This window comes from Hydrogenophaga sp. (assembly GCF_018780385.1).
Taxonomy (GTDB): Bacteria; Pseudomonadota; Gammaproteobacteria; order Burkholderiales; family Burkholderiaceae_C; genus Hydrogenophaga.
This window is the reverse complement of record NZ_JADMJO010000041.1, coordinates 1-56455: the sequence shown is the minus strand read 5'-3', so window position 1 is coordinate 56455 and position 56455 is coordinate 1. Positions and strand designations below refer to the sequence as shown.

54 protein-coding genes (1 of these 54 cut by a window edge) are annotated in these 56455 nt (G+C 65.0%); 19 read left to right on the top strand and 35 right to left on the bottom strand.

Features of this window, described 5'->3' with window-relative positions:
• From IV113_RS14990 to pqqA, 6 genes are all read right to left on the bottom strand, one after another.
• Positions 1-920, bottom strand: partial view of a hypothetical protein gene (locus IV113_RS14990; RefSeq protein WP_291086542.1) — the 5' portion only. 787 nt of this gene lie to the left of the window's left edge; the window shows 920 of its 1707 coding nt (coding positions 1-920); its start codon is at positions 918-920; its stop codon lies beyond the left edge, outside the window.
• A gap of 132 nt (positions 921-1052) precedes the next feature.
• Positions 1053-2177, bottom strand: coding sequence for a pyrroloquinoline quinone biosynthesis protein PqqE (gene pqqE / locus IV113_RS14985; RefSeq protein WP_291086682.1), 1125 nt, complete (start codon positions 2175-2177; stop codon positions 1053-1055).
• 28 nt (positions 2178-2205) lie between these two features.
• On the bottom strand, positions 2206-2463 hold the full coding sequence (pqqD, locus tag IV113_RS14980) for a pyrroloquinoline quinone biosynthesis peptide chaperone PqqD (protein ID WP_291086540.1): 258 nt from the start codon (positions 2461-2463) through the stop codon (positions 2206-2208).
• Positions 2460-3191, bottom strand: coding sequence for a pyrroloquinoline-quinone synthase PqqC (gene pqqC / locus IV113_RS14975; protein ID WP_291086537.1), 732 nt, complete (start codon positions 3189-3191; stop codon positions 2460-2462). Before pqqC ends, pqqD begins: the two co-directional genes overlap by 4 nt.
• A 13-nt stretch (positions 3192-3204) precedes the next feature.
• Positions 3205-4122: a pyrroloquinoline quinone biosynthesis protein PqqB gene (pqqB, locus tag IV113_RS14970; protein ID WP_291086535.1), complete on the bottom strand. Its 918-nt coding sequence runs from the start codon at positions 4120-4122 to the stop codon at positions 3205-3207.
• Between the two features lie 73 nt (positions 4123-4195).
• Complete coding sequence (gene pqqA / locus IV113_RS14965; RefSeq protein ID WP_068167214.1) at positions 4196-4270, bottom strand: pyrroloquinoline quinone precursor peptide PqqA; 75 nt, start codon at positions 4268-4270, stop codon at positions 4196-4198.
• A gap of 120 nt (positions 4271-4390) precedes the next feature.
• Here pqqA and IV113_RS14960 point away from each other — a divergent pair, with 120 nt between their 5' ends.
• Both IV113_RS14960 and IV113_RS14955 read left to right on the top strand, forming a co-directional pair.
• Positions 4391-5449, top strand: coding sequence for an alpha/beta fold hydrolase (locus IV113_RS14960; protein WP_291086533.1), 1059 nt, complete (start codon positions 4391-4393; stop codon positions 5447-5449).
• Entirely contained in the window at positions 5446-6438 is a 993-nt protein-coding gene (locus tag IV113_RS14955) for an MBL fold metallo-hydrolase (protein ID WP_291086531.1), read from the top strand. Before IV113_RS14960 ends, IV113_RS14955 begins: the two co-directional genes overlap by 4 nt.
• 1 nt (position 6439) lies before the next feature.
• Here IV113_RS14955 and IV113_RS14950 read toward each other — a convergent pair whose 3' ends face one another.
• Positions 6440-8458, bottom strand: coding sequence for a sigma-54-dependent Fis family transcriptional regulator (locus tag IV113_RS14950; protein WP_291086680.1), 2019 nt, complete (start codon positions 8456-8458; stop codon positions 6440-6442).
• Between the two features lie 473 nt (positions 8459-8931).
• Between IV113_RS14950 and pedF the strand changes: the two genes are divergently transcribed.
• The gene (gene pedF, locus IV113_RS14945) at positions 8932-9423 is read left to right on the top strand and encodes a cytochrome c-550 PedF (RefSeq protein ID WP_291086529.1); all 492 of its coding nucleotides are present in this window, start codon (positions 8932-8934) and stop codon (positions 9421-9423) included.
• A 45-nt stretch (positions 9424-9468) separates the two neighbouring features.
• A complete protein-coding gene (locus IV113_RS14940; protein WP_291086527.1) occupies positions 9469-10347 on the top strand; it encodes a transporter substrate-binding domain-containing protein in 879 nt (292 codons plus the stop codon).
• 3 nt (positions 10348-10350) lie between these two features.
• Here IV113_RS14940 and IV113_RS14935 read toward each other — a convergent pair whose 3' ends face one another.
• Both IV113_RS14935 and IV113_RS14930 read right to left on the bottom strand, forming a co-directional pair.
• Positions 10351-11727: a type II toxin-antitoxin system HipA family toxin gene (locus IV113_RS14935; protein WP_291086525.1), complete on the bottom strand. Its 1377-nt coding sequence runs from the start codon at positions 11725-11727 to the stop codon at positions 10351-10353.
• Positions 11724-12044, bottom strand: coding sequence for a helix-turn-helix domain-containing protein (locus IV113_RS14930; protein ID WP_291086523.1), 321 nt, complete (start codon positions 12042-12044; stop codon positions 11724-11726). The genes IV113_RS14935 and IV113_RS14930 overlap by 4 nt, the downstream gene beginning before the upstream one ends.
• A gap of 338 nt (positions 12045-12382) precedes the next feature.
• On the opposite strand from IV113_RS14930, the gene IV113_RS14925 reads away from it, so the two are divergent.
• Together IV113_RS14925 and IV113_RS14920 are read left to right on the top strand one after the other, a co-directional pair.
• Positions 12383-13903 carry an aldehyde dehydrogenase family protein gene (locus IV113_RS14925; RefSeq protein ID WP_291086521.1) on the top strand — a complete coding sequence of 507 codons (1521 nt, stop codon included), beginning with the start codon at positions 12383-12385 and terminating at the stop codon, positions 13901-13903.
• Between the two features lie 176 nt (positions 13904-14079).
• Positions 14080-14451, top strand: a complete 372-nt coding sequence (locus IV113_RS14920) for a DUF779 domain-containing protein (protein ID WP_291086519.1) — start codon at positions 14080-14082, stop codon at positions 14449-14451.
• Positions 14452-14519: 68 nt separating this feature from the next.
• Here the strand turns inward: IV113_RS14920 and IV113_RS14915 are convergent, their stop codons facing one another.
• From IV113_RS14915 to IV113_RS14875, 9 genes are all read right to left on the bottom strand, one after another.
• Positions 14520-15638 carry a helix-turn-helix domain-containing protein gene (locus tag IV113_RS14915; RefSeq protein WP_291086517.1) on the bottom strand — a complete coding sequence of 373 codons (1119 nt, stop codon included), beginning with the start codon at positions 15636-15638 and terminating at the stop codon, positions 14520-14522.
• A 40-nt stretch (positions 15639-15678) separates the two neighbouring features.
• Positions 15679-16371 carry a nucleotidyltransferase family protein gene (locus IV113_RS14910; protein ID WP_291086515.1) on the bottom strand — a complete coding sequence of 231 codons (693 nt, stop codon included), beginning with the start codon at positions 16369-16371 and terminating at the stop codon, positions 15679-15681.
• Positions 16368-17459, bottom strand: coding sequence for an XdhC family protein (locus IV113_RS14905; RefSeq protein WP_291086513.1), 1092 nt, complete (start codon positions 17457-17459; stop codon positions 16368-16370). The genes IV113_RS14910 and IV113_RS14905 overlap by 4 nt, the downstream gene beginning before the upstream one ends.
• A gap of 14 nt (positions 17460-17473) precedes the next feature.
• The gene (locus IV113_RS14900; protein WP_291086511.1) at positions 17474-18043 is read right to left on the bottom strand and encodes a carbon monoxide dehydrogenase subunit G; all 570 of its coding nucleotides are present in this window, start codon (positions 18041-18043) and stop codon (positions 17474-17476) included.
• Positions 18044-18076: 33 nt separating this feature from the next.
• Entirely contained in the window at positions 18077-19252 is a 1176-nt protein-coding gene (locus IV113_RS14895) for a VWA domain-containing protein (protein WP_291086510.1), read from the bottom strand.
• A 112-nt stretch (positions 19253-19364) separates the two neighbouring features.
• On the bottom strand, positions 19365-20261 hold the full coding sequence (locus IV113_RS14890) for a MoxR family ATPase (protein ID WP_291086508.1): 897 nt from the start codon (positions 20259-20261) through the stop codon (positions 19365-19367).
• A 5-nt stretch (positions 20262-20266) separates the two neighbouring features.
• Entirely contained in the window at positions 20267-21058 is a 792-nt protein-coding gene (locus IV113_RS14885; RefSeq protein WP_291086506.1) for a xanthine dehydrogenase family protein subunit M, read from the bottom strand.
• A gap of 11 nt (positions 21059-21069) precedes the next feature.
• Complete coding sequence (locus tag IV113_RS14880) at positions 21070-23448, bottom strand: xanthine dehydrogenase family protein molybdopterin-binding subunit (protein WP_291086504.1); 2379 nt, start codon at positions 23446-23448, stop codon at positions 21070-21072.
• A 10-nt stretch (positions 23449-23458) separates the two neighbouring features.
• On the bottom strand, positions 23459-23926 hold the full coding sequence (locus tag IV113_RS14875) for a (2Fe-2S)-binding protein (RefSeq protein ID WP_291086502.1): 468 nt from the start codon (positions 23924-23926) through the stop codon (positions 23459-23461).
• A gap of 442 nt (positions 23927-24368) precedes the next feature.
• On the opposite strand from IV113_RS14875, the gene IV113_RS14870 reads away from it, so the two are divergent.
• The 5 genes from IV113_RS14870 to IV113_RS14850 all read left to right on the top strand — a co-directional run bounded on the left by IV113_RS14870 (position 24369) and on the right by IV113_RS14850 (position 28868).
• Complete coding sequence (locus IV113_RS14870) at positions 24369-24845, top strand: 4Fe-4S dicluster domain-containing protein (RefSeq protein ID WP_291086500.1); 477 nt, start codon at positions 24369-24371, stop codon at positions 24843-24845.
• A 136-nt stretch (positions 24846-24981) separates the two neighbouring features.
• Positions 24982-26829 (top strand): aldehyde ferredoxin oxidoreductase family protein, encoded by a 1848-nt coding sequence (locus IV113_RS14865; protein WP_291086498.1) that lies wholly within the window; start codon positions 24982-24984, stop codon positions 26827-26829.
• 81 nt (positions 26830-26910) lie between these two features.
• Complete coding sequence (locus IV113_RS14860; RefSeq protein WP_291086496.1) at positions 26911-28251, top strand: FAD-dependent oxidoreductase; 1341 nt, start codon at positions 26911-26913, stop codon at positions 28249-28251.
• Between the two features lie 57 nt (positions 28252-28308).
• Positions 28309-28563, top strand: coding sequence for a MoaD/ThiS family protein (locus tag IV113_RS14855; protein WP_291086494.1), 255 nt, complete (start codon positions 28309-28311; stop codon positions 28561-28563).
• Positions 28564-28568: 5 nt separating this feature from the next.
• A complete protein-coding gene (locus IV113_RS14850; protein ID WP_291086492.1) occupies positions 28569-28868 on the top strand; it encodes a hypothetical protein in 300 nt (99 codons plus the stop codon).
• A gap of 27 nt (positions 28869-28895) precedes the next feature.
• Here IV113_RS14850 and IV113_RS14845 read toward each other — a convergent pair whose 3' ends face one another.
• From IV113_RS14845 to IV113_RS14835, 3 genes are all read right to left on the bottom strand, one after another.
• Positions 28896-29966, bottom strand: a complete 1071-nt coding sequence (locus IV113_RS14845; RefSeq protein WP_291086490.1) for a flavodoxin family protein — start codon at positions 29964-29966, stop codon at positions 28896-28898.
• Between the two features lie 82 nt (positions 29967-30048).
• Positions 30049-30531: a DUF1579 domain-containing protein gene (locus tag IV113_RS14840; RefSeq protein WP_291086489.1), complete on the bottom strand. Its 483-nt coding sequence runs from the start codon at positions 30529-30531 to the stop codon at positions 30049-30051.
• 24 nt (positions 30532-30555) lie between these two features.
• Positions 30556-31287: an NIPSNAP family protein gene (locus IV113_RS14835; protein WP_291086487.1), complete on the bottom strand. Its 732-nt coding sequence runs from the start codon at positions 31285-31287 to the stop codon at positions 30556-30558.
• Between the two features lie 79 nt (positions 31288-31366).
• Between IV113_RS14835 and IV113_RS14830 the strand changes: the two genes are divergently transcribed.
• The gene (locus tag IV113_RS14830; protein WP_291086485.1) at positions 31367-32317 is read left to right on the top strand and encodes a YafY family protein; all 951 of its coding nucleotides are present in this window, start codon (positions 31367-31369) and stop codon (positions 32315-32317) included.
• Here the strand turns inward: IV113_RS14830 and crcB are convergent.
• The 5 genes from crcB to IV113_RS14805 all read right to left on the bottom strand — a co-directional run bounded on the left by crcB (position 32314) and on the right by IV113_RS14805 (position 36635).
• The gene (gene crcB / locus IV113_RS14825; RefSeq protein WP_291086678.1) at positions 32314-32697 is read right to left on the bottom strand and encodes a fluoride efflux transporter CrcB; all 384 of its coding nucleotides are present in this window, start codon (positions 32695-32697) and stop codon (positions 32314-32316) included. The two genes, IV113_RS14830 and crcB, sit on opposite strands and share 4 nt — an antisense overlap.
• A 19-nt stretch (positions 32698-32716) precedes the next feature.
• On the bottom strand, positions 32717-33703 hold the full coding sequence (locus IV113_RS14820) for a recombination-associated protein RdgC (RefSeq protein WP_291086483.1): 987 nt from the start codon (positions 33701-33703) through the stop codon (positions 32717-32719).
• An 81-nt stretch (positions 33704-33784) separates the two neighbouring features.
• Entirely contained in the window at positions 33785-35095 is a 1311-nt protein-coding gene (locus IV113_RS14815; protein WP_291086481.1) for a TRAP transporter large permease subunit, read from the bottom strand.
• Positions 35096-35662 carry a TRAP transporter small permease gene (locus tag IV113_RS14810; RefSeq protein WP_291086479.1) on the bottom strand — a complete coding sequence of 189 codons (567 nt, stop codon included), beginning with the start codon at positions 35660-35662 and terminating at the stop codon, positions 35096-35098.
• A gap of 7 nt (positions 35663-35669) precedes the next feature.
• Complete coding sequence (locus tag IV113_RS14805; protein ID WP_291086477.1) at positions 35670-36635, bottom strand: TRAP transporter substrate-binding protein; 966 nt, start codon at positions 36633-36635, stop codon at positions 35670-35672.
• Between the two features lie 94 nt (positions 36636-36729).
• On the opposite strand from IV113_RS14805, the gene IV113_RS14800 reads away from it, so the two are divergent.
• From IV113_RS14800 to IV113_RS14770, 7 genes are all read left to right on the top strand, one after another.
• Positions 36730-37689 carry a LysR family transcriptional regulator gene (locus IV113_RS14800; protein ID WP_291086475.1) on the top strand — a complete coding sequence of 320 codons (960 nt, stop codon included), beginning with the start codon at positions 36730-36732 and terminating at the stop codon, positions 37687-37689.
• Positions 37690-37828: 139 nt separating this feature from the next.
• The gene (locus tag IV113_RS14795; protein ID WP_291086676.1) at positions 37829-38605 is read left to right on the top strand and encodes a putative hydro-lyase; all 777 of its coding nucleotides are present in this window, start codon (positions 37829-37831) and stop codon (positions 38603-38605) included.
• Positions 38606-38619: 14 nt separating this feature from the next.
• On the top strand, positions 38620-39588 hold the full coding sequence (locus IV113_RS14790) for a TRAP transporter substrate-binding protein (RefSeq protein WP_291086473.1): 969 nt from the start codon (positions 38620-38622) through the stop codon (positions 39586-39588).
• A 7-nt stretch (positions 39589-39595) separates the two neighbouring features.
• A complete protein-coding gene (locus IV113_RS14785; RefSeq protein ID WP_291086472.1) occupies positions 39596-40186 on the top strand; it encodes a TRAP transporter small permease in 591 nt (196 codons plus the stop codon).
• A 12-nt stretch (positions 40187-40198) separates the two neighbouring features.
• A complete protein-coding gene (locus IV113_RS14780) occupies positions 40199-41509 on the top strand; it encodes a TRAP transporter large permease subunit (RefSeq protein ID WP_291086471.1) in 1311 nt (436 codons plus the stop codon).
• 53 nt (positions 41510-41562) lie between these two features.
• Positions 41563-42540 (top strand): TRAP transporter substrate-binding protein, encoded by a 978-nt coding sequence (locus IV113_RS14775; protein ID WP_291086469.1) that lies wholly within the window; start codon positions 41563-41565, stop codon positions 42538-42540.
• Positions 42541-42552: 12 nt separating this feature from the next.
• Positions 42553-46146: a hydantoinase B/oxoprolinase family protein gene (locus tag IV113_RS14770; protein WP_291086467.1), complete on the top strand. Its 3594-nt coding sequence runs from the start codon at positions 42553-42555 to the stop codon at positions 46144-46146.
• Positions 46147-46256: 110 nt separating this feature from the next.
• Here IV113_RS14770 and lapB read toward each other — a convergent pair whose 3' ends face one another.
• The 9 genes from lapB to IV113_RS14725 all read right to left on the bottom strand — a co-directional run.
• Positions 46257-47402 (bottom strand): lipopolysaccharide assembly protein LapB, encoded by a 1146-nt coding sequence (gene lapB, locus IV113_RS14765; protein WP_291086465.1) that lies wholly within the window; start codon positions 47400-47402, stop codon positions 46257-46259.
• Positions 47392-47697, bottom strand: coding sequence for a lipopolysaccharide assembly protein LapA domain-containing protein (locus tag IV113_RS14760; RefSeq protein WP_291086463.1), 306 nt, complete (start codon positions 47695-47697; stop codon positions 47392-47394). Before IV113_RS14760 ends, lapB begins: the two co-directional genes overlap by 11 nt.
• Positions 47698-47756: 59 nt before the next feature.
• Positions 47757-48077 carry an integration host factor subunit beta gene (locus tag IV113_RS14755; protein WP_291086461.1) on the bottom strand — a complete coding sequence of 107 codons (321 nt, stop codon included), beginning with the start codon at positions 48075-48077 and terminating at the stop codon, positions 47757-47759.
• Between the two features lie 95 nt (positions 48078-48172).
• Complete coding sequence (gene rpsA, locus IV113_RS14750; protein WP_056275697.1) at positions 48173-49858, bottom strand: 30S ribosomal protein S1; 1686 nt, start codon at positions 49856-49858, stop codon at positions 48173-48175.
• Positions 49859-50042: 184 nt separating this feature from the next.
• Positions 50043-52052, bottom strand: coding sequence for a bifunctional 3-phosphoshikimate 1-carboxyvinyltransferase/cytidylate kinase (locus IV113_RS14745; RefSeq protein ID WP_291086458.1), 2010 nt, complete (start codon positions 52050-52052; stop codon positions 50043-50045).
• A gap of 37 nt (positions 52053-52089) precedes the next feature.
• Positions 52090-52968 carry a prephenate dehydrogenase/arogenate dehydrogenase family protein gene (locus IV113_RS14740; protein ID WP_291086674.1) on the bottom strand — a complete coding sequence of 293 codons (879 nt, stop codon included), beginning with the start codon at positions 52966-52968 and terminating at the stop codon, positions 52090-52092.
• Complete coding sequence (pheA, locus tag IV113_RS14735; protein ID WP_291086456.1) at positions 52968-54065, bottom strand: prephenate dehydratase; 1098 nt, start codon at positions 54063-54065, stop codon at positions 52968-52970. Before pheA ends, IV113_RS14740 begins: the two co-directional genes overlap by 1 nt.
• Before the next feature lie 24 nt (positions 54066-54089).
• Positions 54090-55196: a 3-phosphoserine/phosphohydroxythreonine transaminase gene (serC, locus tag IV113_RS14730; protein ID WP_291086454.1), complete on the bottom strand. Its 1107-nt coding sequence runs from the start codon at positions 55194-55196 to the stop codon at positions 54090-54092.
• The coding region (locus IV113_RS14725) for a DNA gyrase C-terminal beta-propeller domain-containing protein (protein ID WP_291086452.1) at positions 55196-56455 on the bottom strand (1260 nt) is incomplete at its 5' end. The genes serC and IV113_RS14725, both read right to left, overlap by 1 nt.

Here is a 56455-nt window from a genome sequence, read left to right as displayed (position 1 = left end):
TTGTCGCGCGGGTAGTTCGCGCGGCAGGCCAGTTCGATCATGTTGGCGTCGCCCGGGGACACGAAGGCGCCGCGGGTGGTGTCGCCGAGATCGTGCCAGCCCACCAGCGCGGGATCGGGGTGCGAGCGCACCAGCAGGCCCTGGTTGAAGACCATCACCGAGATCGCGCCCGACTGCACGTGGGCGAGGTAGTCGCAGCGTTCGGCGTGCGGCACCAGAGCCAGGCTGCAGGCCTGTGCCACCACCGAGTTCGCCACCATCTGGCAGGCGCGTTGGGGGGTCATTTCGCGCAACTGGTGCTCGGCGTCGCCCGCGGCATGCCAGGTGCCGTCCCAGAGCATCACCTCCAGTTGGCCGAACATCTGCAGGGCCACCATCGAGGCGTCTCCCGGGTTGCCCACCGGCTGGGGGGTCCAATGGCCGCTCTTGAGCTGCGCCACGAAGGCCTGAAATTCGTCGGCGCTCTGCAGCGCCTTGTAGGCGTTGACAGCCCTGAGGGCGACCGGCCCCACGTACACCACAGCCTCGCACGGGTGCCAGCCCAGAAGCGCCCCGGACGGGGACCACCCTGAGTAGGGTTGCGCGTCCGCGGCATTGCGGGGTAATGCCGGGCTGCCCGGCCGCGATGCACTTGGCGAATGTGAGGGGGAAGTGCTGGAGCTGTCCGTGCTGAACCCGCCTTCGGAGCGGCTGTCGGTGCCTTCGTTGTCGCTCCACGAGGACTCGTTGCCGGAGCCGTAGCCGGTGGGGGAATGTGCGGGCGAGTCGGACATCAAGCGATGCAGTGTCGATGGCGACATGCAGCCCCAGCCCGGCTGGTCCATGTCGAGGATGAGCACGCCTTCCTGAAACACCATCAGCACGCTGTGGTGTCGCCGGGCCATGCCGAGGTAGTGAAAATGTTCTGCGCCGTCGATCATGAAAACTCCTTGGATTCGTTTGAAAGGGGTTTTCAATTTAGGAGCGATGCGCTCGCCGTGGCGCATGCATGCGGCGCCGCGCCCAGGCCATGTGTGGCCGTCGAGCCACGAAGGGCACGAATGCCCAGGCGCTCAGGCCTGCGGGTGCAGCAAGCGCGACTCGACGTCGCTGCGGAACACGATGGGAATGTGGCGCTGCGCGGGTGCCTGTTTCACCAGTTGCACCACCTTGTCGTGGTGCGGTGATTTGCCGCACACCGGGTCGGCCTGGGTGGCGTCGCCGGTGATCAGGAAGGCCTGGCAGTGGCAACCGCCAAAGTCCTTGTGGCGCTCGTCGCAGGTGCGGCAGGGCGGCTTCATCCAGTCTTCGCCGCGGAAGGCGTTGAAGGCCTGGCTCTTCTGCCAGATGTCGGCCAGGGCCATGTCGCGCACGTTGGGCAGCTTCAGGCCCGGCAGGTCGCGCGCGTTGTGGCAGGGCATGGCCACGCCGTCGGGCGCGACCGAGAGGAAGACCGAGCCCCAGCCGTTCATGCAGGCCTTGGGGCGCTGTTCGAAATAGTCGGGCACCACGAAAAGAATCTTGCAGCGCCGGTCGATGGTCTCGCGGTAGCGCTCGACCACCGCCTCGGCCTCGATGAGCGCTTCGTGCGTGGGCATGAGGTGGTCGCGGTTGACCCAGGCCCAGCCGTAGTACTGCGTGTTGGCGAGTTCGAGGTATTCGGCATCGAGCGCGAGCGCCATCTCGATGATCTCGCCCACGTGCGGCAGGTTGTGCCGGTGCAGCACGCAGTTCATCACCATCGGCCAGTCGTGTGCCTTGATGAGGCGCGCCACCTTCTGCTTGAGCTCGAAGGTCCTGGTGTGGCTCAAGAAGTCGTTGAGTTCGCGCGTGCTGTCCTGGAACGAGAGCTGAACATGGTCCAGCCCTGCATCTTTCAAACGCTGCGCACGCGCCTCGGTCAGGCCCACGCCGGAGGTGATGAGGTTGGTGTAGTAGCCGAGCGCGTGCGCTTCCTGCACCAGTTCTTCCAAGTCGTCGCGCACCAGCGGTTCGCCACCCGAGAAGCCGAGCTGCGCGGCACCGAGCTTGCGCGCCTGGCGCATCACGTCGACCCACTGCGCTGTTGTCAGCTCGTCCTTGATGCGCGCGTGCTGCGTGGGGTTGTAGCAAAACCCGCAGTGCAGCGGGCACTGGTAGGTGAGCTCGGCCAGCAGCCACAACGGCGGGCCGGCCGGATGTGTTTTCGCCGCGAGCAGCGAGAGCGCTTCGGAGACCGGCGCGAACTCAGTCGATCCAGCCACGGCGGCCTCCTTCTTCGAGCAGCGATTCCACCTGGGGACCAATGCCTTGAATGGAGAAGGTGGTCTCCAGCTCGCTCACGATATCGGCCACGCTGCGCCCACCATCGCAGCGCTTGAGGATCTCGGCCGCGCTGTCATTGAGCTGCACCATGCCCTCCGGATACAGCAGCACCCAGCGCGTCTGCGCTTCCTCGTACTGCAGGCGGAAGCGGCGCGAGAGCTTGGGATGAGATGGGTTCATTGACAGGCTTTCTCGATGGCATCCAGCATGGTCCAGAGGATGTCCAGTTTGAACTGCAGGATGTCAAGCGCACGGTGCTGGGCGGCGCGGGTGGAGAAGTGGTCCAGCGTGACCTGCAGGCCGTGCTCCACGTCGCGCCCGGCCAGCGGAATGCGCTTGCGGAAATAGCCCAGGCCCTCGGCGTCGATCCAGGGGTAGTGCGTGGGCCAGCTGGCCAGGCGGTCCTTGTGGATCTGCGGGGCGAACATCTCGGTGAGTGAGGAGCACACGGCTTCCTGCCAGGGTGCCTTGGCCGCGAAGTTCACATACGCATCGCAGGCAAAGCGCACGGCCGGGGCCACTCCCTGCAGCGAAAGCAGCTTGTCGCGTTCGATGCCCACCGCCTCGCCCAGCCGGATCCAGGCCTCCAGGCCACCGCTGGCCGAACCCTCGTAGTCGCCGTAGCCGTCGTGGTCGAGGATGCGCTCCACCCACAGACGGCGGTGCGCGCGCTCCGGCATGTTGGCCAGGATGGCGGCGTCCTTGCGCGGGATGCAGAGTTGGTAATAGAAGCGGTTGGCCACCCAGCAGCGCAGCTCGTCGGGTGTGCAGCCGCCGGCGTTCATGCGCACGTTGAACGGGTGGTGGATGTGGTACGAGCGGCCCTTGTCTCGCAGCTGTGCTTCAAACTCCTCGCGTGTCCAGGCGGGGAGGCCTGCGAGGGGCCGTGGGGTGGTGGCAATGTCCATGGTGGTGGGTGTGTCAGAACACGATGTCCATGCCGTCGTGCGCCACCTCGATCCCGTGGCGGGTGAGCTCGGCGCGTTCGGCGGAATCCTCGATCAGCATCGGGTTCGTGTTGTTGATGTGGATGAGGATCTTGCGGATGGAGCGCGGCAGCTGGTCCAGCTGTTCGATCATTCCGCCCGGGCCGCTTTGGGGCAGGTGGCCCATCTCGGCGGCCTTCTTCTTCGAGAGGCCGAGCGTGATCATTTCGTCTTCGGTCCAGAAGGTGCCGTCCACCAGCAGCACCGAACAACTCGCCATGAGGGCGAGCAGCTCGGGTGTCACGGCGCCCAGGCCGGGTGCGTAGAACACGCGCGCGCCGGTGGCCGGGTTCTGGATCACCACGCCGATGTTGTCACCGGCGCGCGGGTTGCCGCGAAAGGGTGAATACGGTGGCGGCCTGGAGGCAATGGCCACGGTCTGCAACTGGATGCCGGGCAGGCCGTCCACCGTGATGGTGCGGCCATCCGACGGCAGCGCGGTGGTGGCTACGCCGCAGTAGTGCGAGAGGATGCCGGTGATGGGGAAGCCGCTGGAGATGTCGGACAGCACCTCGGGCGTGGCCAGCAGCGGCAGCTTCGAGCCACGCTCGCGCAGCATGATGAGACCGGTCACGTGGTCGATCTGCGCGTCCATGAGCAGCACCGCGGCAATGCCGCTGTCGCGCACGGCGCGGGCCGGCTGCAGATCGGGTGTGTCGCGGATCTGCGTGAGGATGTCGGGTGAGGCATTGACCAGCAGCCAGTCCAGGCCGTTGTCCGTGACGGCGATGGACGATTGCGTGCGCGCGGTGGCCTGGATGCGGCCCTGGCGAAAGCCGTCGCAGTTGGGGCAGTTGCAGTTCCACTGCGGGAAGCCGCCACCGGCCGATGAACCCAGAACACGGATGCGCATGTCAGGACACCTGAAAGACCAACAAAAAGGCGCACGCGTTGTTCACCCGTGCGCCCCGAACCAAGCGACGCAGTCAGCGGTTGGCGATGTACATCGTGATTTCAAAGCCGAAACGAAGGTCGGTGAAGGCGGGGGTCGTCCATTGCATAGCAGGTCTCCAATAATGGGTTGGCACGAAACATGTCTGCAAGCTCGCCAGCACCATTGCCACAAGCCGCCCCACATGAACAGCAATATCGATGCCACGAAAACTGTGCCACCCCCGCCGATGACCAACCCCGCCTGGCCGCGCCCGCAACACCTGCCGCTGGCGCCACGGGGAAGCCTGCACCGCATGGCCTGGCGTGCCGTGGGCGCGCCCGAGGGTGAGCCCTGGTTGCTGTTGCACGGTGGGCCTGGCAGCAGTTGCCAGCCCGGCATGCTCAGACCTTTTGACCTGTCGCGGCAACGGGTGGTGGCGCCCGATCAACGCGGCTGCGGCGCCTCGCTCCCGAAGGGCCGAACGGCCGGCAACCACACGGCGGCGCTGGTGTCCGACATGGAAGCGCTGCGCGAACACCTGGGGCTGGAACGCTGGTCGGTGCTGGCCGGTTCGTGGGGCACGGTGGTGGCTCTGGCTTACACGCTGGCGCATCCGCAGCGCGTGCAGCGCCTGGTGTTGCGCGGTGCGTTTGCGCTCAGCGGGCGAGAGATCGGCGGGCTGTTGTTGCCCTCGCCGCGCGTGCGACGGTCGCTTGGCTGGGGCGCGCTGTGGCCTGTTGTTTGTGGCACGGTCTTGCCCGTTGCGTTGCAGCGGCTGACACAACTGATTCAAAGTGGGACACCCGGTGTTGCATCGCTGCGCGCCGCGCGTGGCTGGGGATTGCTGGAAACGGCATCGGCCGCGCGCAGCCAGCGGCGCAGCCTGTTGCATGCGGCGCTGGGCAAGCCACGCCTGGCGGCGTCGATCCGGCGTGAATGGGCATCGTTGCGCAAGGCCGAGAGACGCGCCATCGCCCGGTTGAAGAAACCCGGGAAAACCCGCGCCGACCGCAACGCGCTGAGCAAATTTCGCATCCAGGCGCACTACCTGCGCCACCGCGGTTTCATGCGGGCAGCCCAGCTCGACCGAGGCGTGTTGCAGGCCGCTCGACGCGGCCTGTCGGTGGACTGGGTGCACGGCCGTTTCGACGCGATCTGCCCGCCGGCCAACAGCCGGCGCTGGGCCGCACTGGGCCGCGCCGCAGGCGGTGCGGTGGTGCAGGTGGAGCCGCACAGCGGTCACCTGGGTCACGAGCCCGACATGCTGAGCGCCCTGCGCAAGAGCGTGCGCAGGACGCTGGCGTGAACGGCCTGTGCCGCGCGTTGGGGGCGGGCCTGCTCGCGCTGCTGATGGGCTGTGCTTCCACCAAGCCCGACTGCAGCGCTGCCAACGCTGTGCCATGGCAAGCGGTGGTGCCTGGTGTGTGGGTGTGGCCGCCCGACGCGGTGGGGGCGGTGTCTGCCGCCAACGCCGGCCATGTGGTGCCCACCTCGGCGGTGGTCTCGGGCGGTGAAGCGCTGGTGATCGACCCCGGCCCGAGCCACCGCCACGGTCTGCGGGTTCGCGACTCACTGGCCTGCCGCTTCGGAGCGCAGGTGCGCTGGGTGGTCAACACCCACGCCCACGCCGAGAACGTGCTGGCGAACTCGGTGTTTGCCGACCGGCTGGCAGCAGGGCAGTTGGAGATCCTGTCCAGCGAAGGCACGCGCAGTGCGATGCAGCAGCGCTGCCCGGCCTGCCTGGCCAGCCTGAGTGACCGTGTGGGCGCTGGCGCGATGGCGGGCACGGGCATCGTGCTGCCCAGCCGCGTTGTGGAGACGGGTGAACTTCTGCGCGTGGGCCCGCACACCTTGCGCGTGCTGCCACCGGCGCCGGGCCACAGCGAGAGTGATCTGGTGCTGTGGGACGAGGCCAGCCGCGTCGTGTGGGCCGGCGGGCTGGTGGTCGACCAGCGCCTGCCCGAGCTGGCGCAGGGCGGGGTGGACGCGTGGTTGCTGGCACTGGACCGTATCGCTGCGTTGCGACCGAGGCATGTGATCGGCAGCACGGTGTCCAGCACGTTGGACGGAGAGGCGCTGCCGCCTGCGGTGGTGGTCACCCGTTCCTACCTCGCTGAATTGCGCACGCGCGTGCTGGCCGCGATGGACGAAGGCCACCATGCGGGCGAGAGCGATTTGATCGAGATGCCCGCGTACACCGGCTGGCAGGACTACGCGCAGCGTCAGGGCTTCAATGTGCAGCGCGCCTGGCGCGAGCTGGAGCCGGTGTGGATGGAGCGTGGACCCGCGAAGTGACTCAGTTCAGCAGATCCGGCGGCAACTGGTCCTTCTTGCGGTAGATGGTGTTGCGCGAGACGCCCAACGCCTTGGCCGCTGCCGATACATTGCCCTTGTGCAGTCGCAGCATCTGCGCCATGGCGCACAGCGCAACGTCCTGCAGCTTCTGGCCTTCGGCGGCCACCTCCACCACCGGCTCGGGCAAGCTGCACACCGGAGCGGCCTCTGCGGGCACCACCCTGTGGGCGGGTACTTCAGCTCTCATGGACAGCAAGGGCTGCCTGAGCAACTGGTCGTGGTCCAGTTCTTCGAGGAAATCATCGGGCAAGTGGCCCATGTCGATCACGCCGCCCTGACCGACCATCACCACCGCCGTGCGCAGCAGGTTGTGCAGCTGGCGGAAGTTGCCGGGCCAGGCGTAGCGCTTGAAGAGGTCCATCACCTGGACCGACACGCCCACCGGTTGGCTGCCCTCGCTCAGGGCCATCAGGATCTTTTGCACCACGAGTTCAAAGTCACTGCGCTCGCGCAGCGCGGGCAGGCGCACCACCAGGCCATTGAGGCGGTAGTAGAGGTCTTCGCGGAAATCGCCGCGCGCGATCATGTCCTTGAGGTTCTTGTGCGTGGCGCTGACCACGGCCACGTCCACCTCGACCTCCTTGCCGGCACCCAGCGGGCTGACCTTGCGCTCCTGGAGCATGCGCAGCAGCCGCGCCTGCAGGTGCTTGGGCATGTCACCGATCTCGTCGAGGAACAGCGTGCCACCGTGGGCTTGCAGGATCTTGCCGATGGAGCCCTTCTTTCGCGCGCCGGTGAAGGCGCCTTCTTCGTAGCCGAAGAGTTCGGACTCGATCAATGTGTCGGGGATGGAGGCGCAGTTGACCGACACGAAGGGCTGGGCGGCGCGAGTGGAGTCGCCGTGGATGGCTTGCGCGAGCAGGTCCTTGCCGGTGCCAGTTTCGCCCAGGATCATGATCGGGATGTCGCGCCCGCTGACCATGCGCAACTTGTGGATCACCGAGGTCACCTGCGCGTCGCCGGTGTCCAGGTAGTGCAGCGAGGAAAACTGCATCTTCTTGCCGGTCTGCTTGAGCGGCTCGGGTCCTTGGGATGCGGTGGGCGCCGACGGCGGTTGACCAGGCGCCTCGCTGGTGTTGCCATGGGGTTTGGCAGCCCACATGTTGGAGACCTTGAGCTTGACCCGGCACCACACCGAGACGCCGTTGTGCATGCACAGCTGCTTGGGGTTGGGCGTGGCGCCGCTGAACAGCTCGACCAGGGCGGAGACGGGCAGGCCGAACAGCGAGGAGAAGGTGTGGGCCTTGAGCGCGCTGAAAGGCAGACCGATCTGGAACTGCGCGCTGCGGTTGGCCGAGAGGAAACGGCCCTCAGGCGAAAACACCGCGATGCCTTCGACCAGCGTGCCGAGGAATTCGGAACGGGTGTGAAAGTGGATGCGGATCGCCTTGGGGAAGATGTCGGCGAACATGTGGTTCTCGATCATCTGCGCCGACATGCGCACCAGCGCCAGCGTGTGCTGGTGGTAGCTGCGGTGGTCACCGGTCACGTCGAGCGCGCCGATCACCTGGCCGTAAGGATCGAAGATGGGCGAGGCCGAACAGGTGAGGAACTTGTTGGCGTTCATGTAGTGCTGACCACCGTGCACGGTGAGCGCTTCCTCTTCGCTCAGCGCGGTGCCGATTGCGTTGGTGCCCTTGCTTCTCTCTGACCAGTCCATGCCGGGCGTGAGCGCCACCTGCGAGGCGCGCTCCAGAAAATCCATGTCGCCCAGCGAGTGCAACACCAGGCCCTTGGCCGAGGTCAGCAGCACCATGCTGTGGGTGTTGACGATCTGGTCGTACAGCGTTTCCATCACGGGCGCCGCATGCTGGAACAGGAAGCGGTTTTCTTCGAGCGCGCTGGGCAACACACCGTGGGAAGGGCTCGAGAAGTCGGGCTCGTCCGTCACGGTGATGCCGTACGACTGCGAGCGGAGGTGCGACTGGTCGATCAGGTCGTGGAGTTCGGTGGTGACCATGCCCGATGGCGGGGATTCAACCCGACGACCCGGGATGGGGCTCGTGAAGAGGGCGGAACTCATGTTGTCTCCAGGGTCCGGGGGGATGACACCCCAGTAGTCCACCGACCAGCGCGAGTCGTCTGCCGCAGGGGGGGTGGATCCAGTGTGTTCGCTGTCTTGATGGCTCATGCAATTTTCTTCATAACTGTCCCGGGAAACAACACTGGTAATCCCGGTGTGCACCAACCCGGACCGGGTGTACCTGTGCCCAGGTAGCAAATAGCCTGCCTGCTTTCGCAGGACGCCTCCTGTGAAAAGGTGGTCCAGAAGGCACCAGTTGTGCGAGACGGTGTGACACGCCGCAAGACGACCGGCTGTGCAGTTGATGCAATTTGGAACACGTTGGTTGTGTCGATCCGGTTTTTGGTGGAGGGCCTGCTTCTTGCTGACCAGCCAGGGTGAACCTGCCTTTTGACCATGGAGACCCCACGATGAAAACCCGATCCTTTTCTCTCTCCAGGCGCGCCGCTCGCGGCTTGCTGGCCCTGGCCGTGACATGCGGCGTGGCCGCTGTGATGGCCCACGGCGACGTGATCCCGCAATCGGTGGACACCAGCACTTTGCCGCAGCTCGGCGCCAAGTGGCTGGACGCCAACCCGTTCAGCGCCGGCCCGGCCAACAAGGAGGCGCTGCGCATCGGCACCTCGGCCTACAACCAGAACTGCGCCCGCTGCCACGGGCTGGAAGCCATCTCGGGCGGCATGTCGCCCGACCTGCGCAAGTTCGACAGCGACTGCTCCGGCATGGCCGATGTGGCCAAGAAGGCGGCTTGCTACAAGGAGATGGACGAGTTCTACGTGGCCACCGTTCGCCGTGGCCGCGTGCGCGATGGCCGCGTCTACATGCCGCCCTTTGAAGGCACGCTGACGCAGGAAGCCATCTGGTCGATCAAGACCTACCTGGAAACCCGCCGCGAGAAGTGATGAGACCCGCGGGCCGTGTGCGGCTCGCACCTGAGGAGACAAGACATGAGAGAAAAAAACAGACACCTCGACCGCCGCCAGATCCTGGCTGGCTTGTTGCCTCTGCTGGCCGGCATGCCATTGGTGGCGCATGCTCAGACCGAGTTGACCGATCTTGCCAAGATCCTCGCCAGCGGCGTGCTCAAGGTGGCGGTCTACAAGGACAACGCGCCGTTCTCCGACGGCCCGGCCAACGACGTGCAGGGGCTGGACGTGTCCATCGCCACCGCGCTGGCCAGACAGCTCAACCTCAAGCTCGCGCTGCTGCCGTTCGATGCGGGCGAGAACATGAACGACGACCTGCGCAACATGGTCTGGCGCGGTCACTACCTGGGCTATGGCCCGGCCGACGTGATGCTGCAGGTGCCGGGTGACAAGTACCTCATGGCGCGCAACCGGCAAGTGATGATCCTGGCGCCCTACATGCGCCAGTCACTGGTGCTGGTCTTTGATACCGCGCGCATGGCGGCTGTGAACAGCCCGGACGACCTCAAGGGTTTCCAGTTGGCGGGCGAGCGTGGCGCTGGGGCCACCAGCGCGCTCATGGGCTACAACGGTGGTCTGCTGCGCACGCAGGTGGGCATCCACAACACCGGCACGCAAGCCGTGCAGGCCCTGCTGGAGGGCAAGGCGGCCGCGGCCTACGTGACGCGGGCGCAAGCCGAGTCGGTGCTCTCGCGCGCCGAGGTGAAGCCGGGGCAATACCGGCTCACGCAGCTCGCGCTCAGCGGCCTGCCCGACAACGGCTGGCCGGTGGGCATGGCGATCAAGGCCGAGAACAAGGAACTGGGTCAGGCACTGGAGACCGCCATGCAGTCGATCCGCGCGAGCGGCGAGTTGCTGGCGATCTTCAAGCAGCACGGCATGACGCTGACTGCGCCTTGAGCGTCACGGCAAGCGCGCTGCCTCGCTCCAGGCTTCGAGCAGATCGGGGCGGCGCAGCCGTCGGGTGGCCTGGACCAGGTGAGGGTGGTTCGCCAGGCGCGCGAGCAGTTGCTGCTTCTGCCTGGGCGTGAGGCCGCTGGCCAGGATGGGCGCCAGCCAATGCTGGGCGGCCTCGGCCGCCACATCGCGCACGACCTTGGCGCAACCCGCCACCTGCAAGCCCAGCAGATTGCAAAACGCCTGGAGCCGTTGCGGGTTGAAGATCGGTGCCGCGTGCTGCTTCTGCGCACCAGGCATCAACACCAGGGCATGGCCCCGCGCGCCGTTGTAGATCAGGGTCGAGGTGATGTCGTAGGCCGGTGCCAGTTCGGCGTGACGCCGGTCGCGGTAGAGCAGCCCCAGATTCTTCAAATGCATGTCGGCATTGCCGAGCAACTCATTCACCTCGATGCGCCGCAGCAACTCGTGCACGGCGGCCGGGCCGCCTTGGGGAAGACTCATCAACACCGCAGCGATGGCGACATAGGACTCGGCGTACTTCTGCTCGGGCGGCAGGCCCAAGACCTGCGCGAAGTCTTCAAAGTGCACCCTGCCGTCGTGGTCACGGTCGAACCGGGTCACGGCCAGGAACTGCCCGGCCACCTCGTCGCCCAGGTCGTAGCGGTGCGGCGCCGCCAGCGCCGACATCGGGGCCAGCTCGAACTGGCAGACATTCACGCCGGCGAGCCGGGCCAGCGTCATGCTCAGGCTTTCAAGCTGAGGCATACGCGCGTACTCCGACGACGGCAGTTTGGCGATGATGGCCGCGTCGCCCCGGGACGTCCTTCCCACGAAACGGCCTTCCAGGTCCTTGTTGACACCGATCTTGGGCTGCACACCGGAGATCGACAGTGCGTCCTGAAACGGCTCGGCCCAGACCGTGGCTTCGAGTGCGTCCTGGTTCTGGGTGACCAGACGCTGCAGCGTGGAGCGGGGAATGTCCTCCCACTCCGCGGTGACCGCACCGGGCATGTTTTTGCCGCAGGCTGCGATCATGCCCATGTGGTCGAGCGGATCGATCTGCGCCTCTTCGGCCACGAAGCGCCGGAACACCCCTTCGGGCAAGAGGTTCTGGAAGAAGGGCGGCAGTTGGGCGTCGCCCCGGTTGCCCAGCACGGTGTTGAACTCGGGCCGTGTCACGTCGAGCCAGAAGGACTGCTGCTGGGCCGGGTCGTCCGCGCGCATGGACTCCGAGAGCACGTCGGCCTCGTCCCACGGGACGCTGGCGTAGGTCTCGTCGGCGGCGAAGCGCAGGATCGTGGGCATGCCGGGCTGCTCATATTTGAAGAGACAACCGATGCGCTGGCCGTGCAGCTTGATGACGAGCACCGGGACGTTCATGGGCGACCCTTCGGGACAGCGGCGCCCTGCTTGAGGCTGGCCAGCCGCCGTTGCACCGCCGACGGTGTGTGAGGTGCGGGGACTGTGGCGCCGAATTCCGGCAGGCCGCGTTTGAGCGTTCGGGGCAGTGTCACCAGATCGAGTTGCAGCACCTCCATCACCGCCAGCAGGGTCGACAGCTGCACATCGTTGCCCTTGAACAGGCGGTAGACGGCCTGGCGGCTCACGCCCGCTCGCTCCGTGAGTTCTTGCCGTGTCAGACCGCTGGCCAGCCGCGCGGCCTCCAGATGTTGGGCGAGTTCCAGCGAGGTGCTCATGATGTTGCGTATTGAATATGAAAGTGAAAGTTTATCGTATAAGCAACATGCAACGTATTTTATTCGATACGTTTCATAAAAACAACCGTATTCGATACAGGAGGTGGTCGTTTTTGAACTTGAGCCACGCCAGGAGATGCTGGCGTCATCGTCCGCGTGGTGTGCCGGTTTGATACAGCCGCCCCATGTGTCCGAGCGGTTTCGGAACAGTGGCTCAGCCCCATGTGTGCTGTCCTGCAGCGATTTCCCGGGAAATGCCCATGGCATGGAACTTGGGGTGTGAAGCGGGCCTGACGAAACAGGCTTCGTCATCAACGTTCACCCCTGAGGAAGACAACATGCTCTATGCAGCCCCTGGCGCCGCCGGCGCCAAGATCACCTACAAAAACCAGTACGACAACTTCATTGGTGGTCGTTGGATCGCGCCCGTCAAGGGCCAGTACTTCGATGTCATCACGCCCGTCTCGGGCAAGGTGTACACCCGCGCTGCGCGCTCCACGGCAGAAGACATCGAGCTCGCACTCGATGCCGCGCACGCCGCGGCCGATGCCTGGGGCAAGACCGACGCGGCCACGCGCTCCAACGCGCTGCTGAAGATTGCCGACCGCATCGAGCAGAACCTGGAGCTGCTGGCCTACGCCGAGACCGTGGACAACGGCAAGGCGATCCGCGAAACGCTGAACGCCGACATCCCGCTCACGGTGGACCACTTCCGCTATTTCGCGGGCTGCGTGCGCGCGCAGGAGGGCGCTTTAAGCAACATCGACGAGAACACGGTGGCGTACCACATCCAGGAACCACTGGGCGTGATCGGCCAGATCATTCCGTGGAACTTCCCGATCCTCATGGCGGCCTGGAAACTCGCGCCCGCGCTGGGCGCCGGCAACTGCGTGGTGCTCAAGCCGGCCGAGTCCACACCCATCAGCATCCTGATCCTGGCCGAGCTCATTGGCGACCTGCTGCCCCCCGGCGTGCTCAACATCGTCAACGGCTACGGTCGCGAAGCCGGCATGCCGCTGGCGACTTCCAAGCGCATTGCCAAGATCGCGTTCACCGGCTCCACCACCACCGGCCGCGTGATCGCGCAGGCCGCGGCCAACAACCTGATTCCCGCCACGCTGGAACTCGGTGGCAAGTCGCCCAACGTGTTCTTCGCCGACATCATGGACAAGGACGATGCTTTCCTCGACAAGGCCGTTGAAGGCCTGGTGCTGTTCGCGTTCAACCAGGGCGAGGTGTGCACCTGCCCGTCGCGCGCGTTGATCCAGGAAAGCATTTACGACAAGTTCATGGAGCGCGTCTTGAAACGCGTGGCCGCGATCAAGCACGCCAGCCCGCTGGACACCGACAGCATGATGGGTGCACAGGCCAGCAAGGAACAACTCACCAAGATCCTCTCGTACCTCGACCTGGGCAAGCAGGAGGGCGCCGAGGTGCTGGCCGGTGGTGGTCAGGCGCATCTGGGCGGTGACCTCGAAGGCGGCTATTACGTGCAGCCCACGCTGTTCAAGGGCCACAACAAGATGCGCATCTTCCAGGAAGAGATCTTCGGCCCCGTGCTGGCCGTGACGACCTTCAAGGACGAAGCCGAAGCCCTGGCCATCGCCAACGACACGCTGTACGGCCTGGGCGCCGGCGTGTGGAGCCGCAACGGCAACGTGGCCTACCGCATGGGCCGCGCCATCAAGGCCGGGCGCGTGTGGACCAACTGCTACCACGCCTATCCGGCGCACGCGGCCTTCGGTGGCTACAAGGAGTCGGGCATCGGACGCGAAACGCACAAGATGATGCTCGACCACTACCAGCAGACCAAGAACCTGCTGGTTTCGTACTCGGAAAACAAGCTGGGTTTCTTCTGACGAGCTGCTGAGTCCCTTCTCGCCGGAGGGGCCTCCACGCGGCTACCCAAGGGGGTGCCCACCTCATGCTGGGGTACCAGAAATCGGTGGTCACCCCCTTGGGAATCCACGTGGAGGGCTGCCCTGTCCGGCTATCGCGCTGCGAGCGCCAACAAAACCCAAGAGGAGACAAAGCCATGGTCGACAAAGTCGTAGCCACCCCTGCCGCCCTGGAGCTGGTGGCCTTCCTCAAAACCAAACACGGCCCGGACCTCATGTTTCACCAAAGCGGCGGCTGCTGCGACAACAGCGCGGCCAACTGCTACCTGCCCGGCGAGATCACCATGGGCGCGGGCGATGTGTACCTGGGTGACATCGGGGGATGTCCGTTCTACATCGGCAAGGCGCAGTACGTGACCTGGCGCCACACGCAGCTGATCATCGATGTGATCGAAGGCCACGGCGGCACGTTCTCGCTCGAGGGGCCGGAGGGCAAGGCGTTTCACACGCGCTCGCGCGTGTTCAACGAGGCCGAGTTGGCCGAACTGGGCGCTCCCCGTTCGGGCTGAGCCTGTCGAAGCCCTCGCAGGCCAACAGGGTGTGAAGGCTTCGACAGGCTCAGCCCGAACGGAGGTGACTAAATGCGCGAGCGCGGGGCGCCGAGTTTGCGGTACACCGTGGCCCGGCTGATGCCCAGCGCGCGGGCGGCTTCCCTGACGTTGCCGCGCGCGTCGTCCACCGCCTTGCGGATCATGGCGGTTTCCACGTCTTTCAGCGGCAGGCCATGGTTGGCACCATGCACCGGGCCGCGTTCGCCGCCCTGGTTGAGCTGGGCCAGCACGCTCAGGCGCAGGCCCGACCACAGCGGCACTTCGAGCGGGCCGCGCTGCAGGCGCGCGGCGTCGAACAGCGTTTCCACCGGCACGGCAAACACGTCGCTGCAGTGGCCGGGCGCCATGCCGGCCACGATGCCGAGCATGTCGGCCGCCGAGCGGTTGAGTGCGGTGATCTGGCCGTCGGCATCCACGCAGACCAGGCCTTCGCTGGCGTCGCCCGACAGGCGACCGGCCCAGCTCAGGCACAGCAGCAGCCGGTGGGGCCGGGCCAGCGCGAGCGCGTTTTCGATGCTGCGGGCCGACTGCGTGACGAGGTGCTTGAGGGCGGGTTGCTCCGCCACGTTCACGCCGGTGAGATCGAGCATGCCCACGCACTGACCGTCGGGCCCCCAGATGGGTGCACCCGCGCAGCTGTAGACACTGGTGGCATCGAAGAAGTGTTCGCCGCGGTGCAGCCACACCGGTTGCAGCTCGGCCAGGGTGGCGCCGATGGCGGTGGTGCCCACGGCGCGTTCGGACAGGTCCACACCCACCCGCGCGATGGTCGATGCCTGCGGGTTGTGGCGGTCCACCGGGCCATTGACGTCGATCACGAGGCCGCTGGCGTCGGTGAGGATGGCGAAATAGCGTGTGTTGGCCATGGCCCGCGTGAGCGACTGGATCACCGGAGCCGCTGCCCGCAGCAGAGGCTGGTTGGCTTCGATGGCGTTGCGGACCGCGCTGGGGGTGACCGCATCGAAAGAGATCGGCTGGTGCGGGTTGAAGCCCATGCCCAGGCAGCGCCGCCACGAGCGGTGGATCCACGGTGAGAGCGCCACGGGGGCGTTCGGGTCGCGCGTATCCAGAACGGATTTGCGCGCCTGCTCGATCAAGGCCAGGCGGTGCGGGTGGGTCGGAGGTGACTGCGGGTGGGAGTTCACACAAGAATTAAAGCAGCGATTGAACGCCCACGCACGGGGATCAACCGCTTCCGGGATCGGTGTTAACCCCTGTCGCAGCCTCCGGCCAGCGGCAGACCCAGCCGGTGTCGCGCGCAAGGGCCTCCAGGTCGTCGGGCGTGTCCAGGTCGCGCGTGTGGTGCGGGTTGTCCACCACCCAGGGCAGGGTGGCTTGCGGGTGTGTGGCGCGCCACTGCCGCAGGCTGGTGCCGGGCGCTGCGAGCAGTTCGGCGCGCACGGCGGCATCAAACATCACCGGATGGCCGGGCACCCCGTTCACCATGGGCATCAACACCTGGCATCCGGCCGGGCGGCGCTGGAACGCGCCGAGCACGGCCTCGATGTCGGCGGCATCGATCAGGGGCTGGTCGGCCAGCAACACCATCACGGCCTGCACGTCGCTGCCGAGCGCGTGCAGGCCCAGGTGCAGGGAAGAGGCCGGGTCGTCTTCGGGCGCGGGGTTGACCACCTGGCGCGGCACCAGGTGCGCGGGCCATGGCACCAGGTGTGCCTGGATCTCGGCGGCGTGGTGGCCGAGCACCAGCACGGGGGTGTGCAGGCCCAGGCTGTGCACCGAGCGCACCAGCCGCTCCAGCAGGCTGTGGCCCTGCACCTCCAGCAGGCATTTGGCCCGCCCACCCATGCGCCGGCCAGCGCCCGCGGCCAGGATGAGCACCTCGGTGCGCAAAGGCTGTGGCGCCGCAGAGGTGTTCACTGCGCGGTGGTGGGTGAAAAGCAGGTCGGGCCGGACGGCGCTGCCCGGCCCCCGGTGAGCGCATTCTTGGCATGCGTCACATCCATGTCTCGCGGCAGCGGCACGCCGTTTTTCACCGCCAGCACCTCGGCCATGATGCTCACCGCGATCTCGGGCGGCGTCTTGCTGCCGATGTAGATGCCGATCGGCCCGCGCAGGCGTGCCAGGCTCTCGGGGGTCTGGTCGAAGTGCTCGATCATGCGCGCGTGGCGCGCCTCGTTGTTGCGCCGCGAACCGATGGCACCCACGTAGAACGCATCGGTGTCCAGCGCTTCGAGCAAGGCCAGGTCGTCGAGCTTGGGGTCGTGGGTGAGCGCAATCACGCAGCTGCGGCGGTCGACCTTGAAGTCGCGCACCACGTCGTCGGGCATGCCGGTGAGCAGCGCCACACCGCTCACCTGCCAGGCCGCGCGGTACTCCTCGCGCGGGTCGCACACGGTGACCGCGAAGCCGCTGAACAGCGCCATGGTGGCGAGGTACTCGGTGAGCTGGCCGGCACCGATGAGCAGCATGCGGTATTCGGGGCCGAAGGTGTTGGCGAGCACCTCGGCGTCGTCAATCAGGGGCGAGGGCGCGGTGACCGCGCGCAGCTCCACACGACCGCTGGCCAGCGCGGTGCGCCGCTGAACCATCTGGCCATCGGCCAGGGTCTGCACCAGCGCGAGCAGTGAGGCCGCGTCGGGGTTGAATTCGAGCACCAGCTCCAGCGTGCCGCCGCAAGGCAGGCCGAAGCGGTGGGCTTCGTCCGCGCTCACGCCGTACTTCACGCGCTCGGGCGGGCCGTCGGGGATCTCGTGCGTGATGCCCACCATGGGCGCCGCGCCGGCGGGGGCTGTGTGTGCGCGGCTGTACCGGTAGATCAGGTCGTCCTCGATGCAGCCGCCCGACACCGAACCGACCACCGCGCCGGTCTCGCACAGCGCCATGATCGAGCCCACCGGGCGCGGTGACGAACCCCAGGTGCGGACCACGGTGGCGAGCAGGGCGCGTTGGCCCCGGGCGCGCCAGCCGTGCAGCGTGCGCAGAACGGTGACGTCTAGGTTTTCCATGTGCGTTGCTTCCTTCAGCCCCGCGTGGCCAGGTAGATCGCTGCCGCCACGAGGACGGCGATGGTACCCCACACCCAGGCCGGCAGGCCGGCTTTGGCGGCGGGCTCGGGCAGGGCCACCACCTCGCCGACGGCGGCCGGGTAGCGGCGCTGCAACTCCTGCTCGAAGCGGCGGAAAAAGTCTTCCGCGAGCGACTTGGCTGCGCCGTCGATCAGCCGCTGGCCGAGCTGGGCGATCTTGCCGCCCACGGTGGAGTGCACGGTGTAGCTGAGTTCACAACCGTTGGCGTTGGGCGTGAGCAGCACCGCCGACTCGCCCTTGCCGAAGCCCGCCACGCCGCCTTGCGCGTCGAAGCCGAGCTTGTACGACTGCGGGGGCACGATGTCGGAGAGCACCACGCGGCCGTTGAAGCGCGCGGCGACCGGGCCGATTTTGATGGCAGTGCCCACCGCGTAGGTGTTCTCACCCGTGAGCTCGAACTTCTCGCAGCCCGGGATGCAGGTCTTGAGGATCTCGGGGTCGTTGAGCGCTTCCCAGGCCTGTTGCTGTGTCACGGCGAGTTGCCGGGTACCTTGCATGTCCACGATGAAATCTCCGTTGCGTGATGAGAAAAAGGATCAGGCGCGCTGCATCAGTGCAGCCATGGAGCGCGCCAGGTCTTCCAGGCGGCTGAGGTTGTGCACGGCCAGCGCGCCGTGGGCGTGGCGCTGCAGCACGGCAGCACCGCTGGCCAGCGGCTGGTAGCCATCAAAGCGCAGCAGCGGGTTGAGCCACAGCAGCTGGCGGCTGTGGCGGTTGAGCCATTGCAGTTCGGCATCCAGCACCTCGGGCGCGCCGGTGTCCAGGCCGTCGGTGATGAGCAGCACCACGGTGCGCCGGCCCACGAGCACGCGGCGGTGGTGGGTGCGCAGCTCGGCGAGCGATGCACCCAGGCGGGTGCCACCGGCGAAGTCGTCGATGGCGTCGTTGGCCATCGTGAGCATCTGGTCGGTGTCGCTGTGGCGGAAGGCGGTGCGCAGGTCGGTGAGCTGGGTGCCGAAGGCAAACGCCGCGCGCGGTGTGCCGCGCGTGGCTTGGTGCAGAAAGGCCAGCAGCAGGCGGGCGTAGCGTTCCATCGAGCCCGAGATGTCGACCAGGATCAGCAACGGCAGCGGCTGGTGGCGGCGCGTCTTGAGCGGCAGTTGCAGCAGCTCGCCGTCAAAGCGGCGCGCCTGTTGCAATGCACGCGGCCAGTTGGGGCGGTGGCCGCGTGTGCCGGCGCGTTCGCGGCGCGAGCGCACAGGCGGCAAAGGCAGCGGGATCTCGCGCACCAGTTGTTCGACCAGGCGAAACTCGCTGGCCGAGAGACCGGCAAAGTCGGCGTGGCGCAGACGCTGCAGGTCGCTGGCGGTCATGGCGGCGTCGAACTTGAGTTCGGTCTCGCCCTGGTTGGGTGTGCGTGCTTTCAGGCCGGCCACGCTGAGCGCTTCCTGCACGCGCGCCTTGCGCCGCACCGGGTGCGCCTTGGCGGCTTTGGGCAGCATCTGCGCGAGCAGTTGCTGCGCCAGCTCGGGGTTGCGAAAGAAGGCCTCGAACATCTCGCCGAACACACCGATGTCCTGCTGGCGGCTCACCAGCACGGCCTCCAACGCGGCGCGCAGGTCGTCCTTGCGTTCCACGCCCACGGTCTGCGTGGCGGTGATGGCCAATGCCATGCGGCTGCTGTCCACCGGCACCCCGGCGCGGCGCAGTGCGCGGCCGAAGGCGGTGATGTGATCAGGCAGCTTGCCGGTGCGCGCGTCCCCAAGGATCATGAGATGACCAACAATTCCGTTCGCCCTGAGCTTGTCGAAGGGTTCTGGTGGTAGGGGTGTGGAAGGGCTTCGACAGGCTCAGCCCGAACGGGTTTGGCCTGGCAAGAGCAGGTCATTCCTGCGGCTCCAACAGCTTGTCCAGCATCGGCAACAACGCAGCCACATCCTCCCGCTGCTTGAACAGGATGCCGGCGGTGTCCTGGATCACCTCGGGGTCGAGCGTGAGCGTGTCCAGCGCCACCAGGGCCTTGGCCCACTCCACGCTCTCGGCGATGCCGGGGCTGCGCTGGAAGGCGTTGGAAAACGGCTGGCTGCGCAGGCGCGAGACGAAGCGACTGACTTGCTCGGTGAGTTGCTTGCTCGCCTCGGGCACCTGGCTCCTCACGATGGCGAGTTCGCGTTCACGCTCGGGGTAGTCCAGCCACTGATACAGGCAGCGGCGCTTGACGGCGTCGTTGAGATCGCGCGTGCGGTTGCTGGTGAGGATGGTCAACGGCGCGGCCACCGCCGCTATGGTGCCGAGCTCCGGGATGCTCACCTGGTATTCGCCCAGGTACTCCAGCAGAAAGGCTTCAAAGGGTTCGTCGGCGCGGTCGACCTCGTCGATCAGCAGCACCGCGCCGGGCGCCGGTGTCTGCAAGGCCTGCAGCAGCGGGCGGCGGATCAGGTAGCGCGCCTGGTAGACCTCGCGCTCGATCTCGTCGGGTGTGGCCGAGCTTTGCGCTGCACGCATGTGCAGCAGCTGAGCGGTGTGGTTCCACTCGTAGAGCGCTTCGCGTTGCTCCATGCCGTCGTAGCACTGCAGGCGCAGCAGCGGGCGGCCGAGCACCTTGGCCAGGGCCTTGGCCAGTTCGGTCTTGCCCACGCCGGGTTCGCCTTCGAGCAGCAGCGGGCGTTGCAGCTTCATGGCCAGAAACACGGCGGTGGCCAGCCGCCGCGGTGCATGGTAGCCCACGCCTTGCAGGGCGTGGGTGAGGCCATCGATGGAGTCGACAGCGGTGGTGGGCAAGTCGCTCACCCGTTGGCCAGCGCCACCGCCACCTGTGTCTGCACCTTGATGAGGTGCGCGCGGTAGGCGGAGCTGGCGTGCAGATCGGCGTTGACCTCGCTGGCGTCGATCACCACGGCGTTCACCGCATCGGGCGTGAAGCTCTTGTTCAGCGCTGCTTCCAGACCGGCATGGCGGAACACGCCATTGCCGGTGCCGGTGATGGCCACGCGCACGCCGGCCGCGGTCTGCGCCACGAACACACCCACCAGCGCGAAGCGCGAGGCGGGCTGGCGGAACTTGGCGTAGGCCGACTTCAATGGCACGGGAAAGCTGATCGCGGTGATGAGTTCACCCGCCTCCAGGGCCGTGGTGTAGAGGCCTTGAAAGAAGTCGTCGGCGGCGATGGTTCGGCGATCGGTGTGCACCGTGGCGCCCAGGCCCAGCACCGCGCTGGGGTAGCAGGCGGCGGGGTCGTTGTTGGCCACCGAACCGCCCATCGTGCCCATGGCACGCACCTGGCGGTCGCCGATGCCGTCGGCCAGTGCGGCCAGCCCGGGGATGAGCTTGCGCACGTCGGCGTGGTTGGCCACTTCCTGGTGACGGGTCATGGCGCCGATGACGACGCGCTGGCCCTCCACCTTGATGCCGCGCAGCTCGGTCACGTTGGCCAGGTCCACCAGGCGTTCGGGCTGCATGAGCCGCTGCTTCATCGACGCGATCATGGTCTGGCCGCCGGCCAGGGCTTGCGCGCCGTCTGCGGTCAGGCGTTTCGCGTCGGCCAGGGTGGTGGGTTGTTCCAGGGTGAATGCGTACATGGTGTGTCTCCTTATTTCGCGGCTTGAATCGCGGTCCACACGCGGTTCGGGCTGGCGGGCATGTCGAGGTCCTTCACGCCCAGCGGCGCAAGGGCGTCGAGCACGGCGTTGATCACGGCCGGGGGTGAGCCGATGGCGCCGGCTTCGCCGCAGCCCTTGGTGCCCAGCGGGTTGGTGGTGCAGGGCGTGCACACGTGGCCCAGGGTGAAGTCGGGGAAGTCGTCGGCGCGCGGCATGGCGTAGTCCATGAACGAGCCGGTGACGAGCTGGCCGGTCTCGCGGTCGTACACGCAGTGCTCCATGAGCGCCTGGCCGATGCCCTGCACCAGTCCGCCGTGCACCTGGCCCTCGACGATCATGGGGTTGATGATGGTGCCGAAGTCGTCCACCGCGGTGAAGCGGTCGATGCGCACCACGCCGGTGTTGGGATCCACCTCGACCTCGCAGATGTGCGTGCCGGCCGGGAAGGTGAAGTTGGTCGGGTCGTAGAACGCGGTTTCGTTCAGGCCCGGCTCCAGCTTGTCCAGCGGGTAGTTGTGCGGCACGTAGGCGGTGAGCGCGACCTGGCCGAAGGTGACCTTCTTGTCGGTGCCCTTCACGGTGAACTCGCCGTTGGCGAAGTCCACGTCGGCGTCGCCGGTCTCCATCAGGTGGGCCGCGATCTTCTTGGCCTTGGCCTCGATCTTGTCGAGCGCGCGCATGATGGCCGCGCCCCCGACCGAGATCGAACGCGAGCCGTAGGTGCCCATGCCGAAGGGCACGCGGCCGGTGTCGCCGTGCACGATGTCCACCTGCGACGGGTCCAGGCCCAGGCGCGAGGCCACGACCTGCGCGAAGGTGGTCTCGTGTCCCTGGCCGTGGCTGTGCGAGCCGGTGAACACCGTCACGCTGCCGGTGGGATGCACCCGCACTTCGCCGCACTCGAACAGGCCGGCGCGCGCACCGAGCGCACCCGCGATGTTGCTGGGCGCCAGGCCGCAGGCCTCGATGTAGCTGCTGTAACCCACGCCGCGCAGCAGGCCCTTGGCCTTGGACGCGTCCTTGCGTTGCGCGAAGCTGGCCATCTCGGCCAGTTCGTTGGCTTTTTCCATGCACTGCGGGAAGTCGCCGGTGTCGTACTGCAGTGCCACCGGGGTCTGGTAGGGAAACTCGGTGATGAAGTTGCGACGACGGATCTCGTCTTGCGACAGACCGGTTTCCCAGGCGGCGCGGCTCACGATGCGCTCCAGCAGGTAGGTGGCTTCGGGTCGGCCCGCGCCGCGGTAAGCGTCCACCGGCGCGGTGTTGGTGAACCAGGCGTCCACCTCCACAAACACCTGCGGCGTCTTGTACTGGCCGGCGAGCAGCGTGGCGTACAGGATGGTCGGCACGGCGGTGGAGAAGGTGGAGAGGTAGGCGCCGAGGTTGGCGTCGGTGTGGACCTTGAAGGCCAGGAAATGGCCGTCCTTGTCGAGCGCCATCTCGGCGTGGGTCACGTGGTCGCGGCCGTGCGCGTCGCACAAAAAAGCTTCCGAGCGGTCGCAGTTCCACTTGATCGCGCAGTTGAGTTTTTTGGCGGCCCAGGTGAGGCACACGTCTTCGGCGTAGAGGTAGATCTTGGCGCCGAAGCCGCCGCCCACGTCGGGCGCGATCACACGCACCTTGTGCTCGGGCAGGCCCATCACGAAGGCGGTGAGCAGCAGGCGCTCCACGTGCGGGTTCTGGTTCGACACGTAGAGCGTGTAGTCGTCACCGGCGCGGTTGTACGAGCCGATCACCGCGCGCGGCTCCATCGGATTGGGCACGAGGCGGTTGTTGACCAGGTCGATCTTGGTCACGTGCGCGGCGTTGGCGAACGCGGCGTCCACCTGGCCCTGGTCCCCGATGGACCACTTGTAGCAATGGTTGCCGGGCGCGGCGTCGTGCAGCGCGGTGGCGGTGGGTTTCATCGCATCGCGCACGTCCACCGTGGCCGGCAGTGCTTCGTAGTCCACCACCACGAGTTCGGCGGCGTTCTTCGCCTGCTCCAACGTCTCGGCCACGACCATGACCACGTGGTCGCCCACGTAGCGCACCTTGCCGTGCGCCAGGATGGGGTGGGGCGGCTCCTTCATGGGCTGGCCCTGGGTGTCGGTGATCAGCCAGCCGCAGGGCAGGCCACCGATCTTGTCGGCGGCCACGTCTTCGCCGTCGAAGACGCCGACCACGCCAGGCGCGGCCAGGGCGGCGGTCTTGTCGATGCTGATGATGCGTGCGTGGGCGTGCGGCGAGCGCACGAACACCGCCTGGCGCATGTTGGCCAGCACGATGTCGTCGGTGTACTGGCCGGCGCCGGTGAGGAAGCGGTAGTCCTCCTTGCGCAGGAGGGATTCCCCGATGTGGGGGAGCTTGGCGAAGTCGATGGCACCCATGGTTGTCTCCTTATGCCTTCAGGCCCGCAGCACCCTGCTGCACGGCCTTGACGATGTTCTGGTAACCGGTGCAGCGGCACAGGTTGCCTTCGAGACCTTCGCGGATTTCGCGGGCGCTGGCGTTGGGGTGGCTCTTGCACAGGCTGATCGAACTCAACACCATGCCCGGCGTGCAGAAGCCGCATTGCAGGCCGTGGCAGTCCTTGAAGGCGGCTTGCATGGGATGCATGGTCCCGTCGGCGGCGGCCAGGCCTTCGATGGTGGTGACTTCGCTGCCGGCGGCCTGGGCCAGCAGCATGTTGCAGGACTTCACCGCGCGACCGTCCATGAGCACCGTGCAGGCGCCGCACTGCGCCGTGTCGCAACCCACGTGGGTGCCGGTGAGCTTGAGGTGCTCGCGAAGGGTTTGAACCAGCAGCGTGTGGGGCGCCGCGTCGACGGTCACGGCCTTGCCATTGACCTTCAGTTGAACCTGCATGCTTGTCTCCTTGTGGTTGAACAGGCGCAGTGGAGCATGGCTGGATGGGCCTGAATCGAGGGTTAACACTCAGTTCAATTCCACCGCTTCAAACATTCTCAAATTGAGACGCTGACGCCCAGTAGAAGTCCCTGGCCGGGGCCTGGCGGCGCCCGACAAGGGGAGACCGTTCCAGCTTGAAACCTGATTCTGGATATGCAACGGTGTGCCGATGTGATCAGGGCCCGAGAGAGCGGCCAGCGGGTCGCGAAGGCGTGGACGGGGCGCCGTTCTCCCGGGCAATTGCCCCCGTGTCTCAATCTGAGACTTTTTGGCCTGGCCTGACGGAAACACGGGTAAACCCTGAACGCAAAAAATGGGGGTGAACAAAAAATCATATGAGCAGATGTGCATAAGCGCTGTTCATGCGCGCCGCGTCTGTTACCCACAAGGAGACATAACGATGCAAAAAGTCCTTCACATCAATCCCGACAAGTGCACCGGCTGCCTGCAGTGCGAAATGGCCTGTTCGTTCGAGAACTACGGCACCTACGCCACGTCGAAGTCGCGCATCAAGGTTTTTGACTTCCACCACACCGGCAAGAAGGTGCCCTACACCTGCACGCAGTGCGACGAGGCCTGGTGCCTGCACGCCTGCCCGGTGGAAGCGATCACGGTGGACAAGATGACGGGTGCCAAGGTGGTCAACGAGACCACTTGCGTGGGTTGCAAGGTCTGCACCATCGCCTGCCCCTTCGGCACGATCAACTACGTGCAGGAAACCGGCAAGGTCCAGAAATGCGACCTGTGCGGTGGCGAGCCGGCGTGCGTCGAGGCCTGCCCCACGGCAGCGATCACCTATGTGGACGCCAACTGGACCGGCTTCGACAAGATGAAACAGTGGGCCGACAAGCTGGGCAACCAGCCGTCAGCCGCCTGACCCGTTTCCGTTCGGGCTGAGCCTGTCGAAGCCTTTCGACAAGCTCAAGGCGAACGGGTATCTGAGACCTTGCGGGTCAGACCACTCGCGCAGCGACGTACTCTGACCCCAACTGATCAACCGAAGGAGCATCAACATGTCATGGGCTGGAAAAATCCTCCGCGTCAACCTGACCGCGGGCACCGTCAAGTCCGAACCGCTGAACACCGAGTGGGCGCGTGCCTACATCGGCTCGCGCGGGCTGGGCAGCAAATACCTGGTGAGTGAAGTCGACCCCAAGGTCGACCCGCTCTCGCCGGAGAACAAGATCATCTGGGCCACCGGCCCGCTGACCGGCACCATGGCCTCCACCGGGGGCCGCTACACCGTCATCACCAAGGGCCCGCTGACCGGTGCCATCGCCTGCTCGAACTCGGGTGGCTACTGGGGCGCCGAGCTCAAGATGGCCGGCTGGGACATGATCATTTTCGAGGGCAAGAGCCCGAAGCCGGTCTACCTTTACATCAACGACGACGAGGTCGAGCTGCGCGACGCAGGCCACCTCTGGGGCCAGAGCGTGTGGAAGACCGAGGAGGTGCTCAAGTCGAGCCTGCAGGACCCGCTGGTGCGCGTGTCGAGCATCGGCAAGGCCGGTGAAAACGGCGTGCTGTACGCGGCCGTGGTCAACGACCTGCACCGCGCGGCCGGCCGCTCGGGCGTGGGCGCCGTGATGGGCAGCAAGAACCTGAAAGCCATCGCCGTGCGCGGCACCAAGGGCGTGGGCAACATCCGCGACCCCAAGGCCTTCATGAAGACCACCTTCGAGAAGAAGAAGATCCTGGCCGAGAACGCCGTGACAGGCCAGGGCCTGCCGGCCTACGGCACGCAGGTGCTCATGAACGTGATCAACGAGATCGGTGCGTTGCCCACGCGCAACCACCGTGACGTGCAGTTCGAAGGCGCAAAGGACATCTCGGCCGAGGCCATGGTCACGCCGCGCGAGAGCGACGGCAAGAAGCACCTGGTGACCAACCAGGCCTGCTTCGGCTGCACCATCGCCTGCGGTCGCATCAGCAAGATGGACGAGGGCCACTTCACCGTGGCCAACAAGCCGCAGTACTGGGGCGCCAACGGCGGCCTGGAATACGAAGCGGCCTGGGCGCTGGGTGCTGCGAACGGCGTGAACGATCTGGAGGCCCTGCAATACGCCAACCTCCTGTGCAACGAAGAAGGGTTTGATCCCATCAGCTTCGGTGCCACCGTGGGCGCGGTGATGGAGCTCTACGAGATGGGTGTGCTCACGCAGGAACAGCTCGGCATCGACGCGAAATTTGGCTCGGCGCAAGCGCTGGCCCACTTTGCCGAGATCACCGCCAAGGGGGAAGGCTTCGGCAAGGAAATCGGCATGGGCTCGGCCCGCCTGACCAAGAAGTACGGCCACCCCGATCTGTCGATGAGCGTGAAGGGCCAGGAGTTCCCGGCCTACGACGGCCGCGCGATCCAGGGCATCGGCCTGGCCTACGCCACCTCCAACCGCGGCGCCTGCCACCTGCGCGGCTACACCATTGCCTCCGAAGTGCTGGGTATTCCGGTCAAGACCGATCCGGTGGAGAGCGAAGGCAAGCCGGAACTGGTGAAGGCGTTCCAGGACGCCACCGCCGCGTTCGACTCCTCGGGCCTGTGCGTGTTCACCACCTTCGCCTGGGGCGTGGCCGATCTGGCGCCGCAGCTGCAGGCCGCGTGCAACGAAGAATTCACCACCGAAGAGCTGGAGAAGATCGGTGAGCGCATCTGGAACATGGAGCGCGAGTTCAACAACGCCGCCGGCTTCACGTCCAAGGACGACAGCCTGCCCAAGCGCCTGCTGACCGAAGCCGCCAAGACCGGTGCCTCCAAGGGCATGGTCAGCAAGCTGCCCGAGATGCTGCCCAAGTACTACGCCGCGCGTGGCTGGGACACGGAAGGCCGCCCCACCGCCGAGACCCGGGCGCGCTTGAGCCTGTAAGGCCTGGCGCCGAAGAGCCTTGGCCTGAACCCAGGGGGCAGTCACCGCGCTGCCCCCTTTCTTTTTTTGAGGAGACACGACATGCACCACGTCATCCTGGGCGCCGGCCCCGCCGGTGTCATTGCCGCCGAGACCATCCGCAAACATGCCCCCGCCGACACCATCACCCTGGTGGGGGACGAGGCCGAGCCGCCGTATTCGCGCATGGCCATTCCGTATCTGCTGATGGGCAACGTCAAGGAAACCGGCACCTACCTGCGCAAGAGCCTCACGCATTACGCTGACCTGCGCATCGACCAGGTGCCCGCACGCGCCACGGCGGTGGATGCTCAGGCTCGAACCGTGACGCTGGACAACGGCACCCAGCTCAAGTTCGACAAGCTGTTGATCGCCACCGGCTCGCACCCGGTGCGCCCACCGATTGCCGGGATGGATCTGCCCGGTGTGCACCCCTGCTGGACGCTGGAAGACGCGCGCGCCATCATGGCCCTGGCCCAACCCGGTGCCCGTGTGCTGCAGATGGGCGCAGGCTTCATCGGCTGCATCATCATGGAAGCCTTGGCCGCGCGTGGTGTGGAGCTGAGCGTGGTGGAAATGGGCGACCGCATGGTGCCGCGCATGATGGGCCCGACCGCCGGCGGCATGATCCGCGACTGGTGCGAGAAGAAGGGCGTGAAGGTCTACACCGGCACCAAGGTCGAGGCGATCGAACTCGCCTCGGAGCCTTCGGGTGTGGTGGGCAGAATAGCCAATGCCATCGGCCTGGGCTCGGCCGAGCCGGCCAAGGGCTTGCGCGTCAAGCTTTCGGGTGGGCAGACGGTCGAGGCCGATCTGGTGATCAGCGCCACCGGCGTGCGCCCGGCCATCGGCTTCCTGAAAGACTCGGGCATCACCTGCCTGGTGGGCGTGCTCACCGACGAGCACCTGCAGACCAATGTGCCGGGCATCTACGCCGCCGGTGATTGCGCAGAAGCGTTTGACAAGGTCAGTGGCAAGACCATCGTGAGCGCCATCCAGCCCAACGCCGCCGAGCAGGCGCGCGTGGCCGCGCTCAACATGGTGGGCCAGAGAGCCGATCTCAAGGGCGTGACGCAGATCAACGTGCTGGACACGCTGGGCCTCATCTCCACGAGCTTTGGCAATTGGGAAGGTGTTCCCGGCGGTGAACACGCCGAGCTCACCGACAAGGCCCGCGGTCGCCACCTCAGCCTGCAATTCCAGGGCGATGTGATGGTCGGCTGCAACTCGGTCGGCTGGACCGATCATGTGGGCGTGATGCGTGGGCTGGTGGAAGGACAGGTGAAGCTGGGCGACTGGAAAGACCGCCTGATGCACGACCCGACGAAGTTGATGGACGCGTACCTGGCAAGCGCGCAGGGGCAAGGGCAATGGGCAGGTGCCGCGGATGAGCGCAGGCGTTGAAAATAACGTGTCCTTTTTCCCGTTCGCCCTGAGCCTGTCGAAGGGCCTTCGCCATCCATGAACATCACTTTCAAGCTCTTCGCCACGCTCACCGACTACTTGCCCCCCGAAGCCCGACGCAGCAACCAGGTGTCGCTGGACATCGACCCCGCCACACCCATCAGCCAGATCATCGAACCCTTCGGCCTGCCGCCGAAGCTGGTGCACCTGGTGCTCGTCAACGGCAAGTACATCCAGCCCGACGAGCGCCTGAGCGCGACGCTCGCCGAAGGCGATGTGCTGGCCATCTGGCCACCCATCGCGGGGGGCTGAGCCCGGTGCAGTCGAGCTACGAAGAGCACTTCGAACGCGACATGGGTTGTACCGAGGCGGAGTGGCTGGGTTGGTTGCCGGCGGCGGTGGGCACGTGCATCTGGCGCCGCGAAGGCGCTCACGCCGTCATCGAGGTGCCACCCGGGCAGCTCACGCTGCGCTGGGCGCAGCAGCCACCGCGCGTGATCGCGCTCATGCGCATGCCGGTGCTGCGGGTGAAGTTCGCCTTCAGCTGGCTGGATGCCCAGCAGCGCTATGCGTTCATGAAGCGCTTCGACCTGTACATGCAGCGTGGCGGCGGCTGACGCTCGGAGCGACGCCGCTGCCGGCATTCACTTCGGCCGCGGCCTGGCGCGTGGGGATTGCAGTGATTTCAGCCGGCCACCGCGCAACTCGGCCACCGCCTTGGCGAGTGCCTGCGCGGCTTGGCGCGTTTCTTCCTGCACGTCGAGATCGCGGTCCAGCGCTTCATGGCTGGTCGCATACGGTTCGTAGTAGCCGATGTACCGGTCCAACCGGGCCACGGCTCCGGCGTCGATGAAGCCCATCCAGTCGAGCCAGTCGCTCAGCGAGCGGCGCGAGCTTTCGACGCCGGCCACGTCGCCATGCACCACCACGCCGTAGGCCCGGCCGGCCAGGTGTTTCGGGTAGTCCCAGCCAGCCATCTCCAGGGTCTTGGCCAGCGCGGCCTTCTTGCCGCCGGTGGACGTGGGGTCCGGGTTGCCGCCGTCGGCGCACACCAGGCGGTCGATCATCAGCTTGAGCGGGCTGGGGCTCTGGTACCAGTACACCGGTGTGACGATCAGCACCGCGTGCGCGGCGGTCCAGCGCTCGTAGATCTCGGCCATCCAGTCGTGTGTCTGGCCCAGTGCGTGGTTGGGATAACAACTGCAGGGCCAATGGCACAGCGGCATGGCGGTGGACACACAGCCCTTGCAGGGGTGGATGTGGAGCTGGTACTCCGACGTGACCAGGCTCAGGTCGAGCACATCGCATTCAATGCCGCTGGCCTCCAGTGCCTCGCGCGCGATCTGCGTGAGGCGAAAGCTCTTGGAGATTTCGCCGGGGCAGGTGCCGTCGTTGCGCGCCGAGCCGCAGACCAGCAGCACACGGGTGGGCGTGTCGGCCAGCGACCACCGCGCCTGCGCCGCGTCGATGCGCGCCTTGGTGGCCACCCATTCGACCGAGAGGTCGTAATCCGGGTCAGCGTAGCCCGCCCCTGCTTTTTCCGTGAAGGGCGCCTTGCGGCCTTCCTTGTACGCGTCCCAGGCGATGGCCTCAAGGCGGTCAATGCCGAGGTCTTCGGCGCGGAATCCCGGATCCAGGAAGAGGGCGCGAAAGCGCTCGGCGAATTGCGCCCGCTCCAACGGGGCGGGGGCCTGTCCTTTGCGGATCTCGGTCATGTGCGGTGCAAGCGTGTGGGGTTTGGCTGCCCACTGTGAAAGCGCAACGCGCGATCGTCTGTTCGCTACCGCACCGTCCGTTTCACGGGGCAGGCAGACGGTGGAAGCGCATCGTCCAGTTGACTTCCCAGGTGGTGCCTGCGTCGACCGAGAACGCCTGTTCCCAGAGGGGCGATGCGGTGTGCGTGTCGGTCCAGCGGAAGCGCACACGGATGGCGCGGCCGTCGAGCACGTCGTCGGCGAAGAAACTGCCGACGCCCTGGTCGAACGAGCCGACCACGGGCACGTCGAGGCGGTGCGGGTGGCGGCCATCGAGCCACCAGATCGACCAGCGGCCCGTTTGTGGGTCGTGCGTGCGCAACGTGACGGCGCGGTAGCTGCCGCCCGGCAGGTGCAGCAGGTTGTCGTCGACGTTGCCCTGACCGCCCAGCACGGGGTGGGCGCTGCAAGTGCCGTCGAAGGTCTGCCAGTCGTCGCTGTCGCGCAGGCGCTCGCGCAGTCGACGGTGGGTCACTTGCCAGACGCCGTGCAGGAAGTCGAAGTTGTGTTCGCTGGGGGTGGTCATGGTGGTCCTTGACGGGGTGAAGGGTCAGGCGTGCAGGGCAGAGCGCGCGGTGGGCAACAGGCGGTGGGTTTCGGCGGGGCCTGTCAGCCAGGGCGCCAGCGCGGGTTGTGCGTCGCGCGCCCAGGTGCCGCTGCGGGCAAAGGTCTCGAAAGCGGCGAGGTCGTCGAACAGCGCCAGGCCCACCAGCACCGGTTCACCCTCGCGAACCGGCAGGCGCACAAAGTCGTTGGGGCGGGGTTCGCTGATGTACCAGCCGATCCGCCGCGCGCCGCCCTGCCGGAGTACGGGCGAGAGCACCCCCCGACACAGCGCCAGCAGGTCGTCGCTGGCCGGTGCACGCAGGTGGAAGACGCTGGCGTCCAGCAGGCCGGGTGGGGTGGTGGTGGCACCGGGCGCGGCGCGGCTGGGCTCGGCAACCTCGATGCCTGCGCCAGGCCAGGCCGGGCGCAGCAGGAACACATCGTCCGAATCCACCATGGTGGCGTTGGCCGCGTCGCGGTGCGCGTGCCACACCGGGCCGCCGTAAAAGGCTTCCAGGCCCGCACGGCGGCGGGCCATGTCGGCGAAGCCGCGCAGCCAGACGAAGCGCTGGTCGTCGTCGAGGTCGCGGAACTGCCCGATGACGCGCATGCCGACCGCCTCCTGGGTTTCGACGAACTCGCGGTCGAACAGATCGATCAGCGTGTCTCGCCGGCCGGGATGCAGCGTGTAGCGGCGCAGTTCGACGAGGGAGGATTCGGAATGGGTGAAAGTCATGGCGCGGGGCTCCTTGAAAACGGTGAGCTGATGATCTGCTCTATAACCTGACACCTTGTGTCATGTTTAAATTCGACCCATGAAAGCCAGCCGATTGCTCTCCATCCTGATGCTGCTGCAGGCGCGCGGGCGTTTGACGGCGGGGGCCCTCGCGCAGGCCATGGAGGTGTCGGAGCGCACCGTGCTGCGCGACATCGACCAGCTCTCGGCGGCGGGTGTGCCGCTCTGGGGCGAGCGCGGGCGGCATGGCGGTTTTCAGTTGCGCGAAGGCTGGAGCACGCAGCTCACCGGCATGACCGAGCCCGAGGCCAACGCGCTGTTGCTCGCTGGCCTGCCCGGGCCGGCCACGGAGCTGGGCCTTGGAGCTGCTGCGGCGTCGGCCCGCCTGAAGATGGTGGCCAGCCTGCCCGGCGAGTGGCGCGAACAGGCCGAGCGCGTGGGCCAACGCCTGCACATCGACGCGGTGGATTGGTACCGCACGCAGGACGCGCCGCGGTTCCTGCGCGAGGCGGCTGATGCGGTCTGGCGCGCACGGCGCATCGACGTGCGCTACGAAAGCTGGCGGGGCATGACGCAGCGGACGCTGGAGCCGCTGGGTCTGGTGCTCAAGGCGGGTGCGTGGTATCTGGTGGCGCGTGCGGTGGAGATGCCAACGAAGGGCGACGGTGTGCGCACCTACAGGTTGACCAGTGTGATGGACCTGAAAGTGGGCGCCGCCTTCAGACGCCCCAAAAGCTTCGACCTTGCCAGCACCTGGCGGGCATCCGCCGCGCGATTCGAATCGGAACTGCGTTCGATCGAAGTTCGTGTTCGCGTCTCAGACCGTTCGATGAAGTGGCTGGCGAATGCGCGCATTCCGTATGCCGATCAGGCGGGTGATGAGGTCACGATCCGCGTGGAGTCCATCAAGCAGGGCGCACGGCAATTGCTGGGCTTCGGCGACGAAATCGAGGTGCTGGCACCACCCGCGATGCGCGAGCGCTTGGCGCAGCAGGCCGGCGCGGTGGCGGCGCTCTACCGGTCTGCCTAGGCCGGGGTCAACCAGAGCGCGGCGGTGCGCAAGCCCAGCCAGGTCAGCAGCAGCGAGCCGACTAGGTGCAGCCCGGCCACACCGCTGGCCAGCACGAGGCGGCCTTGCTGCAGCAGCGTCACCACCTCGGCGGAGAAGGTGGAAAAGGTTGTCAACGCTCCCAGCAGGCCGGTGACGATGGCCAGGCGCCACACGGGGTCGAGCTGTGGCTGTGCGTTGAAGAAGGCCACCGACAGACCGATGGCGTAGGCGCCGATCCAGTTGGAGGCCAGCGTGCCCCAGGGCAGCAGCGAGCCAGGTGTGCTGAGCCACAGACCCAGGCGCCAACGGGCCAACGCACCCACGCAGGCGCCCAGGCAAATGGCGATGACGCTGGGCAGTGTGTTCATGGCTCAGGCCTCAGAAGGGCGGGCCTTCGTCGTCCCCATCGGCGGTGATAGCAACGGGCTGAGCCGCGGCCGGTACGTCGCCCGCGGGTGCGGCACCGAACGCCATCTCGCCGCCGAGCGCCTCGACCAGTTCGGGCAGCAGCTTCTGCAACTCGCCGGTGGACAGGGCCACGTCGGCGTCAAAACCGTTCTCGTCTTCGTCGGGGCGGCCGTCGAACACACCTTCGAGGAAGTTGATCTTCTTGAGCTGCAGCGACTCGGTGAGCACGAAGCCGATGCGGCCTTCCCAGCTCAGCGCCAGGCGCGTGGGCAACTTGCCCTCGGTGATGTGCTGGCGCACCTCGTCCGTGGCGAGGTTGTGGCGGGTGAATTTCACCGACGATTTTTCCTCGTCGCCCGATTTCAGCTCGCACTCGCGTTCCACCGCAAAGCCGCCCGGCCATTCGTCGGGCGTGGTGGCCGAGAGCCATTGCGTCATGGCGGTTTGCGGCGTCACGGCGGTCTGCAGCAGGGTGATGACCAAGCCATGGAAGGCGCGCACCAGAGCGGTCACGACCTCGTCGATCTTGCCTTGGCTGCTGGCGTCGGTCACGAGCCAGCCGGCTTCCAGGTCAAGCCAGACCCACACGTTCATCTGTCGCGCAAACGCCTGCGGCAGCAGGGTCAGCAGCGCGTCTTCGCGCAGGGCCTTGGTTTCCTTTTTGCCAGGCTTGCGGCCGGTGGTGGCTTCGATGTGGTCGGCCTCTTCCTGCGCCTTCTTTTTCACCACCGAGCCGGGCACGCCCTTGGTCTCGATCTGGAGTTTCAGGATGCGCTGGCCGGCCACCGCTTCCACCAGCGGGCCGTGGGCTTCACCACGCGGTTCGACCCAGCCGACCGACTTGTCCTGCGTGGCGCCGCAGGGCTTGAAACGGGCCGCGTCCAGCGCAGCCTCCATGTCTGCCAGCGTTGCCGTCCAGCCGGGGGCGATGCGGTAGATCGTCACATTCTTGAACACGGGAATCCTCTGAAAAAAGCAAACCGCCGCACAAGGGCGGCGGGAATGTGCCAGTGTAGAGGATGCGGCTTGGAGCCCCGGTTACAACTCCTTGCCCATCACCAGGTTGGGCAGCACAGTGACGATGGATGGGAACAGCGTGATGAGTGCGATGGCCAGGATCATGCAGGCGAAGAAAGGCAGGGTGACGCGCGCGATGCGGTTGCTGTCGATGCCGGTCATGTTCTGCAGCACGAAGAGGTTGAAGCCCACCGGCGGCGTGATCTCGGCGATTTCGATCAGCATGATGATGAAGATGCCGAACCACACAAGATCGAAGCCCGCCTGCTGGATCATGGGCAGCACCACAGCGCTGGTGAGCACGATCATGCTGATGCCGTCCAGGGCCGCACCGAGCACGAGGTAAACCACGACCAGCACGGCGATCAGGCCGTAGGGCGAGGGGTTGATGGCCTGCACCATCTCGGCGAGCTCGCGCGGGATGCCGGTGAAGGCCATGGTCTTGGTGAGGAAAGCCGCGCCAGCCAGGATGAACATGATCATGCAACTGACCCGCGTGGCGCCGGTCAGGCCTTCCCAGAAGTTGCGCCAGGTCAGCTGGCGGCTGGCCGCGGCGATCAGCAGCGCGCCCAGCACGCCATAGGCCGCGCATTCGGTGGCGGTGGCGATGCCCGAGACCAACACCCAGACGATGAAGATGATCAGCAGCCCGCAGGGAATCAGGCTGCCGGAACGCCGCAGCTTCTGCGCGAGGGTGGTGGGCGCCTCGGGCGGCGGCACCTTGTCGGGGTTGCGCAGGCTCCACCAGATGATGTAGCCCGAGAACAGGCCCATGAGCATGAAGCCCGGCAGGAAGCCCGCGAGAAAGAGCCGGATCACGCTGGCGTCGGCCGCCACGGCGTAGACCACCATGGTGATCGAGGGCGGGATCAGGATGCCCAGGCCACCGGCGGCGGCCAGCGAGCCGAGTGCGAGGTTGCGGTCGTAGCCGCGCTTTTCCAACTCGGGCAGCGCGACCTTGGCGATGGTGGCGCAGGTGGCAGCGGACGAACCCGACACCGAGCCAAAGATGCCGCAGCCCAGCACGGTGGTGTGCATCAGGCGCCCGGGCACGCGCGAGAGCCAGGGAGAGAGGCCATCGAACATCTGTTCTGACAAGCGGGTGCGGTAGAGCACTTCGCCCATCCAGATGAACAGCGGCAATGCCGCCAGCTCCCAGCTCGCGGTGGTTTCCCAGAACGCCGAGAACAGGTTTTTGCCGGGCAATGTGGTGGTGAAGAAGGCCTGCCCGACCCAACCCACGATGGCCAGCGTCATGGCGATCCAGACGCCGCCCCCCAGCATGAGCAGCAGAATGAAGAGCAGCAGGGCCCCGATCTCAAGCAGGCCCATTCAGAGCTCCTCCGAAAAGTCACCGCGCGCGTGCCGTTCCTCGACGCGCGTCACATAGGTGGGTCGTTGACCGCGCAACACGCCCACGCATTCGTCGAGTGCTGCAATCACGAGGATCGCGGAGCCGACCACGAAGCTCATCTGCGGAATCCAGATCGGGATGGCCACCATGTTGCCGGCGATGTCGTTGAATTGCCAGCTCTCATAGGTGAACATCGCTGCCCAGTAGCCAAGGTAGCCAATCGTCACGGTGGCCACCGCCAGCGCCACCACTTCCATCCAGCGCCGCACGGCCGGGCTCGCCCATTCCAGCACGAGCGTCACGCGCACGAAGTCGCCGTTGCGAAAGCTGTAGGCCATGCCCATGAAGGCGGCTGCCGCGCAGAGCCAGGCCACGACGTCGTTGACCCATGACACCCGCCATTCGAACAGGCGTCCGGCCGAGGCCCACAGCATCAGGATCAGGATGCCCAGCACACACAGGGCGGCCAGGCCGCCACCGAACGCGTACAGGCCATCCAGCGCGCGCCGAAGGTGACCGCGAGCCGGGGAGTCGAGGGGTGTCATGTCCGACTCAGCGGTTGAGGCCGTCGATGAGGGCTTTGCCTTCGGCTCCAGCCTTCTCCTGCCATTCCTTCAGCATGGTGTCGCCCACCGCCTTGAGATCCGCCTTCAGTTGAGGAGAGGGGGGAAGGACGTTCATGCCGCGAGCCTTGAGGGTGGCAAGCGTGTCGGTGTTGACCTTTTGTGAGGCTTCCCATCCGCGGGTCTCAGCGTCGGCGCCAGCTTTGAGCAGGGCATCCTGTGTGGGCTTGTCCAACGCGTCGAAGGCCTTGCGGTTCACAAGCACTGCATTCTTGGGCAGCCAGGCTTGCACGTCGTAGTAGTAGGACAGGTGCTCGTAGAGTTTGCTGTCCACACCCGTGGCGCCAGAGGTCATGTTGGTTTCCACCACGCCCGTGGCCAGCGCCTGGGAGAGTTCGGCTGCCTGCACGGTGACGGGCTGCGCGCCAACCAGGTCGGCGATACGCGCGGTCGATGGACTGTAAGCGCGCCACTTGCTGCCCTTCAGGTCGGCGGCGCTGTTGATCGGTTTCTTGCTGTACAGGCCCTGGGGCGGCCAGGCCACGGCGTACAGCAGCATCATTCCCTGCTCGGCGAGCTTCTTTTCCATGATCGGCTTCTGGGCTTTGTAGAGCTTCATCGATTCGGCGTAGCTGTCGGCCAGGAAAGGTAAGCCGTCGGCACCGAACATCTGCCATTCGTTCTGGTAGTTGGCCAGCAGGATCTCGCCAATCTGTGCTTGTCCACCCTGCACGGCGCGCTTGATCTCGGGCGCTTTGAACAACGAGGCACCCGGGTGCACGGTGATCTTGAGCTTGCCGCCGGTGGCCTTGTCCACATCGTTGGCAAACGCTGTCAGGTTGACCGTGTGGAAGTTGCTGGCGGGATAGGCAGCGGGCAAATCCCATTTGGTTTGCGCGTGGGCAGCCGTGCCCAGAACGAAGGCGGCGGCGAACAGGCCAAATTGGTGCTTCATGGTTTCTCCGGGACAATGGTTGGATGACGAGGATCACCAGCATAAGTGCAAATACCGGGCCAACCGCTCGGGTTTTTCCCCCGGGACCGATGACATGAACCTGCGATTTGTCGAGGCGTTTTATTGGGTGGCCTCTCTCAAGAGCGTGACCCGTGCGGCTGACAAGCTGTTCCTCACGCAATCGGCCATGTCAAGCCGCATCGCAGCGCTGGAGGAAGAACTCGGCGTTCTGCTGCTGGATCGGCGTGACAAGCAGTTTCGCCTGACGGTGGCGGGAACGCGCTTCTTCACCTACGCCCAGAGGCTGCTGGAGCTGCAGCGCGAAGTGAAGGCCGAGATGGGGTCGGGTGCCGCGCTCGCAGTGTCGCTGCGCATTGGTGCCATCGAATCGGTGCTGCATTCGTGGTTGATACCGTGGATCGAGAAACTGCGCGCCGACCATCCGGCGCTGGCACTCGAACTCACGGTGGAGACCACGCCCATTCTGGTGGAGCAGGTGCAACGCGGCACGCAGGACATCGTTTTCGCCGCTCTGCCCGCAGCGGCCGACGGCGTGCGCAGCCGAAGCCTGCCACCGATGGAGATGGTGTTCATGGGCCATGCGCAACTGCACCGCAAGCGCCGTTATGCATTGAGTGAATTGTCCGAGTTGGAGCTGCTGACCTTCCAACGCGGCTCGCACCCGCACGTGGCGCTGATCGATCTGTTTCGGCAGGAGGGAGTGGAGCCCGGTCGTGTGCACACCATCTCGTCAATCTCGGCCATGGTGCAACTGGTGCAGGGGGGCTTTGGTGTGGCCACGCTGCCCCTTTATGCCGTGCAGCGCATGCAGAACTACCCTGACCTGCGCCCGCTGTCATGCAACAGCGCGTTGCAGCCGTTGCCTATCCACGCCAGCTATCGGACAGACCCCAGCACGGACGCGGTGGAGACGGTGGTGAAGTCGGCCCTGGCGTTCGTGGAAGCGCAGTTTGGTCCCAAAGCCCGCGCTGCGCGCGCACCATCCAGGCGCATCGTGCCCCGTTCCGGAGCATCAAAAAAATCGATGAGCTAAGCGAAATATTTTGAATTTGAACTCGCGCTGATCGCCCTCCACAATCCGCCCATCGTCATCACGGTGACATGCGAAAACAGCAGGAGACGCGGTGGATTCAGCTTCCCAACTGGCGAGGGATGTGTTCGGGCAGGACGGCTTGCAGAACGCTTCCCATGTGCGCAGCCTGATCCGTCAAGGTCGTTGGAGTTCACACACCAGCGGCCTGGCCGACGAGCACGTGCAGGGCAACGTGGTGATCCTGCCGGAGTCGTTGGCGGTGGATTTCCTGCGTTACTGCCAGCGCAACCCCAAGCCCTGCCCGCTGCTGGCGGTGTCTGATCCCGGCGAACGCTTGCTGCCGACGTTGGGTCATGACATCAACATCTGTTCCGACCTTCCGCGCTACCGCGTCTGGCGCCATGGCGAGCTCATTGACGAGCCAACGGACATCACCAACCTCTGGCGTGAAGGTCTGGTGACCTTCGTGATCGGCTGCTCGTTCTCCTTCGAACAGGCACTCATGGCGGCTGGTTTGTCGTTGCGCCATGTTGAGCAGGGGCGCAACGTTGCCATGTACCGAACCAATATTCCCACCGAAGCGGCAGGCCTATTCAGCGGGCCCATGGTGGTGTCCATGCGCCCGATGAAGGCTGCAGACGCCATTCGCGCGGTCCAGGTCACATCGCGCTTTCCCAACGTACACGGCGCACCGGTGCACATCGGTGATCCGTCCCAGATCGGCATTCACGACCTCTCACGACCCGACTATGGCGACGCAGTGGACGTGCTACCCGATGAACTGCCGGTGTTCTGGGCCTGCGGAGTCACGCCGCAAGCCGCGATCCAGCAGGCCCGCCCCGCGTTCTGCATCACCCACGCCCCCGGCGCGATGCTGATCACCGACCTTCTCAACCAACAGTTAGCCAGTTTTTGAACCAGGAGCCCACGATGAAAAAGATGCTGTTCTGTCTTTCCGCTGTCACCCTTGCCGGCGCCGCTTCGGCCCAAGCCACCAAATGGGACTTGCCCTCGGGCTATGGTCCCAACACCTTCCAGGTCCAGAACCTGGTGCAATTTGCAGACGATGTCGACAAAGCGACTGCAGGCAGACTCAAGATCACGGTGCATCCCAACGCATCGTTGTTCAAGGCCAACGAGATCAAGCGCGCCGTCCAGTCGGCACAGGTGCCGGCCGGCGAGTTCATCCTCTCGGGTGCGTCCAATGAGGCGCCCGTTTTCGGCGTGGACTCCATTCCCTTCCTGGCTACCAGCTACGTCGAATCCCGCCGCCTTGATGCTGCCTCGCGCCCCTTGCTGGTCAAAACGTTGAATGCACAGGGCATGAAGCTGCTGTACACCGTTGCCTGGCCACCCCAGAGCCTGTACTCCACCAAGCCGGTGAGCGCGCTCAAGGACCTCAAGGGCACCAAGATGCGTGCGTACAACCCCGCCACCTCCTTCATTGCCACGGCCGTGGGCGCTCAGCCCGTCACGATCCAGCTGGCCGAGTTGCCGGCTGCGCTGGCCACGGGTGGCGTGGACAACTTTCTGACCTCCAGCGCCAGCGGCGTGGACAGCAAGCTGTACGAAAGCGCCAAGCACTTCTACGGCGTGGCCGCCTGGCTGCCGCGCAACGCCGTCGTCGTGAACCAGAAGTTGTTCGATGGCCTTGACAAGCCGACTCAGGATGCCGTACTTCAAATGGCAGCTGTGGCGGAACAGCGCGGCTGGGCCACCAGCGAGCGCAAGGATGGTGAGTACATCAAGGAGCTGACGGACAAGGGGATGAAGGTCGATGCGTCGGCTGATGGCCTCAAGAAAGAGCTCAAGGCCATTGGCGAACGCATGACCGCAGACTGGATCAAACTTGCCGGGGACGACGGCAAGGCCGTGATCGACGCTTACCAGCAAAAGTGATTCGACCATGAACCCCAGCACCGTTGCCGGCACCGGCCACCACTCCACCAGCCGACCCCACTTGCTGCGGCGTGCACTGGACAATGCCTACCAATGGGCAGGCGCGCTCGGCGCGACCTGCGTTGCATCGATCTGCGTGCTGATGATCGTGCAAACGTTGGGGCGTCACTTCGGCTTTCCCACCGGAGCCATCAACGATGTGGTCGCATGGCTTTGCGCAGCAGCAGCCTTTCTCACCATGGCACACGCCTTCAAGCACGGCGACTTTGTGCGGGTCACGCTGGTGCTGGAGAAGGTGTCGCCTGCCACTCGCCAGCGGTTGGAACTGGCGTGCTTGGCGGTGGCTGCGGTGGCCGTGGCCTATCTCGCCTGGTGGGCTTGTCGTTTCACCTACGAAAGCTGGCAGTTCAACGAATTGGCGCAAGGCTTGTGGGCCATTCCGATCTGGATTCCCCAAACCAGCTTTGCAGTGGGTTCGTTGCTGTTCCTCGTGGCGATCGTGGACGAGCTGGTCATCGTGGCCCGTGGCGAAGTGCCGACCTTTGTGCGATTGGTGCAAGAGCGCCACGCCCAAGGCGATTTTTCTTCAGATCTTTGAAAGAGTGCGGCCATGGACATCCTTGCCATTGGTGGATTTCTCCTTTTCCTGATGTTGTTGTTGTTGTCTGGCGGTGTTTGGATTGCAATGACGCTCGCCATTTGCGGTTGGGTAGGGCAAGCATTTTTCACAAACAGCCTGCCAGGACTGAATCTCTTCTCGGCGTTCTGGGAGAGCACGGCGAGTTGGGAACTGGCAGCATTGCCACTCTTTATCTGGATGGGCGAGATTCTGTTTCGCACCAAACTCAGCGAGGAAATGTTCTCGGGTCTGGCGCCGTGGCTGAACCGCGTGCCGGGTCGACTGTTTCACACCACCATTCTCGGTTGCGGCATTTTCGGGTCGGTATCGGGCTCCTCGGCCGCCACCTGCGCCACGATTGCCAAAGTGTCTCTACCCGAACTGCAAAAGCGGGGTTACAACGAGAGTATCGCCATCGGTTCGCTGGCCACGGCCGGCACCTTGGGGATACTTATTCCGCCCTCCATCACCATGGTGGTGTATGCGGTCGCAGCCGATGCATCGATCATCCGCATCTTCTTGGCGGGTTTTCTTCCGGGGCTGCTGCTCATGGGCCTGTTTTCGGGTTACATCGCATGGTGGGCGCTGCGCAACAAGGATCAGATGCCCCCCAAGGAGAGGACCACCACCTTCCGCGAGAAGCTTCACCTGTCGCGAAATTTGGTTCCCTGTGCTTTGCTGATCGTGTTCATCTGCTGGTCACTGGTGGCTGGCTGGGCAACAGCGACGGAGTGTGCGGCCTACGGCGTGGTGGGCGCCCTGGCGCTCGCGGCTTGGAGCCGATCACTGACCTGGGCCAACTTCACCGAGAGTCTGGGTGGTGCTACGCGCACGAGTTGCATGATCATGTTCATTCTCGCGGGGGCGGCGTTCCTGACCAAGACCATGGCTTTCACCGGTATTCCGCGTGAGCTTGCGGAGTGGGTCGACGCGATGCAACTGTCACCATATGCGTTGATCGCTTGCCTGGTGGTGGTGTATTTGGTGCTGGGCACGGCGTTGGATGGCATCAGCATGATCGTTCTCACTGCTGCGGTCGTGATGCCCATGATCCAGAAGGCTGGATTCGATCTGGTCTGGTTTGGAATCTTCGTGATTCTGCTGGTCGAGATCGCGGAAGTCACACCACCCGTGGGCTTCAACCTGTTCGTGTTGCAGAACATGACCGGCAAGGACAGCACCTTGATTGCCAAGGCCGCCATTCCATTCTTCTTCTGCCTTGTGGCCTGCATTGCCTTGATCACGGTGTTTCCGCAAATCGTCACCGCCGTTCCCGATGCTCTGATGGGGGTGGCGAGATGAAGCGGCCTGGGTCAGCACTGTTCGTTTGGTCTTGCCACTGCTGAGCGCACGCCATGAAGATCCAATGTGCAATGGCTGTGTGGGCAGCCATGCTGGCGCAGCCTTGCCTGGCTCAGCAAGTGACGACCTGGCAACTGGCCACAGGCTACCGGGACGATTCCTTTCACACGCAGAACATCGCGCAGTTCGTGGGTGATGTGGAGCGCGCCACAGCCGGCGCGCTGCGCATCGAGCTGCGCCCCAACAACACCCTGTTCAAGCTCGCGGAGATCCGTCAGGCGGTGCAGGAGGGGAAGGTGGAGGCGGGGGAGACCATCATGAGCAGTATGGTGAGGGATATCCCCATCGCAGGGGCCGACGCGATTCCCTTCGTGGTGCAAAGCTATGGGGATGCCCGCCGGCTTTGGCATCTGCAGCGCCCCTTGATCGAGAAGCACTTTGGAGCGCGAGGGCTGAAGGCTTTGTATGTGGTGCCCTGGCCGCCTCAAGGGCTGTTCACCAACCAGCCAGTGCACTCGGCAGCCGACTTCAGAGGCACACGCATGCGTACCTACAACCAGTCCACCGTGCGCATCGCCGAGATGCTTGGTGCTTCACCGGTGGATGTTCCGATGGTAGAGGTCAATCAGGCGCTCGCCAGCCGAAAGGTGGACAGCATGATCACTTCTGCCGTGACCGGGGTGGAGAACCGCGTGTGGGACCAGATCGGCTTCTATTACGGTATCAACGCCTGGTTCCCAAAAAACATCGTGTTCGTCAGTGCCAAGGCGTTTGATGCTTTGCCGGCATCAGCCCGTGAGGCCGTGACCCAGGCTGCCGCTCGCGCCGAGGTACGCGGCTGGGAGCTGAGTGAAGCCGTGGCCAACGAATCCACCCAGGAGTTGCAGCGCCGCGGCATCAAGGTGGGCCGCGTGCCCGTCGGCTTCGAGGCTGAATTCAAGCGCCTGGGCGAAAAGTTTTCCCGTGAGTGGGTGAGATCGGTCGGCAGCGAAGCCAACTTGATCTTTGTTCCCTACTACCTTCAACGTTAAAGTTCGAAAATCATGCAAGACAACAACTCCCCACTGGGCAGCCGCTGGCAATTCTGGATCGACCGTGGAGGCACCTTCACGGACATCGTGGCCAAGAAGCCTGATGGCTCACTCACCACCCACAAGCTGCTGTCCGAGAACCCCGAGCAGTACCGGGATGCGGCGGTGGCCGGCATTCGCCACCTGCTGGGTTTTAAACACGGCGAGCCTGTGACGCCTGCGCTCGTGGAGTGCGTGAAGATGGGCACGACCGTGGCCACCAACGCGCTGCTGGAGCGCAAGGGCGAACCCACGCTGCTCGTGACCACAAGAGGTTTTCGTGATGCGCTTCGCATCGCGTATCAAAACCGCCCGCGCCTGTTCGACCGCCGCATTGTCTTGCCCGAGCTGTTGTACAGCGAGGTGATCGAGGCTCAGGAACGCCTCAGCGCTTACGGCGATGTGCTGCAGGTGTTGGACGAGGTGGCGTTGCGTCAAGATTTGTTGGCCGCGCACGGGCGTGGGCTGCGCAGCATGGCCATCGTGTTCATGCACGGCTATCGCTTCACCGCGCACGAACAGGCTGCCAGTCGCATTGCGCGTGAGGTCGGTTTCACGCAGGTAAGCACCTCGCATGAGACCAGCCCGATGATGAAATTCGTGAGCCGCGGCGACACGACGGTGGTCGACGCTTACCTCTCGCCCATCCTTCGGCGCTATGTGGAGCAGGTGGCCGGCGAAATGCCGGGTGTCAAACTGTTCTTCATGCAGTCTTCGGGTGGGTTGACCGACGCGCGAGCCTTTCAAGGCAAGGACGCGATCCTGTCAGGTCCGGCCGGGGGCATTGTGGGCATGGCCCGCACGGCGGGCCTGGCGGGCCAAGACAAGGTGATTGGCTTTGACATGGGTGGCACGTCCACCGACGTTTCACACTATGCGGGCGAATTCGAACGCGAGTTTGAAACCCAGGTGGCGGGCGTGCGCATGCGCGCGCCGATGATGAGCATCCACACCGTGGCAGCCGGTGGAGGGTCCATCCTTTCGTTCGACGGTGCCCGCTTCCGCGTGGGCCCCGAAAGCGCAGGGGCCAACCCAGGGCCGGCCAGCTACCGTCGCGGCGGACCCCTGGCGGTGACCGATGCCAACGTGATGACCGGCAAGATCCAGCCGCGTCATTTTCCCAAAGTGTTCGGCCCCAAGGCCGACGAGGCGCTGAGCCTGGAGGCTGTGCAGGCGCGGTTCGGCGAATTGGCGGTGCAGACCGGTCGGCCACCCGAAGAGGTGGCAGAAGGTTTCATCAACATCGCGGTTCAGCAGATGGCCAACGCGATCAAGAAGATTTCGGTCGCACGCGGTTATGACGTCACGCGCTACACACTGCAGTGCTTCGGCGGGGCGGGCGGCCAACACGCCTGCCTGGTCGCTGATGCATTGGGCATGACGCGCGTATTCGTGCACCCCCTCGCCGGTGTGCTCAGCGCTTACGGCATGGGTCTGGCCGATCAAAACGTGATTCGTGAGCAGGCGGTGGAGTTGCCTCTGGCGGCCGCCTCCTTGCCCCTGATTGCGGAAAAGCTCGATGCACTGGGCGCAACCGCGCAAGCGGAGTTGGAGCGCCAGCAGGTGAATGCGGGTAATGCCAAGGTTCACCACCGGGTGCACGTGCGCTACGAGGGCAGCGACTCGGCATTGGTTGTGCCTTTTGGGGACCTTGCCACGATCCAGGCTGGCTTCGAGTCCGCATACCGCCAACGCTTCGCGTTCCTGATGCAGGGAAAGCACCTGGTGGTGGAAGCGGTGTCGGTGGAAGCGGTCGTGCCGGGCGACGCGCCTGACGAACCCCGCTTTGAGACGCATGAACCCCGCGAAGTGCCGCGGCGCGAAACCGTGCGCATGTACTCCGGTGGGCAATGGTTGGACGCGGCCTTGGTGGTGCGCGAGGATCTGCGCCCAGGTGATGTGATTCCGGGGCCGGCGATCATTGCCGAAAAAAATGCCACAACGGTGGTTGAGCCGGGCTGGGAAGCTGTTCTGACCGCGCTCGATCACCTGGTTCTGGACCGCCGCGTGCCACGCACGGTGACCTACGCCGTGGGCACCACGGTAGACCCCGTGCTGCTGGAGGTGTTCAACAACCTGTTCATGAACATCGCTGAGCAGATGGGGCTGCAACTGCAGAACACGGCCTACTCGGTGAATATCAAGGAGCGACTCGACTTCTCGTGCGCGCTATTCGACGCCGAGGGCAACCTGATTGCCAATGCGCCTCACATGCCGGTGCACCTGGGCTCCATGGGCGAGAGCATCAAGACCGTGATCCGTGAGAACGCCGGCAAGATGCAGCGTGGGGATGTGTATGCGCTCAACGACCCGTACCACGGCGGCACCCACCTGCCCGACGTGACCGTGATCACACCGGTGTATCTCGGCAACAAGCCCACCTTCTACGTCGGTTCGCGCGGCCACCATGCCGACATTGGTGGCACCACTCCCGGGTCCATGCCACCGTTCTCAACCCGCATCGAACAAGAGGGCGTGCAGATCAACAACGTCAAGCTGGTGGACCGTGGCGTCTTGCTTGAAGCCGAGATGGTGACGCTGTTGCAAAGCGGAGAGTTTCCCTCTCGCAACCCGCAGCAGAACATGGCCGACCTCAAGGCACAGATCGCCGCCAACGAAAAGGGTGTTCAGGAACTGCGCAAGATGGTCGAGCAGTTCGGTCTGGACGTGGTGCAAGCCTACATGCGCCACGTGCAGGACAACGCCGAAGAGTCGGTGCGACGAGTGATCACGCGCCTCAAGGACGGCGCATTCACCTTGCCGCTGGACAACGGCGCGCAGATTCAGGTGGCCGTGCGGGTGAATACCGCGCAACGCAGTGCCGAGATTGACTTCACTGGAACGTCGGCTCAGCAACTCAACAACTTCAACGCCCCCACCGCGGTGTGCATGGCCGCTGTGCTCTACGTGTTTCGCACCTTGGTCGACGACGATATTCCACTGAACGCCGGTTGCCTCAAGCCGCTCAAGGTCATCATCCCTGCTGGTTCCATGCTCAACCCCAACCCCCCGGCTTCGGTGGTGGCGGGCAACGTGGAGACCTCCAGCTGCATCACCAACGCGTTGTATGGCGCACTCGGTGTGATGGCGGCGAGTCAATGCACCATGAACAACTTCACCTTCGGCAACGCGGCCCACCAGTACTACGAAACGATCTCGGGCGGTAGTGGTGCGGGAGAGGGGTTTGATGGTACGAGCGTGGTGCAGACCCACATGACCAACTCGCGCCTGACCGACCCCGAGGTGCTGGAGTTCCGCTTTCCGGTTCGGCTGGAGAGCTACGAGATCCGTGAAGATTCGGGCGGTGCCGGGCAATGGCGCGGTGGGCACGGCGGCGTGCGGCGCGTTCGTTTCCTTGAAGACATGACGGCCAGCATTCTGTCCAATGGCCGCCTCCACGGCGCGTTCGGCATGGGCGGTGGGCAGGCCGGGCAGGTGGGTCTCAATCGTGTGGTGCGCGCGGATGGCTCAGAGGAGGAGCTGGGCCATATCGGCCAGGCGGAGATGAAGCCGGGCGACATCTTCGAGATCCACACCCCTGGCGGCGGCGGCTACGGGAAAGCTTGACGAGCGCAGAGCTCGTTCCAGAAACACCGCAGAATCGGCTTTGTCGGGCCGCAGGTGTTGCGCCCTTGAGAAAGTGACGCGCCGCAGACTCGGTGCAGGGTGAACCCAGGCTACAACTCTTCGACTCGGCGTGCCGGGTAGCTGTCCCAGGTCTGGCAGCCTGGACACTGCCAGAAGTGTTGGCGCGCCTCGAAACCGCAGGCCGCGCAACGGTAGCGCCGCAATGGCGCGCTGGCTTGCTCCAAGGCCTGTTGCACCCGAGCTTGTGCGCGCTCACTTGACAGTGTCTCTCCCGCCAACCACTGCGCGGTGATGACCAACGAGGGCTCGCGTTCCAGGTGGCTGAGATAGCGGTTGCGCGCCGCTGCGGGATCGAGGCTCAGGCTGGCCAGGGCTTGCGTGATGTCGATCGACGGCGCTCGCTCGTGGCTCGCCTGCAGCATCTCGACAGCCTCTGCCTCGCGTCCGGTGTGCCGAGCCAGGTCGGCGAGTGAGTGGGCCGCCAGCGGCAACCCCTGTGGAGCATGCTGGTTGAGACGCAACAAGGCATCCAGCGCGCCTGCAGCGTCTCCACCCCGTGCCTTCTGTGCAGACAGAGCCATCCAACCTCGCGAGAGCTGTGGCGCCCGCTGCACCGCTTCTTCCAGGAGACGCAGGGCCTGCGTGCTGTCGCCACCCTGTTGGGCAATTTCAGCCTCTTCGCAAAGGTAATGGGCCAGTCGCGTGGAGAAACTGCCGTGCTCGGCTGCCTCCAGCCGTTGGGCGATCTCCTTGGCCCGCGGCCAATCGCGCGAACGCTCGTAAATGCCCAGCAATGCCAGCAAGGCCTCGCCCTCGAACGCCGAACCCTGAAGTTTGTTGAGGGCGGCCTCAGCGCGGTCCAACAGTCCCGCCTTGAGGAAGTCCAGGGCCAGAGCATGCTGGGCGCGGTCGCGGTCCTTGTGGCTGATGTCGGCGCGCGAGAGCAGATGTTCGTGCACTCGCACGGCGCGGTCATAGTCGCCGCGGCGCCTGAACAGGTTGCCCAGTGCAAAGTGCAGCTCTGCTGTGTCAGGGTCGCCTTGCACCGCCTCGATGAAAGCGTCGATCGCCTGGTCCTGCTGTTCGTTGAGCAGGTGGTTCAAGCCGCGGAAGTAAGCCTTGGGCGCCTGGCGGCTTTCCATGCGCCATTGACGAAGATCCAGGCGAGACGCTCCCCAGCCTGCTGCGAAGGCCAGGGGTAGGCCCCACAGCAGCCACGTGAAATCAAAGTCCATGGCGGCGGTCGGTGGGGTCGGGGAATAGTGTGGAGTCAGCGTCGAAGGAGGTGCTGGCCGTGACTGCAGACGCAGCGCGGCGCCGCGAGCGTTTGGCCCGCAACCACAGTGGCAACATGACCAGCACACCCAGGAACACGCCGAGCACGAGCGCGACCAGGATGACGAGCACCAGCGGCGCTTGCCAACTGGTACCGAAGAACAGGTTGAGCGTCACGCTGTCCTGATTGTTCAGCGCGAAAGCGAACAACACAAAAAAAATGGCTGCGTTGAGCAGCCACATCAGGTATTTCAAATCGTCCCCTTTGTGGTGGGGCGATTGTAGCGATCAGGTCGCCGCCAAGGCCGCAACCATCACGCCGGTTTCTTCGGTTCGCGCCCGAGAATCTCGGCCGTCTTGGCGTCCACCTGTTCGCGCAGGGCTTTGCCCGGCTTGAAGTGCGGTACACGTTTCTCGGGAATCATCACGCTCTCTCCTGAACGCGGGTTGCGTCCCACGCGGGGAGATCGGCGATTGACTGAAAAACTGCCAAAGCCTCGGATCTCGATCCGGTGGCCTTTGACCAGTGCATCGCCCATGGCGTCGAGGATGGCCTTGACGGCGAACTCGGCGTCGCGGTGGGTGAGCTGACCAAATCGGCTGGCCAACGCTTCAACAAGGTCGCTGCGGGTCATGTGTTCGGATTTGGGCTTGGGCATTCAAGAACCGGCATCCGGTCAGAACACACGCCGTGAGGCATGTGTGTCTGAACAGACGCCAGCATTCGTGCTTAGCCGTTGTTGTTGTCCAGCTTGGCGCGCAGCAGGGCGCCCAGGCTGGTGGTGCCGGCGCTTTCGCGCGAGGACTGCTGGCTCAGGGTCGCCATGGCTTCCTGCTGGTCAGCGGCATCCTTGGCCTTGATGGAAAGCTGGATGTTGCGCGTCTTGCGATCGATGTTCACCACCACGGTGGTGACTTCGTCGCCTTCTTTCAGCATGTTGCGTGCGTCTTCCACGCGGTCACGGCTGATTTCGCTGGCGCGCAGGTAACCCAACACGTCTTCACCCAGGTCGATCTCGGCGCCTTTGGCATCGACGGTCTTGACCTTGCCGGTCACGATGGAGCCCTTGTCGTTCACCGACACGAAGGTGGTGAACGGGTCACCGTCGAGTTGCTTGATGCCCAGGGAGATGCGCTCGCGCTCCACATCGATGGCCAGCACGATGGCTTCGACTTCCTGACCCTTTTTGTAGTTGCGTACGGCGGCTTCGCCGGTTTCGTTCCACGACAGATCGGACAGGTGAACCAGGCCGTCGATGCCGGCGGCCAGACCCACGAACACGCCGAAGTCGGTGATCGACTTGATCGGGCCCTTGACGCGGTCACCACGCTTGGTCTGCTCGGCGAACTCGTGCCAGGGGTTGGCACGGCACTGCTTCATGCCCAGCGAGATGCGACGCTTGTCTTCGTCGATGTCGAGCACCATGACTTCGACTTCGTCGCCCAGCGACACCAGCTTGGAAGGCGCCACGTTCTTGTTGGTCCAGTCCATTTCGGAGACGTGCACCAAGCCTTCGATGCCTGGCTCGAGTTCCACAAACGCGCCGTAGTCGGCGATGTTGGTGATCTTGCCGAACATGCGGGTGCTTTGTGGGTAGCGGCGAGCCACGCCCATCCATGGGTCGTCGCCCATCTGCTTCAGACCCAGCGAGACGCGGTGCTTTTCGGTGTCGAACTTCAGGATCTTGGCGGTGATTTCCTGGCCAGCCTGCACCACTTCGCTTGGGTGGCGCACGCGACGCCATGCCATGTCGGTGATGTGCAGCAGACCGTCAATGCCGCCGAGGTCCACGAACGCACCGTATTCGGTGATGTTCTTGACCACGCCGTGCACGATGGCGCCTTCCTTCAGCGTGTCCATCAGCTTGGCGCGCTCTTCGCCCATGGAGGCTTCCACCACGGCGCGGCGGCTCAGCACCACGTTGTTGCGCTTGCGGTCGAGCTTGATGACCTTGAATTCCAGGGTCTTGTTCTCGTACGGGGTCAGGTCCTTGGTCGGACGGCTGTCGACCAACGAGCCTGGGAGGAAGGCGCTGATGCCGTTGACCATGACCTTCAGGCCGCCCTTGACCTTGCTGGAGGTCGTGCCGGTGACGAATTCACCCGACTCGAGTGCTTTCTCCAGGGACATCCACGAGGCCAGGCGCTTGGCCTTGTCGCGCGACAGCAGGGTGTCGCCGAAACCGTTTTCAACGGAATCGATGGCGACCGACACAAAATCGCCCACCTGCACTTCGAGTTCACCCAGGTCGTTCTTGAATTCGGCCAGCGGCACGTACGCTTCCGACTTCAGACCGGCGTTGACCACCACATGGCTGTGTTCGATGCGAACAACTTCAGCAGTGATGACTTCGCCCGAGCGCATTTCAGCGCGTTTCAGGGACTCTTCGAACAGGGCGGCAAAAGATTCAGACATTGAATTTCCTATAACCACTCAGCGTCGGCGCCTTCAACCGGTGTGACTCGGTTTGCGCAGGGATCGACGTGTGGGCGGCGTTGACATTGCGGTGCGAAACACCGCGGGGTTGGTTGAAAAGAACCGTCGAGCATGCGGGCTGGGAGCGCCCGGCTGTGCCGTCAGGGCCGTTTGTGAAGCGCTCTCAGTTCCCTGAGAACGCCGTTTTGCCCTGCCACCAGTTCATCACCACTTGCACCGATTGTTCGATGTCCAGTTCGGAGTTGTCCAGTTTCAAGGCGTCTTCGGCTGGCTTGAGAGGCGCATGTGTGCGGGATGAGTCCCTCAAATCACGCGTTCGCAGGTCTGCCAAAAGACTGTCGATGTTAGCAGCAATTCCCTTTGAAATCAATTGCTTATGGCGCCGTTCGGCGCGCTGCTCGGCGGTGGCGGTCAGGAACACCTTCAAAGCTGCGTCCGGAAAGATCACCGTGCCCATGTCGCGCCCGTCGGCCACCAGGCCAGGGAGGCGCCGGAAGCTCAACTGAAGGGCGTGCAGAGCGGATCGCACGGCCAGGTATTGGGACACCCTGGACGCCATGCCACCGGTCGATTCCAGTCGCAGCGGGTCGGTGATGTCGCGGCCACCCAGAAACACCTTGTGATCACGGAAAGTCAGCGGCAGTTGTGCGGCCAGACGGGCCAGGGCGGGTTCGTCGTCCAGCGACACGCCGGCGTCTTGCGCTGCGAGTGCGGTGGCCCGGTACAGTGCGCCGGAGTCGAGGAGGTGGTAGCCCAGGCGCTGCGCCACTTCAGAGGCCAACGTGCCCTTGCCGGAAGCCGTGGGGCCGTCAATGCAGATGACAGGGATGGCCTGGGCCGGCGTGCTGCAGACCTCGAACAAAGTCTCGAAATAGTCGGGAAAGGTCTTGGCGACGCATTTCGGATCTTCGATGCGAACCGGCAGGCTTGCCGGGTTGAAGGCGGCCAGCGAAAAGCACATGGCCACCCGATGGTCGTCATAGGTGTGGATGCTGGCGGCGCGCCACCTGGTGGGCGGCGTGATGCGGATGAAGTCGGCGCCTTCCTCCACGGTGGCGCCCAGCTTGCGGCATTCGTTGGCCATGGCGGCTATGCGGTCGGTTTCCTTCACGCGCCAGCTGGCGATGTTGCGCAGCATGGTGGTGCCGTCGGCGTAGAGCGCCATCACGGCCAACGTCATGGCGGCGTCGGGGATGTGGTTGCAGTCCAGGTCGACGGCCTTGAGCGGCCACGCGCCACGGCGAATGTGCAGGCGGTTGGCTTCACCAGTCACCTCGGCACCCATGAGCCTGGCCGCCTCGACGAACCGGATGTCCCCCTGCGTCGAAGCCAGGCCGACGCCTTCGATGGTGATGCCTTGCGAGCTTTGCGCGATGGCGCCCAGCGCAATGAAGTAGCTGGCCGATGACGCATCGCCCTCGACGGGTATGCGCCCGGGCGAGCGATAGCGGCTACCGCCCGGGATGGTGAAACGTTGCCAGCCGTCCCGCTGCACCTGCACTCCGAAGCGCGAGAGCAGGTTCAACGTGATCTCGATGTATGGGCGCGAGATCAGTTCGCCCACGACATCGATGACGACCTCGTGCTTCTGCGCCACCAGCGGCAAGGCCAGCAGCAGCGCCGTGAGGAACTGGCTGGAGACGTCGCCCCGCACGCGGATGGGCTGGTCGAGTTGCAGCGCCAGGGGTGTGCCCGCGCCGAGCCTGAGCGGCGGGTAGCCCTCCTGGCCCAGGCATTCCACCGCGCAACCCAGCTGGCGCAGGGCGTCCACCAGATCCCCAATGGGCCGCTCGTGCATACGTGGGACACCGCTGAGCTCGAACTCGGCGCCGTGTGTGGACGCCAGCAAAGCCAGTGCTGCGGTGAGCGGGCGCATGGCCGTACCTGCATTGCCCAGAAACAGCCGCGCTTGTCGCACCGGGAGGACGCCGCCCAGGCCGTGCACGCGCAAGGCGCCGTCGGGTTGTGGTTCGATCTGGCAACCGAGCTGGCGCAGGGCGTCCAGCATGACTCGCGTGTCGTCAGAGTCCAAGAGGTCGGTCACGTCGGTGTGGCCTTCACTCAGGGCGGCGAGCAAGAGCACCCGGTTGGAGATGCTCTTGGATCCTGGTAGGCGCACGGTGCCGCCGGCCGTGGCCAGCGGAGGAATGTCGAGGAACGGAATGGAGTACATGTGAGCGGTGACGCGAGAACGCCGCAGCGTGCGGCGCTCAGCTCTGGGGCTTGATGGCGGTCATGCGCCAATGGGCGCGGGCACTGCTGGCTTGGTCGATGAGGGCTTCCAGCGCGTCCGGGTTGTCGGCATTGATGGCCGTCTCCAGCGCGTGCAAAGCCCGCTGGAAAAATCGTGACTGCGCCAGGAGTTCTTCGCGGTTGGACATGAGAATGTCGCGCCAGACAGAGGGGTCGCTGGCCGCAATGCGGGTGAAATCGCGAAAGCCTGGGCCTGCCAGCGACAGGAAATCTGCCGCCTGCTGTTGGCTCTGGATGCCGTTCATCAAGGCAAATGCAACCAGGTGGGGCAAGTGGCTCACCGCTGCATAGGCAGCGTCGTGCGCTTCGGGCGACATCTGCTTGACGTGGCAACCCAAGGCGCTCCAGACCTTGTGGGCCTTGTCCAGTTGTGCCGTGAGCGTGCGCTCGATCGGCGTGAGGATGACCTGACGGCCCTTGTAAAGATCGGGATCAGCATGATCGACGCCAGCGAGTTCCTTGCCCGCAATGGGATGCGCAGGCACGAACACGCCCACCTGGTCCTTGAGCACGCGTCGCGCGGCATCGATCACTTCGCGTTTGGTCGATCCCACGTCCATGATCAACACGTCACCGCGCACCAGATGCCGAATGGCCTTGAAGGTGGCCTCGGTGGCCGACACGGGCACAGCGAGCAACACCAGATCCGCGCCCGAGACGGCCAGCAACGCAGAGGGTGCCTCGACGTCGATCACACCCAGCTGGCGTGCCCGCTCGGTGGTGGAGGGCGACTTGCTGTAGCCCACCACGCGCTTGACCAGACCGGCGCGTTTGAGGGCCAGCGCAAACGAGCCGCCCATCATCCCGCAGCCGATCAATCCCAGTTGTTCAAACATCATTCGTTCACCGGGTACGCGCCCAGCACCTTGTAGAAAGCGCACAGGCCTTGCAATTCTTGAAGAGCAGCGGCCACATTGGGCTGCGATGGATGGCCTGCGATGTCGATGTAGAAGTAATACTCCCACTGCCCGGACTTCGCCGGTCGCGACTCGAAACGCGTCATCGAGACACCGTTGTTCTTGAGAGGAACCAACAGGTCGTGCACCGCCCCTGGCCGGTTGGGGACCGACACCACCAGGCTGGTGCAGTCGCGTCCCGACGCGGGCGGCATGGCCAGCGTCTGGGGCAGGGCGATCACGGCAAAGCGCGTGCGGTTGTAGGCCTCGTCCTGGATGGCGTGCGAGACGATGTGCAGACCGAATTGGGCAGCAGCGCGCTCACTGGCGATGCCGGCCCAAGCGGGGTTGGTGGCGGCGAGTCGAGCACCTTCGGCATTGCTGGAGACGGCTCGCTTTTCAGCCTTGGGCAGGTGCTGCGAAAGCCAGTTCTGGCACTGGGCCAAAGCCTGGGGATGCGCCATGACAACTTCGACACCGTCCAGTGTGTTGAGCTGGCGCAGCAGGTTGTGACGCACCAGCAGACTCACTTCACCCACCACGTGCACTGGCGAACGCAGGAACAGATCCAGCGACCGTGCCACCACACCTTCGGTGGAGTTTTCCATGCCCACCACACCGAACTGCGCGGTGCCAGCGGCGGTGGCGTGGAACACCTCGTCGAAGTCGGCGCAGTAGATCAGGTTGGCCGCGCCGCCGAAAAACTCGATAGCCGCCTGTTCGCAGAAGGTGCCCTGCGGGCCCAGCACCGCCACGCGTTGCGGCGCTTCGAGCGCTAGACAAGCCGACATGATCTCGCGCCAGATCGAAGCCACATGCTGGTTCAGGAGCGGGCCGTGGTTGGCACCCTGGATTTTTTCGATCACCTGGGCCACGCGGTCCGGTCTGAAAAATGGCGAACCTTCTTGCCGCTTGATGACGCCGACTTCCTCGGCCACGCGCGCACGCTCGTTGAGCAACGACAGCAACTGCTGGTCCAGCGCGTCGATCTGGACGCGCAGGACCGCCAGGGCATCTGACTGGGTGGGTTGGGTCATGTCTTCGGGTTCTGAGGCCTGGGGTCAGGCCCGTGTTTTTTCAAAGTCGCGCATGTATTGCACCAGCGCTTGCACGCCTTCCAATGGCATGGCGTTGTAGATGCTTGCACGCATCCCGCCCACCGATTTGTGACCCTTGAGCTGCAACAGGCCCGCGCCCTTGGCGCCAGCCAGAAATGCATCGTTCAGGGCTTCGTCGCGCAGGAAAAACGGAATGTTCATGCGCGAGCGGCAGTCGCTCGCAACCTTGTTGAAGTAGAGGGCGGAGCCGTCAAGGAAGTCGTAGAGCAGCGAGGCCTTGGCGATGTTGCGTTGCTCCATGGCCGCCACGCCGCTCAGGCCACCTTCGGTCTGTCGCTTGAGCCACTGAAAGGTGAGGCCAGCCATGTAGATGCTGAAGGTGGGAGGCGTGTTGTACATCGAGGCGTTCGCCGCCACGGTCTTGTAGTCGAATGCGCTCGGGCAGACGGGCAGGGCGTGGCCCAGCAGTTCTTCGCGAACGACCACGAGGGTCACGCCAGCTGGGCCGAGGTTCTTTTGCGCGCCTCCGAAGGCCAGACCCACGCGCGACCAGTCCACCGGTCGCGATGCCACATGGGAGGAAAAATCGATCACCAGCGGCGCGTTGCTGCCCAAAGCCTTGAGATCGGGCAGCTCTTGCAACTCGATGCCGTGGATGGTCTCGTTGCTGCAGATGTGTACGTATTGGGCATCGGCGCTGAGATTCCAGGAGGTGGGCGCAGGCAGGGTGGTGTGGCCGGAATCGACATTGCTCGCGGCCAGCACGGGTCGGGCGTAGCGCGCTGCTTCCTTGATGGACTTCTCGCTCCAACTGCCCGTGATCACAAAGTCCACCTTGCCGCCGCGCGAGAGGTTGAGTGGCACGATGGCGTTCTCGGCCAGCCCGCCACCTTGCATGAACAAGATGCGGAACTCTGCTGGCACTGCCAGCAGTTCACGCAGATCGGCTTCTGCGGTCTCGATGATGGCGCTGAACTCCTTGCCGCGGTGGCTCATCTCCATCACGCTCATGCCGCTGCCGCGCCAGTCGAGCATCTCGTCAGCGGCTTGCTGCAACACCTCGGCGGGCATGGCCGCCGGACCGGCAGAGAAGTTGAAGGGGCGCGCCATCACGCTTCAGTGCCCGGATCGTCGACCTCGTTCGTCTCATTCGAGTCGTCAAGCTCTGGCACATTGGCATCGTTCTCAACGATGCGCTGCAGGCCCGAGAGTTCGGCACCTTCATCCAGCGCGATCAGTGTGACGCCTTGTGTGGCGCGTCCCATTTCACGGATCTCGGCGACCCGGGTGCGCACCAGCACGCCCTTGTCGGTGATCAACATGATCTCGTCGTCGGTGTGCACCAGCGTGGCGGCCACCACCTTGCCGTTTCGCTCGCTTTGTTGGATGGCGATCATGCCCTTGGTGCCTCGGCCATGGCGGGTGTATTCGGATATCGGCGTGCGTTTGCCGTAGCCGTTGATGGTTGCGGTCAGCACGCTCTGATGCTCGTCTTCGGCCACCAGCATGGCGATCACGCTTTGGGTCTCTTCAATCATCATGCCGCGCACACCACGTGCGTTGCGGCCCATGGGGCGCACGTCGTTCTCGTCAAAACGCACGGCTTTGCCGCCGTCGCTGAACAGCATCACATCGTGTTGGCCATCGGTGAGTGCAGCCCCGACCAGGAAGTCACCTTCATCCAAGTCCACCGCGATGATGCCGGCCTTGCGTGGATTGCTGAACTCATCCAGCGCGGTTTTCTTGACGGTACCCATGCTCGTCGCCATGAACACATAGCGGTCTGAGGGGAACGTGCGCATCTCGCCAGTCAGTGGCAAGACGACATTGATCTTTTCGCCTTCCTGCAGCGGGAACATGTTGACGATCGGTCGACCGCGCGAGCCGCGCGAACCCGCAGGCACTTCCCACACCTTGAGCCAGTAAAGCCGGCCGCGGTTGGAGAAGCACAGGATGTAGTCGTGTGTGTTGGCGATGAAGAGTTGGTCGATCCAATCGTCTTCCTTTGTTGCCGTGGCCTGTTTGCCGCGCCCGCCGCGCTTTTGCGCCCGGTATTCGGAGAGCGGCTGGCTCTTGATGTAGCCACTGTGGCTGAGTGTGACCACCATGTCGGTGGGCGTGATCAGATCCTCTGTGGCCAGGTCTTGCGCGTTGTGCTCGATTTCGCTGCGTCGCGCGCCCAGCTTGGTCTGACCGAATTCCTGCTTCACGACCACCAGCTCGTCGCCAATGATGGTCGAAACGCGCTCGGGTTTGGACAGGATGTCGAGCAGATCGTCGATCTCGCCCATGACCTCCTTGTACTCCGCCACGATCTTGTCCTGCTCCAGGCCGGTCAGGCGCTGCAGACGCATCTGCAGGATTTCCTG

What these genes read in the sequence shown, in the direction of transcription:
- pqqD (WP_291086540.1), bottom strand. Translation starts at nt 2,463, where the DNA reads ATGAACCCATCTCATCCCAAGCTCTCGCGCCGCTTCCGCCTGCAGTAC.
- pqqC (WP_291086537.1), bottom strand. Translation starts at nt 3,191, where the DNA reads ATGGACATTGCCACCACCCCACGGCCCCTCGCAGGCCTCCCCGCCTGG.
- pqqB (WP_291086535.1), bottom strand. Translation starts at nt 4,122, where the DNA reads ATGCGCATCCGTGTTCTGGGTTCATCGGCCGGTGGCGGCTTCCCGCAG.
- IV113_RS14960 (WP_291086533.1), top strand. Translation starts at nt 4,391, where the DNA reads ATGACCAACCCCGCCTGGCCGCGCCCGCAACACCTGCCGCTGGCGCCA.
- IV113_RS14950 (WP_291086680.1), bottom strand. Translation starts at nt 8,458, where the DNA reads ATGGTCACCACCGAACTCCACGACCTGATCGACCAGTCGCACCTCCGC.
- pedF (WP_291086529.1), top strand. Translation starts at nt 8,932, where the DNA reads ATGAAAACCCGATCCTTTTCTCTCTCCAGGCGCGCCGCTCGCGGCTTG.
- IV113_RS14940 (WP_291086527.1), top strand. Translation starts at nt 9,469, where the DNA reads ATGAGAGAAAAAAACAGACACCTCGACCGCCGCCAGATCCTGGCTGGC.
- IV113_RS14935 (WP_291086525.1), bottom strand. Translation starts at nt 11,727, where the DNA reads ATGAACGTCCCGGTGCTCGTCATCAAGCTGCACGGCCAGCGCATCGGT.
- IV113_RS14930 (WP_291086523.1), bottom strand. Translation starts at nt 12,044, where the DNA reads ATGAGCACCTCGCTGGAACTCGCCCAACATCTGGAGGCCGCGCGGCTG.
- IV113_RS14925 (WP_291086521.1), top strand. Translation starts at nt 12,383, where the DNA reads ATGCTCTATGCAGCCCCTGGCGCCGCCGGCGCCAAGATCACCTACAAA.
- IV113_RS14920 (WP_291086519.1), top strand. Translation starts at nt 14,080, where the DNA reads ATGGTCGACAAAGTCGTAGCCACCCCTGCCGCCCTGGAGCTGGTGGCC.
- IV113_RS14905 (WP_291086513.1), bottom strand. Translation starts at nt 17,459, where the DNA reads ATGGAAAACCTAGACGTCACCGTTCTGCGCACGCTGCACGGCTGGCGC.
- IV113_RS14895 (WP_291086510.1), bottom strand. Translation starts at nt 19,252, where the DNA reads ATGATCCTTGGGGACGCGCGCACCGGCAAGCTGCCTGATCACATCACC.
- IV113_RS14885 (WP_291086506.1), bottom strand. Translation starts at nt 21,058, where the DNA reads ATGTACGCATTCACCCTGGAACAACCCACCACCCTGGCCGACGCGAAA.
- IV113_RS14880 (WP_291086504.1), bottom strand. Translation starts at nt 23,448, where the DNA reads ATGGGTGCCATCGACTTCGCCAAGCTCCCCCACATCGGGGAATCCCTC.
- IV113_RS14875 (WP_291086502.1), bottom strand. Translation starts at nt 23,926, where the DNA reads ATGCAGGTTCAACTGAAGGTCAATGGCAAGGCCGTGACCGTCGACGCG.
- IV113_RS14870 (WP_291086500.1), top strand. Translation starts at nt 24,369, where the DNA reads ATGCAAAAAGTCCTTCACATCAATCCCGACAAGTGCACCGGCTGCCTG.
- IV113_RS14865 (WP_291086498.1), top strand. Translation starts at nt 24,982, where the DNA reads ATGTCATGGGCTGGAAAAATCCTCCGCGTCAACCTGACCGCGGGCACC.
- IV113_RS14860 (WP_291086496.1), top strand. Translation starts at nt 26,911, where the DNA reads ATGCACCACGTCATCCTGGGCGCCGGCCCCGCCGGTGTCATTGCCGCC.
- IV113_RS14855 (WP_291086494.1), top strand. Translation starts at nt 28,309, where the DNA reads ATGAACATCACTTTCAAGCTCTTCGCCACGCTCACCGACTACTTGCCC.
- IV113_RS14845 (WP_291086490.1), bottom strand. Translation starts at nt 29,966, where the DNA reads ATGACCGAGATCCGCAAAGGACAGGCCCCCGCCCCGTTGGAGCGGGCG.
- IV113_RS14840 (WP_291086489.1), bottom strand. Translation starts at nt 30,531, where the DNA reads ATGACCACCCCCAGCGAACACAACTTCGACTTCCTGCACGGCGTCTGG.
- IV113_RS14835 (WP_291086487.1), bottom strand. Translation starts at nt 31,287, where the DNA reads ATGACTTTCACCCATTCCGAATCCTCCCTCGTCGAACTGCGCCGCTAC.
- IV113_RS14830 (WP_291086485.1), top strand. Translation starts at nt 31,367, where the DNA reads ATGAAAGCCAGCCGATTGCTCTCCATCCTGATGCTGCTGCAGGCGCGC.
- IV113_RS14815 (WP_291086481.1), bottom strand. Translation starts at nt 35,095, where the DNA reads ATGGGCCTGCTTGAGATCGGGGCCCTGCTGCTCTTCATTCTGCTGCTC.
- IV113_RS14810 (WP_291086479.1), bottom strand. Translation starts at nt 35,662, where the DNA reads ATGACACCCCTCGACTCCCCGGCTCGCGGTCACCTTCGGCGCGCGCTG.
- IV113_RS14805 (WP_291086477.1), bottom strand. Translation starts at nt 36,635, where the DNA reads ATGAAGCACCAATTTGGCCTGTTCGCCGCCGCCTTCGTTCTGGGCACG.
- IV113_RS14800 (WP_291086475.1), top strand. Translation starts at nt 36,730, where the DNA reads ATGAACCTGCGATTTGTCGAGGCGTTTTATTGGGTGGCCTCTCTCAAG.
- IV113_RS14790 (WP_291086473.1), top strand. Translation starts at nt 38,620, where the DNA reads ATGAAAAAGATGCTGTTCTGTCTTTCCGCTGTCACCCTTGCCGGCGCC.
- IV113_RS14785 (WP_291086472.1), top strand. Translation starts at nt 39,596, where the DNA reads ATGAACCCCAGCACCGTTGCCGGCACCGGCCACCACTCCACCAGCCGA.
- IV113_RS14780 (WP_291086471.1), top strand. Translation starts at nt 40,199, where the DNA reads ATGGACATCCTTGCCATTGGTGGATTTCTCCTTTTCCTGATGTTGTTG.
- IV113_RS14775 (WP_291086469.1), top strand. Translation starts at nt 41,563, where the DNA reads ATGAAGATCCAATGTGCAATGGCTGTGTGGGCAGCCATGCTGGCGCAG.
- IV113_RS14770 (WP_291086467.1), top strand. Translation starts at nt 42,553, where the DNA reads ATGCAAGACAACAACTCCCCACTGGGCAGCCGCTGGCAATTCTGGATC.
- lapB (WP_291086465.1), bottom strand. Translation starts at nt 47,402, where the DNA reads ATGGACTTTGATTTCACGTGGCTGCTGTGGGGCCTACCCCTGGCCTTC.
- IV113_RS14755 (WP_291086461.1), bottom strand. Translation starts at nt 48,077, where the DNA reads ATGACCCGCAGCGACCTTGTTGAAGCGTTGGCCAGCCGATTTGGTCAG.
- rpsA (WP_056275697.1), bottom strand. Translation starts at nt 49,858, where the DNA reads ATGTCTGAATCTTTTGCCGCCCTGTTCGAAGAGTCCCTGAAACGCGCT.
- IV113_RS14745 (WP_291086458.1), bottom strand. Translation starts at nt 52,052, where the DNA reads ATGTACTCCATTCCGTTCCTCGACATTCCTCCGCTGGCCACGGCCGGC.
- IV113_RS14740 (WP_291086674.1), bottom strand. Translation starts at nt 52,968, where the DNA reads ATGTTTGAACAACTGGGATTGATCGGCTGCGGGATGATGGGCGGCTCG.
- pheA (WP_291086456.1), bottom strand. Translation starts at nt 54,065, where the DNA reads ATGACCCAACCCACCCAGTCAGATGCCCTGGCGGTCCTGCGCGTCCAG.
- serC (WP_291086454.1), bottom strand. Translation starts at nt 55,196, where the DNA reads ATGGCGCGCCCCTTCAACTTCTCTGCCGGTCCGGCGGCCATGCCCGCC.